Below are 57,671 nucleotides of genomic sequence, written 5' to 3'. Positions count from 1 at the left end.
ACTATCGTATTAACGTCGCCAAGCCAGTTGGTCATCGCATCGACAAGCTGCTTTACAAGGGCAAACCAGTGACTGAAGCGCAAACGTTCAAAATTGCGCTAAACCGCTATCGTGCTGGCGGTGGCGGTCACTACGACATGTTCCACGCTGACAAAATCATTGCCGAAAATAAAACCCCCATGAGCCAGCTAATTGCTGATTACCTGAGAGCGCACTCAGTAGTTAAAGCAACCGTGGACCATAATTTTGAAGTCGTCAATGAACCTTATACGAAATAGCCATTCTTTATTTTTGATATTAAAAAGCATCACCACCCAATTCAGATAGATCACTACTCTGAATTGGCTGGCGATGCTTTTTAGCTTGTGTTCAACTCTCCGAAATGCGATCAATCGCCCGTAGATACTCCTGCAACAACTCCGCATCCGTTCCCTTAGTGCGTTCCGTCTCATAAGCTTCCCGCAAAAAATCAACGATGGCAGTGTTACCAGGTTGACTCAACCGCCCCACTGCATAGGCTGCAGTAGCGCGAATCACTGGTCGCGGATCGGCTTCGATCACTGCTAACAGTTTGGGTATTGCACTGGTGTCATTGAGATTAGCCAACGCGATAATGGCGTTTCGCTGTAGCGGTTTCTTCCCCCGCCACGACCCCGCCATTGAACCAAAGTTTTCTTTGAACTCCCGGTTTGTCAGCGTCAGCATGGGTGTTAACTCTGGCCGTACCCGTTCAACGTCTGGCTCCATCCGTTCATGTAAATGATTATCCACGCCCCGATTAAACGGACACACCACCTGACAAATATCACAGCCGTAGATGACATTACGAATCAGTGGCCGAAATTCATTCGGCATTTGCCCCTTAGTCTGCGTCTGGTAGGACAAGCAACGTTGCCCGTTTAACTGGCCGTTACCCATCAGCGCTTGAGGAGGGCAAGCATCAATGCAACGGGTACAATCGCCACACTGACACGCCATCGGTTCATCGGGCGCCAACTCTAAGTTGGTCACAATTTCGCCTAAATAAACGTAGGACCCAAACTCAGGCGTAATCAGCAGCCCATTTTTGCCGATGAAGCCCACACCTGCCCGTTGTGCAACTGCTACGTCAATTAACTCGCCGGTATCTACCATTGGTTTAAACCGAATGCCATTATCCTCTGGTAACAAGTTTTTAATTGCGTCAATCAGTGCTGCTAAGTAGTCATCCAAGATAAAATGGTAATCTTCACCCCACGATGCCCGTGCGAATTGACCGCGTTTCATGCCGCTTCGAGGTACCCGGTCTTTTAATTTGGCAGGATACGTTAACGCAATTGAAATTAGTGTTTTCGGTTCATCAAAAATCAAACTTGGATTCAATCGCTCATCGAGATTTTGGTGTTCAAAGCCAGTAGTGTGCCCATCGGTTTTCTGCTTCACCAGTCCAGCTCGTAAATGCTCGAAATTGGCCGCCGTCGTGAAGCCGATTTTATCGATGCCGATTTGTTGGCTGGCGGTGATAATCTGCTGCTTTAAGGTGGCGTTTGACATCTCGCGTCCCTCCTTTCGTTACAACCGATTTTCTAAAGATTGTAACACCTTTTTTAGAAACTGTAATCTATGACAAAAAGCGGTCTGAACTTCCAATTGCGGAAGCACAGATCGCTATATTCTTTATATCCTAAAATTGATAAACCTTGGCCTCATATGGTCTTAATTGATCCTTTAAATCGTCATCATAATTTGAAATCAAAAGATGCTTACCTTCAGGCAACTCATATTGCCGTGTTAATGCCTTAGCCGAGAAGTTCACAATCACAAATAACGTGGTGTCAGCATCTTTTCGGGCATAAGCATAGACGTCTTGATCCTGCTCATTACCCGGTGCTAATTCGTATTTACCATCGGTGATCACTGGTAATTCATGGCGGAGTTTGATGAGTCTTTGATAGTAGTAAAAGACTGAATCAGGATCAGCCAGCGCCTGCTTAACGTTAATTTCCTGGTAATTTTGGTTCACTTTCAACCATGGCTGGTGCTTACTAAACCCGGCGTTTTCACTGTCATCCCACTGCATTGGTGTTCTGGCGTTATCCCGAGAGTGAAATTCGATGTACTTCATCATGGTATCTGAATCAATCAACTGCTCATCAGTAACCAGCTGCTGATAAATATTGTGTGTTTCCAAATCCTGATAGTCGGATAAGTGCTTAAAGTGGGCATTGGTCATCCCGATTTCTTCACCTTCATAGATGTACGGTGTCCCCTGCAGGAAGTGCAACAAGGTGGCTAGCATCTTGGCTGATTTAACCCGGTACTGCGGATCATCGTTACCAAACCGCGAAACTACCCGGGGTTGATCATGGTTATTCCAGTACAGTGAATTCCATGCCTTGCCGCCCAGTTCAGTCTGCCATTTGCCCAGACTATTACGAACCTCACTCAGTGTCACGTGCCGGTCGTCCCACTTACCGAACGCTGCTTTTTTATTACCATCTAAGGAAACATGTTCGAACTGAAAGACCATGTTTAATTCAGTTTCATCCAGATTGGCATACTTTTCGGCATCCTTAACCGTTGATCCGGGTGCTTCACCAACCGTTACCAGGTCATGTTTTGCCATGACGTTTTGATGCATTTCCTGTAAAAATTCATGAACCCGGTGACCGTTAGCAACGATGGGTTCAACGTTAGCGTACCGCTCACCATCAGCTAACTTACCATCTTCGTACTTGGCTGGCTTAGAAATGAGATTAATGACATCCATTCTAAAGCCGTCCACACCCATGTCTGCCCACCAGTTCATGATGTCATAGACTGAATGACGTAGCTTGGGATTCTCCCAGTTCAAATCAGGCTGTTTCGTTGCAAAAAGGTGCAAATAATACTGACCAGAAGCTTCATCAAACTGCCAAGTTGAACCAGAAAAATATGAACCCCAGTTAGTGGGTTCGTGTCCATCCACAGGATCGCGCCAAATGTAATAGTCGCGATACGGATTTTCCTTGCCTTTACGACTTTCTTCAAACCACTTATTTTCATCTGAGGAGTGGTTAACCACTAAGTCCATCATGATTTTCAAACCTAATTTGTGAGCCTGACTTAATAGTTCTTTGAAATCATCCAAATTACCAAAGTCCGGATGGATGGCACGATAATCGCTGATATCATAACCATTATCAACATTGGGCGATTTGTACATTGGATTTAGCCAAATGATGTCTACACCAAGCTTCTTGATGTAATCTAACCGTGAAATAATCCCTTGAATATCACCAATACCATCGTTATTGCTATCTTGAAAACTCCGTGGATAAACTTGATACACGACGGCGTTTTGCCACCAATACTTTTTTGCTTGCATCATATGATATTCTCCCTAATTAAGTTTACTCAAACGTTTGAGCTAATTTCTAAAATAAAAAGCAATTCTCTAAGTAATCGCTTACATCCTCAATTATAGGGGCTCTGGTTTTAATGTCAATGACCGACTGGTATAATTCGTACTAGAAACTTGAGGAGAGATAAATGATGGTCACTATCAAAGACATCGCAAAACTAGCTGGCGTAACACCCTCTACGGTATCCCGGGTCCTCAACCACGCTGGCGGCTATAACGATAAAACCAAAACTAAAATAGAACAAATCGCAGCTTCACTCCATTATCAAAAAAACGAAGCCGCATCAAACCTAGTCGCTAAAACGTCTAACCTGATTGGTGTCATCATTACTGACTCCAAATCAAGCTTTGCTTCCCCCATCATCGATAGTGTAGAAGATACTGCGTACGCGCACGATATCCGCATCTTACTAGCACACTGCGGTTTAAACGACCCAAAGCGCCTACGTTTTTGCCTTGATCTCATGGCTGGTCAGAAAGTCAGCGGTATTATTTCTGTGGCTGTTCAGTTCGATGACGATAATCTCGACTACCTGGAGTCCACCAAGATTCCCTTGATCTCGCTAAATGTGACGGTTCCGCATTATCCCTCGATCGAAATTGATGACGTTCAAGCTGCACACGATGCCACCACATTTCTCATAAATCACCATTATCGTAAAATTGCCCTAGTCGCCGTTGATCATCATGATCCACAGACTGGTATCAAGCGAATTACCGGCTATAAACAAGCACTGACAGAGGCACGTATTCCGCTTGTCCCAGACTTGATTGTTAAAGGCGACTTTTCCTTTGAGGCAGGTATTGAAGCCGCTCAACAATTATTAACTGGCGATCACCGACCAGAGGCAATCTTTGCTGCCAGTGATGATGCCGCGGCGGGTGTGCTGTCCTATGCTTACGAACATCACATCAAAGTACCGGAAGAATTAGCCGTCCTTGGTTTTGACGATTCTCACGTTGCTAAAATTGTGACACCAGCTCTAACCACCGTTAAACAGCCTTTTGCAGAAATGGGGCGACTGGCGGTGCAAAAGATTATGGCGCATGATCTTGCTGAGAATGTGACGGTACCTTGTCAAATTCTAAAACGAAAATCCGTTTGACGGCTTCGGTCTGGCATGATTTCAATACTTAGGGTTTAATTATTTAGACTAAATTCGAAACTACTGAGTTTTGTATTACACTTTCAAAACGTGCTCAAACAAGCAGAGAGTTGCAAATAAGGCACAGACAACAGAAATCCAAAACCGGGATTTCCGTTGTCTGTGCCTTATTCTCCACTCTCTAAACGCTTGTTTTCACACTCTATTTTATGCCCTTTTTTTCTTCTTTTTACCCGGCTTATCACCAACATACTCAACGGCTCGCAGTTCACGAATCGTTGTGACCTTGATTTTACCTGGATAAGTTAATTCGTCTTCAATCTGATTCTTCACGTTTTCAGTCAGTTCAGCACTAGCTTCATCATCCAGCACCTTTGGCTTAACCACGATTCGAATCTCTCGACCAGCTTGAATGGCATAACTCTCTTGCACACCTTTTTGATCGTTAGCAATCTTTTCCAAGCTGTGCAAACGATTGATATACTCTTCAACTGACTCACTTCTGGCACCAGGGCGGGAACCTGACACGGCATCCGCGATAGCAACCAGTGTTGAAATCGGCGACGTTGCTTCAACATCACCATGGTGAGCCGCAATCGCGTTGATTACAACTGGATCTTCACCGAAGGCTTTAGCTAAAGCCACCCCGATTTCCACATGAGTCCCTTCAATTTCGTGATCAATAGCTTTCCCAATATCATGCAGAAGACCTGCCCGTTTAGCTAAACGAACATCTTCGCCTAATTCGGCAGCCATGACCCCTGTCATCTGGGCAACTTCAATGGAGTGATTCAAGACGTTTTGACCGTACGACGTTCTAAACTTCAAACGGCCAATAATCTTCATAAAGTCTGGGTGCATAAAGCCAATCTTTAGCATGCTGACGGTTCGTTCACCGGTCTGGCGAAGGTCCTTCAGTACGTCGTTTTGGGCAGTTTGCACCTGTTTTTCAATTGCAGCGGCCGTAATTTTACGGGAAGCCAACAAGCTCTCAATTGCGATACGCGTTGTCTCACGTCGAATAGGATCATGGGTACTGATCAGCAACAGGTTCGGCTGTTCAGGATCAAAAACCAAATCGGTACCAGTCAACGATTCTAGCAAGCGAATATGTTGACCATCACGGCCAATCAGCTTACTCTTCGTCTCGTTAGTAGGTACCAGAACAGAGTGTTCTGCGTGTTCACGGGGCCAGTCTACTGGTCCGCGTTGAATCGATTCAATAATCAGATTACGAGCAGATTTATCCGCAGATGCTTCAGCGTTATCCGTCAACTCACGAACCGTCACATCTTCTTCTTGCTCAAGGTTGCGAGCCGTTTCCTGTCGAATGTGATCCTTCGCTTCGTTAATCGTTAACTCAGCACGTGTAGCCACTTCGTTTTGACGATCAACATATAACTGGCGCGCCTGACTTTTCGTTTCTGTCAGATGGGTTTGATCCTCATTCAATGCAGCCTGCGTCTCTTCGATTGAGGCCTGACGCTGATTTAACCGTTCTTCCATCTGTTTCAGCGTCACCTGACGCTGTTCAGTTCGTTTAAGACGATTTTCAGTCTCTGTCTGCTGATCTGCCAGTTCGGCTTCAGTTGCTTGCCGATCTTCTTGAATCTTCGCTTTCGCTTCAGTGAGATATTTTGTTGCTTGCTGTTCCGCAGCTTTACGCGCGGACTCCCGAAGTGCCGCTGCTTGTCGGGCTGCTTCATCAACTTCGTGCTGGTGCTTTTGGCGGCGTAAAATAAAGCCAGCCAACAAACCAATCACGAGGGTGGCAACCACGATGATCGTATCAATCATGTCGGCACTTCCTCAATTTATAGTTTCGATATACGTTTGTTATTATACGCTATTACGCGTCATTTCTAAAGCGACTGGTCAAGTAAATCACTAGCAAACCGGCTGCATTGAGTAATAGAATCACCCACATCACCAGATCCGCACTCATTCGTAAACAGGCCATTGCAGAGATGCTGGCCCCTATTACAAACGTTAGGAGTGTCGCAACTAGCCACAAGCACTTAGAACGAGCAGTGCGATCATGATCAACAAGCCAATGATATAACGCCACAATCATATTTTTCGTATTCCCCGTCATAATTCCGTTATTAACCGTTGTGTCTTTAACTTCACGAAAACTCGTCAGTTCGTATCCGGATAGCCAACCTAAAATAAAAATGAGGACAAGTTCACTGAACCACTTTTGACCCAGTGTAGCTATCAGCAGGGTGACTACCACGACGCTCATTAACCATAAGTAACGCTGCCTCAAGTCCCGTTTATTATTCAACCAGCTTAACGCAGCCTGCGCCACAAAACAGCCCAACGCAAAGCCCACCCAGATAGGCAAACAAACCCACGCTTGGCCAATGCCCCCACGAGCAAATTTCACCGCAAAAACCACTAGGTTACCAGTCTGCGCACTAGCGAAAGTTTCGTTATGAGCGATATACGTATAGGCATCAATAGCGCCCATTGAAAAGGTCGCTAGAAAGGTCAGCCAGCTAAATGAAGCATGATTCGTAGCCATTAGTAACATCCCCCTAAAAAAGGTTTCTGGCTAAATTATAGCATTTACTAATTAAAGTACCGATCTAAAAATGCTTTGACGGTACTCCGATACAGTGAAGGTGCATGCTCGTATGATTTCGCATGCTTGGCGCCGTTCACCAACAACAGTCGTTTTGGTCCCTTATCGGCTTTATACAACGGGTAAACCATTTGCGTTGGCACGAAGGTGTCACTTGTTCCGTGAATAAATAGCATTGGTTTGTGGTTCTTAGCAACCTGCTTCAACGCACTGGCCTGTTTAAAGGTATATCCGTTTTTGAGGTAATTAATGCCACTGACTACGGGAACTAACGGGTATTCCGGAATATTGTACATTGATTTGGCCTGATATTTAATTTCATCATAAATACTGGTATAACCACAGTCTTCAATGTAGGCCTTTACCTGTTTTGGTGTCTTTTCACCACTGATCATCATGGTAGTCGCGCCACCCATACTAGTCCCGAACACCACGATTTGTGACTGAGGGCCGTTTTTGTGAATGACTTGTTTGATCCACTTCAAATAGTCCAGGCGATCCGGCCAACCGTAGCCAATGTAATTTCCCTGACTCTTACCGGCGCCACGATCATCTGGTAACAGTACGTTATATCCGAGTTCGTGAAACAACCCTGCGTACTCCCCCATTTTGTCACTACTGCCGCCAAAACCGTGGGCAATCACGATGGTTTTGTTAGTCTGCTTACTAGCAGGAACGTAATTGGCTACTAGTTTAAGGTGTTTAGTCGCTGAAGTTTCGTGCCATACCAGTTTCTTAGTGCCACGATACCAGCTTTTTTCGTGGTATAAGGGATCACTCTTCTTAATTACAGTACTATTATTGATAAAGGTTTTCTTACCGCGAGCAACCGCCATATTATAGAAATAATAACCTGCTGAACCAATACCGATACAAATAATGCCGACCACAATTAAAATACCAATCAGCCAATGTTTTAGATGCTTATTCACTTTGTCGCGCTCCATTCTTCAAAAGTATACGGGGTATATCATACCATATGGTGCGAATCACTGACATGAGGATCGCTATCACAAAATTATCAGCCACAAAACGCTCCGTTAGGGTTACAATAGTAGATAAGAGGTGATGTGCATGTTTTCTGAACGACTCCGGGCGTTGCGCCGCGGTCAAGATTTAACGCTTGGTCAGTTAGCAACCGCCTTAAATCAACTATTTAAACCAGATAAGGAACACCAAAATACCGCCGCTCAAATTGGTAATTGGGAACGCGGCATCCGGGTTCCTTCCTATATGGAAGTCCGTAAATTAGCCGAATTCTTTGACGTTACCATGGACTACCTCGCTGGCAAGTCCGAACGTGATGAATATGATCTGGACCGGTTATTTTTGTCTGGTAAGGAACTGAAATTTGGTGACAAAGCCCTATCATCCGATGATCGTTACGCCATCTACCAACTGATGAACGGTTATATTCACGGTCGCTCCCGTCGCTTGGATCCTAATGATGATAATACGCCCATTACCCATCAAGAATCACTTGAACTTGGGTTAGATAATGATAAACAAAACTAAAATAGAACGAAGCTGTGCTATCAGTCATTTAACGCAAATAATGCCTACTCCGCAAAAATTGCGGAATAGGCATTATTCACGTTAAAATCTGGAAACTACCGAGTTTTGTCACAGCTTCTTTGTGTCTGGAGGTCTCCTTTTTGAACCCAAAACAAAAAAAGAAACTACTGAAACGCGCGCGAAGTCAGCACCCTGCTAAACCGTCCGACTACATTGCCACCATGGAACAATACAACAGTCTGTTTGCTGATTTTCCAACGATTAAAATTCTAATTAACAACGTTCTCCAAGCCGACCGCTTACTCAAACAAGGGCTTTTGCCACAAACGCTGCCAAAGCTATTACTGCCTGATAATACTCAGGATATCATTTTTAAACAACTCAACGAGACCTTTCCAGCTGGTGATCCTGCTGGTGATAAACGTTGGGATCAATTATCAAATGCCCTGCCTGACCTGGATAAAAAACTGCGCAGCTTCCGTGATTATCTCGAAGAAACTTATGGCATGTGGGCCTATATTTCGGCACCAGTGGCTAAAGATCTAGCTGATTTCGTCAACGGCCGACCAACACTAGAGGTCATGGCCGGTAACGGATACGTTTCGAAAGGATTGCGTCAAAACGGTCAAACTGTCATTACCACTGACTCGAAGGACTGGACCAAAGAAAACGAAACGGGCAAGCATCCCGTAACTGACATTGAACAGCTTACGGCTAGTGATGCCTTCATTAAATATCAGGACCAAGTCGATGTCATTGTCATGGTCTGGTCGCCAGACGGGTTGGAAATTGACTGGCAGCTGTTACAGCAGATCCGTGCAGCTGATAAGGATTATGACTTTATCGTAATTGGTGAACAAGATGGCGCCACTGATTCGAAAGCCTTCTGGCAGAATGCCACGTTGTTAGATACACCAGAAGTCAAAGCATTGAACAAGCATTTTAATCAATTTGATTTGATTCATGATCAAGTTTATTTAGTGAAGTAAGCACAAAAAGAAGCCGAGAATAACCTTCTCAGCTTCTTTATTTTATCTACGTATTTAATTAATCCTTAAGTTCAACTTGCTTGCCCGCTAAATCAAGTATGATTGGGTCACCTGACAACAGTGTTAGGCTAGTCCCCTTTTGATCAACTTGAACTTGAATTGAGCGGCCCCGGAATTGAATCCGGAATTTATAACCGTTCCACTTCTTAGGGAGGAAGGGTGCAAAGTGTAATTGGTTATTGCGAACCCGCATACCGGCGAATCCTTGAACGATAGCTAACCAGCCACCAGTCATTGAAGTGATATGCAGACCGTCTACCGTATCGTTGTTGTAGTTATCAAGATCCAAACGAGCAGTCCGTTCGTACATCTTAACAGCCTTATCTTCGTAATGCAGATCAGCGGCTAAAATAGAATGGATAGCGGCTGACAGACTAGATTCGTGCACGGTCAATGGCTCATAGAAATCGAAGTTGGCCTTCTTTTGTGCCGGTGTAAAGTCATCGATGAAGTCCCAAACACCTTGCAGCACGTCACCTTGCTTGATGTAAGGCGAACGTAAGATTTTATCCCATGACCAGTGCTGGTTGATTGGTAATTGATCAGCAGGAATGGATGAAACTGGCTTAAGATCCTTGTCCAAGAAACCATCGTGCTGTACAAAGATTCCAAGTTCCTTGTCCTCTGGCAAGTAGAACCGGTCAATAATGTCTTGCCAGTGCTTCTTTTCGTCTTCAGAAACACCCAACTTCTTGGCTACTTCTGGAGAAACTTGGGCTAAGACTTCCAACGTGTATTGCAATGTCCACTTAGCCAGATAGTTGGTGTACCAGTTATTATCAACGTTGTTTTCATATTCGTCAGGTCCGGTAACACCGTGAATCATGTACTTCTGGTTACGTTCGCTATAGTGAACCCGGTCAGCCCAGAACCGAGAAATTTCGGTCAAAACTTTACTGCCTTCGTTCAATACATAGCTCTTATCGCCGGTGTATCGTGTGTAATTATAGATAGCAAAAGCAATGTCGCCATTTCGGTGAATTTCTTCAAAGGTGATTTCCCACTCGTTGTGGCATTCAATCCCGTTGAAGGTCACCATTGGGAATAAAGCACCTTTTAGGCCCTGTTCCTTGGCATTGACGTAAGCCCCATCTAACTGTTGGTAACGATACATTAATAGGTTACGAGTTACCTTAGGATCTGTAATTCCCAGGTAGACGGGAACGGCAAAGGCTTCGGTATCCCAGTAAGTGGCACCACCGTATTTTTCACCAGTGAACCCTTTTGGCCCAATGTTTAAGCGGCTGTCTTCGCCATAATAAGTGGAGAACAGCTGGAAGAGGTTGAAGCGGATACCTTGTTGTGATTCAGTGTCACCATCGATTTCAACATCGGACTTTTCCCAACGATCAGCCCAGATCTTAGCATGAGTAGCAAATAAATCATCATATGAAATTGCAGCTACCTTACTACTAAGTTCATTCATAGCAGCTTCCAGTTTATCTTGAGTATCATAATCACGGGAAGTCACAACGGTGATCCGTTTAGTGATGGTGGTGCTTTGATCAGGAGCTAATTTACCGCTAAATTGGTTAACCACTTCTTTGTCATTTGGCTGGTCAACTTTTTCAGCATCGAGATCAGCTTCATTAGTCATCTTAATGCCAACAGTAAACCGTGGTGTGCCAAACGGATTTTCTTTAGTAATAGCAACAATCGAACCATCAGTTGAATTCTGTTGGGTTTTAAGAACGTCCCAGAAACGTTCGTCGTAGTTGGCGTCTTCGTTTTGAACGTCAGCATCCAAGGCTGATTTAAATGTCACCTTAACTGCATCACTGCTCTTGTTAGTGGCTGTAACGCGGATACCAACGAGTTCCTTATTGGCAACACTGATGAACCGTTCAAAGTTCATAGCGATGGCATGACCGTTTTTAGTGACTGTGAAGGAACGGGTCAACTTGGACTGTTTCATGTCCAGATTCAATTCAAAATCCGAAACCTTATCTTTAGCCAGATCAATGGGTTCGCCATCGATCAAAACGTTCAATTTAATAAAGTTGATTGCGTTGATAACCTTACCAAAGTACTTAGGATAGCCATTCTTCCACCAGCCAACCCGAGTCTTATCAGGGAACCAAACACCGCCAAGGTAAATTCCCTTTAAGGTGTCACCTGAGTAGTCTTCTTCAAAGAATCCGCGCATCCCCATGTATTCATTACCTAAACTGGTCATTGATTCTTGAAGGCGCTTGTCTTCAGGATCTAGTTTATGGGTAACAATGTTCCAGGGGGTGACTTCAAAAGTTCGTTTCATATGGGAAAGTCCTCCTTGTTGACTTATGCACTGCGTTTTAATGAAAATTTTTGCAAATTATTCTTCGGCGTCTGCTGGTTCTTCTTCAGCATCAGACTTACGAGCCCAAACTTCTTTAACAACACCAACGCTCAAAGCACCTAAAATCAGGAAGATCCCTGACAAGAGCAGCATGGTTGGCATGTGTGAACCTAACAACGGGAATAAGGCGAAACTTGCAACTGAAGCAACGATTTGTGGCAAGCAAATACTGCTGTTGAACAAACCTAAGTAAGTCCCCATGTTTTCTGAATCTTCGATAGCGTTGGTCAAGAACGTGAATGGGAAAGCGTTCATAGCAGCCCATGCACAACCGATTAGAATAAATGAGAAGACCAAGGTGTACTTATCATGAATAAAGAAGATTGAACCAAAACCGAGGCCACCCATTACTAAGCTAATTGAGTAGAACAGTTTGTGATGGTTGTTGCCAACCCGTGAAAGAACCAGTGCCCAGATAACGGCAGCAATCGCTTGAACGGCTGACATCACACCATACCAGTTACCAGCAGCTTGATACCCTGCTGAAGCAACGTTAGCAGTGTGCCATACGTTATCAGCAATCGCACCAGTTGAGTAAGTCCAAAGGTATTGGAAGCCCATCCAGCAGAAGAATTGAACAATGGAAACGGTCCAGAAAATTTTTGGTGCAGTCTTTAAAGCTTCAAAAATACCCTTTTTCTTGCTGTTGTCAGAAATGCCATGATACTTAGCGTAAGTCACTGGATCATATTCCTTAACACGGAAGACAGTCAGTAAGCAGCAAAGTAACAGGATAATGGCACCGGCGTAGAATGACCAGACAACTGAGTTAGGAACGGTCCCCTTCTTAGCCACGTTAGCAATACCCACGGCGGTCAATGCGTAAGGGAAGATACTTGCCAATAAAGCACCAGCGTTTGAAGCAAAACTTTGAATCGAGTAACCAAAGCCTTTTTGCTTTTCGTTGACCATGTCACCAATCATCATCTTGAATGGTTGCATCGCAACGTTAGATGAAAGATCCATGAACAGTAGCGTAATCGCACCGAACCAAAGGGCAGCCATTGAACCGTAACCGAAACCAAGACTACCCGCATTTGGCAGCAAGAACATCACGATCATGGCAACCACAGCACCGATTAACAGATACGGGATCCGACGGCCTAACTTCGGCATCCAAGTCCGGTCTGAGAAATAACCGACTAACGGTTGAACGACCATCCCAGCCAGTGGTGGCAAAATGAAGAAGAAACCTAGATTGTTTGGATCTGCACCAATGGTTTGGAAAATCCGCCCCATGTTCGTGCTTTGAAGTTGAAACGCCATTTGGACACCTAGGAACCCGAAGTTGATCAGGAAGATTGTGCTAGTTGGCAATGATGGCAATAAATCTTTTTTGGGCTCAGCAACTTTTGCTGTCCCATCAGTAACCTCAGTTGCTGATTGTGCCATATAAATCCCTCCTCAAAATATTAAAAATGATTGCAAACGCTTTCTACAAAAAATATTATGCAACCGGTCCCATTATAATGCAACCGGTTGCATTAACTTTTTTTAAAAAGAGCGAAACATAAAATTCCGCTCTGTCCCACTATGATGGGCTTCAGCCCCACTCAAAATAATTTTAAAATTTTTTTTATAATCACGGCGTCTAAACCCTACTACGTTAGTTGTTTCAGTGGACTTACCTCTCTATGGTAAATGGAATAATCTCTGACCGTTTCTCCGGATCAAACAAGACTCTGACTGCCGCAGCTCCCATACTTTGTGGATAGAGTTCAACAAAACGAACTGATCCTCCCATCAACAAATCATTCGGCCGATTACGGTTAAAACTGATCAACGGAATGTCACGATCAAGTTGCCGCCAAAGCAACTGATAAATCATAACCCCCAGTGTATCATCAGTAGTCACAATGCCTTCTATCGTCTGACGCGTCATCAAAAACTGAGCGACCGCATCATCCAGTTGAAGTTGCCCTTTATCACTTATTTTGAGCACCTCAGTGGGCACATTGGCTGCAGCCATAGCCCCTTGAAAACCCAGTCGCCGTTGCTGTTCATATCCCTGTTCAGGATCAGTTTCAACAAATAATGTCCGTTTAGCATTAAATTTATGTAGCATGTATTCGCCAGCTTTTTGGCCGGCTAGCCGATTATTGTTGTTTACAAAGTTTTCATCTTCACTGTTAGGATCACCGATCACAACGTAATCAACCTTCTGCTCCCTCAGTAATTTAACAATCGGATCGTTTTTCTTGGAGTACAGCAACACGAAGTACCGAATGAGTCCTTGAGTAATCAGAGCCGAAACGTTAGCCGTCAATTCTGCCACGGTGTTAGCAATGGCCACTGACAAAACGCCATTTCTCGGACGTAACTCACGGTTGATGCCCATCAAAATATCTACGTAAAACGGATTAGTTGCCAGACTCATTTCACCAGGTGGGAAGACTACGCCAATTGCATTAGAAACGCCATTAGTCAAATTCTTGGCGTTATAATTTGGCTGATAACCCATTTCGTCAGCCAATGCCTTAATCTTGTCCTTGGTCTTCTGGCTGATTTTGGGATGGTTATTTAACGCACGAGAGGCTGTTGAAACAGATACTCCAGCACGTTTAGCAATGTCTCGAATTGTGACCATGGCGATCCTTCCTTTCACTTTTCTTCATTGTATCAGAAAACCAGCGTGCCGTAACGCCTTCACAGTTGTGATGCATAAGTTTGTGATTCTCGTCTGACAACCAAAAAATTCTGAGGAGATCATCCTCAGAATTTTTTTAAACTATTTCAAATTTTCAAATAATGTCCTTAACGTGGTAACAACGCCTTCCCAAACACTGTTACTACGCGCTATCAGTCACTATTCAGTCACTGATAAATGTAAAAATGAAGCAATTTCACTACTTGGAATCGACTTGATTTGAGGTTTTCCGATGGCCGTCAGATAAACCAAATTCAAGTGACCATGCCGGTTCTTTTTATCGTTTCTGACTTTGTCCAGCACAAGCGGCGAAGTCAATAACTCATCCGTCACTGGCAAACCAACCGCCGCAAAGCGATCGCGTAATTTTGCCGTAATGCCCTTTTCTGCTAAACCAGCGTTTTCGAACACCCGCATAATTGCAACGGTCCCAATACTAACTGCTTCGCCATGACGCAAGCCCCCATCCGCTAGCGCTTCAACGGCGTGCCCAATCGTGTGGCCAAAGTTCAATAACTGACGCGTACCGCTTTCCGTTTCGTCAGCCATAACTACTGTTGCCTTGTAATGAATCGAACGTGCGCTCAATTCAGGTGAATGAGTGATTAAGTCAGCTGGACTATTGATGGTCTCGATGAGTTGCCAAAAGTCACCACCTTCCAGTGCAGCGGTCTTCACGATTTCGCCATAACCTTCAACCAAGTCACGCTGTTTCATAGTGGCTAAGGTATCAGGATCAACAATTACTAAATCGGGCTCGTAAAAAGCGCCAATAATATTTTTAATGTTATCAAGATCCACAGCGGTTTTGCCACCTACTGAGCTATCTACCTGTGCCAGCAATGACGTTGGTATTTGGATAAAGGACAGGCCCCGCATATACGACGCGGCTAGTAAACCTGCTAAATCTCCCGTAACACCGCCGCCTAATGCAATCACGCTATCATCACGATTAAAGGCATCCGTAGCCATTTGCCGTGCTAAATCAGCCAACGTGGTCAGTGACTTAGAAGCTTCTCCCGCCGGAAAAACATAACGGTGAACATCGAAACCAGCAGCTGTTAACGACTCAGCGACTTGCGCTTGATACAGTGGTGCCACATTGTCATCACTGACTAGCGCAATTTTGCGTGCAGACCACTGTTTTGCAACTAATTCGCCAACCTGTTTTAACAGACCACGTTCAATCAAAACATCATATTTTGTCTCTGGTAACTTCACAGAAACAGTTGTCATTCTAGCGCCCCGCTTCCGCTTGTTCTACCGGCATGTCCGTTAATAATTCGCGGATAGCAAATGCTTTGTCAGCTAATTCTTTGAATTCATTTGGCTTCAAAGCTTGTGGGCCATCTGACAATGCATGTGCTGGATCATCGTGAATTTCAACAACCAATCCTGATGCACCCGCTGCAACACCAGCTAAAGCTAATGGCGTAACGAATTCAGTATGACCTGAGGCATGACTTGGGTCGATGATGACTGGGTAGTGAGTTAACTTCTGGAGAACTGGTACCACGCCAACATCCATGGTGTTCCGAGTGTATTTGTTGTCGAATGTCCGAATTCCTCGTTCAACGATCATAATGTTGTGGTTGCCACCAGCAGCAATGTATTCTGAGGCGTTTAAGATGTCGTCAACGGTTGCTGACATCCCACGCTTCAACATAACTGGAATATTGGTTTTACCAACTGCCTTTAAAAGTGAGAAGTTTTGCATGTTACGGGCACCAATTTGGAAAATATCCGTGTATTTAGCAACCAACTTCACGTGCTCATCATCCATGACTTCAGTCAGCACATCCATGTTGTATTGATCAGCTGCGCGACGTAAGAACTTCAAGCCATCTTCACCTAAACCTTGGAATGAGTATGGTGAGGTCCGTGGCTTGTAAGCACCACCACGGAGAATGGTTGCACCGTTAGCCTTGGCAACGGCTGCCATCTTCATCACGTGCTCTTCTGATTCAACGGAACAAGGACCAGCCATCATAGTGAAGTTGTCCCCACCGATAACGCTGTGCTTTGTTCGGATCACCGTATCTTCTGGATGGAACTCACGACTGCCCTGAACGGCCTTAGGTACGGTATCAATCAATTCTGTAGCAGCAGCACGTTCACTGGCAGATAAATCAGCATCCGTGATGCCTTGAACGGCTACTCGGTTATTATGGACGAAAATTTCGTGGGTGTTACCGAAGTGTTGTTGGAGTTCTGCAATCGTGTTTTGGTCGTCATTTTTTAATACAATAATCATAATTATCATCCTCACTTTTTTGTGTGTTCTAATTGCTGTTTAATTGCTTCTTTAACTTGATTAACTGGCATTTGCTGACCCGTCCAGCGGTTAAATGAACCGGCTGCTTGCTGTACTAACATACCAAGACCGTTCATCGTGTGGCAGCCCTGCTGTTTAGCCTGATCTAGGAACGGGGTTTCAAGCGGTGCATAGATTGCATCAGCAACCATCTGCCCTGGATGAAGTCCCTTCATGACCGGTGGTGAAACGGGGCTGCGTGTGTCATCTGCCATCCCAAGATTAGTGGTATTAACGATAACATCCGCTTGTTGAAGCACCTTTGCCATCTGCACCTCGTCTTCATAAGGCAAAACTCGAATTCGGTCTGACCAGCTGGTAAGGCGTTGCTGTAAGGCGTTAAACGTGCTGTTTTGCCGTTTAAAGACGGTGACTTCTGCACCTTCGTTGGCCGTTGCCAGAATAATCGCTCTTCCAGCACCACCAGCGCCTAATACCGCTACTTGCCTACCAGCCACATTGACTTGCTCATCTTGCAGGGCGTGAATGAATCCCTCACCATCCGTGCTGTCGCCAATCAACTGGCCTTCTTGGTTAACGACTGTGTTGACTGCCTCAAGCTGTTTAGCCACCGGCGTTAGCTCGTCCAGATATTCAATGATCTGTTGCTTATATGGCATCGAAACGTTAATACCTTGTATCGGCAGCGCTCGCATCGATTGAACGGCACTTTCGAAGTGTGCTTGCTCAACGTCGAATGCGAGATAAACGCTGTTGATGCCTAACGCCTGAAAACTTGTGTTGTGAATCAGCGGTGACAAACTGTGCCGCGCTGGTTTGGCAATAAAGCCATATAAACTTGTGTGTGCATCAACCAATTTGTCACCTCCTTAAATTCCTAAATCAAAATAAAAACGTCTCGCAAGGTTTTGTATTCACAAAACACTGCGAGACGTTTGAACGTCGAATTTATAACAACGGAGTCTTCCGTGTCACACAGTGTTTTGAAAACTTCTGTGTGACCGGCAAGTGATGCTGAAAAACTATTGGCCGCACAGATTGCAGTGATGCGTGTCTGCAACCTGTCCGGTGTAGACACTACATTGACCAATAGTAACTAAATCGATTTAATTGTCGGTTTAATGCTTTCGTTTTCAGAATCATAATTGGAACTCCCTTTTGCTGTTTTGATTTGTTGTATAAGACAATAAACTATTAGAATAATTATGTCAAGTCTTAACCTGTTTTTAATCTTGTTTAATTTTCAAACACTCTTTAAAAAGTGCATATTCGCGGTCTTTATTACGACATCATTATTTTTGAAAAATATCTTTAAAATAACAGGTCACCACTAAACATCCTGAAATACTGATTTGATGACACTTTAAAAATAATCAAAACGACTAAGATGCTCATTATCCATGTGGAATATGACGTTGGACAACAATAGAAGATCGTTGTTACATTGAATAGAATTATTTTCGTTTATTAAAACAGTATAGATTTCATTAGTGAATATGAGAATTAAATAAGCTGATTTTTTCAACTTGACAAATTTCAAATTATTGCGTAATGTAAGTGCCAATTAAACACCGTCCATACAAACCGATGATGTGGAGATCAAGATTACCGTGCACGTAAAGAGAGTCGCCGGAGCTGAGAGTGCGACCGAACGCAGGTAGTTAAATGGACCACGGAGGGGCGCCTCGAAAGATGAGAGTGTGGAGGTTGGCGTTTAGAGACCGGTGTATAAGCTAACTAAAGCAAAAATCCTGGTTTTGGATTTATATTTTAGTTAGCTTATACATAGGTCTCTGCCAACCGCAACACGTTTAGGCTATGATGCCTATCTTGCAAGTACGGGAGCACGTACAGACATACGTCAGTTGTCGGAAATGTGATTGCGCATTTCGCTAAGGGTGATGTGAGGGAGCAGTCCCTGCATCAAATTAAGGTGGCACCGCGGAATTTGACTCCGTCCTTAACAAAAACACTTTTTAAAGTGTGGCTGTTATGGGCGGAGCTTTTTTGTTGCAGAGCGTGAGAAGAAACGTTTTGAGACCGGAGTGTAAGGCGCTTCGGTCAAAAATTCCGAACTTGGATTTTAGACTGAAGCGCCTTACATGCAGGTCTCAGTTTCTCCGAACGCGTTTCAGCAATATAACCGCAAAGGAGATCTTAATCATGACAAAAACCAACATCCAAAAACGATGGCAAACTCCAAACCCCAATATCTCTAACCCTAACAAACAATAAATTGGAGGCAATAACCATGACACTAAACGAACTACTTACCGCTGCTAAAGGTTATCCAGCAGCACCGGTAACACTAGAATTTCAGCTACCCAACTTTGACGCCGTAACGCTATTCAATACTTTAAAAGAAGCACAGGAACCTGGTTTCCTCTTAACTGGAAAACCTAAGAAGACTGAGGATGGCTATACCTTTATTGGTCTCGCTCCAAAACAAACCTTCACCTACCGTGATGGTATGCTGACAACCACGGTTGAAGGTGGCGAAACCACTACCGAAAAGACAGCCTTAAAACCAATCTTGGAAACTATTTTAAAACAGCACCAAACGCCGCTTATCCCTGGATTACCACCATTTACCGGTGGATTAATCGGCTACTTTAGCTATGATTACGCCAAGTATGCCACAACGGCACTCAAACAAAAGGTTGCCGATCCAATGAACTTGGATGATGCGGATTTGTTGCTGGTTGATCGCGTTATTGCTTACAACCACCGCCAGCAAAAAGTCACCATCAGTCAAATTGTTCCAACTGATGAATTGGCCGAACGCTACGATGATGTGCTGGCTAATTTAAAACAGCTTCAACAGCTGATTCTCAATGCTCAGCCAAAACCATTACCACGTTTTGCTTTAACCCAGCCCTTTCATTTTCAGTTCAGCCTCTCAGAATTCTCAGAACGAGTCGCAGTTGCCCAAAAACACATCGTGGACGGCGATATTTTCCAACTGATCTTCTCGAATCCGCAGCAAGCCGCTATGAGCGGTTCGTTACTGGGAGTTGCCCCAACCCTGTTCAGGGATAGCCCAAGCCCCTATCAGTTCTACTTCCATCACCGTGACTTCGAAACGTTAGGTGCGTCACCAGAAACGCTAATTACCAAACGTGGCGATACTTTGTTCACCTACCCATTGGCCGGTACCAGACGTCGCGGAGCAACTAAAGAAGAAGACGATAAATTTGCTCACGAGTTGCAGACCTCCGAGAAAGAAAAATCCGAACACAATATGCTGATTGATTTAGGCCGAAACGACTTGGGCGTTGTCAGCCAGTTTGGCTCCGTCAAAGTCACCAAGACCCGTAATCTACTGAAGTTCGCTAACGTGATGCACCTGGGCTCAACTGTAGAAAGTACTGCTGATTCGAAAGCATCCGCCATGGATATCGTCAACGCAGTTCTGCCCGCCGGAACGCTATCAGGTGCACCGAAAATCTCCGCCATGCAGATTATCGCTCAGCTGGAAAATCGCAAACGCGGTGTTTACGGTGGCTGCCTAGGTTACCTAGACTTCAGTGGTGATTTGGATCTCTGCATCGGCATTCGGCTGACTTACCGTAAAGGTGACCAAATCGTGGTTCATTCCGGTGCCGGCATCGTTGCCGACAGTATTGCGAAATACGAATATCAGGAATTTAACAACAAGGCTCGCGCAGTGGTTAACGCAATTAACACCGCAGATCAAGGAGGCGTCGCTCATGCTTTATCTAATTGATAATTACGATAGTTTCACCTATAACCTGTACCAACTCATCGGCACACTGAGTGAAGAACCCATCACCGTTGTGAAAAATGATGAACTCACGGCTGATGAACTTTTAGCCAAACACCCTACTGGAATCATTCTCTCGCCAGGTCCTGGCCGCCCGGAAGACGCCGGTAATATGATGCAAATTCTGCGCGTCTTTATTGGCCGAGTACCAATTCTGGGAGTTTGTCTCGGTCATCAAGCAATCGGTGAAGCCTATGGTGCCCAAGTGGTTCACGCACCAAAACTGATGCATGGAAAACCTTCCATGATGACCCAACAAGGTAACTCAGACATGTTCAAGAATTGCCCCATTCAATTTGAAGCCGCTCGATACCACTCACTGGTTATCGATCCTTCAACCATGCCAGGTGACTTAACCGTCACGGCAACGGCTGATGATGGCACGATTCAAGCAGTCACTGACGAGTCCAACCAAGTATACGGTGTTCAGTTTCACCCTGAATCCATCATGACCGATGCTGAAGTAGGCAAACAAATCATTAAAAATTATTTGGCTCAGATTCGCATTGCAATGGCACTTGGCAAGCTTGCATAAAATTAAATTTAGGAAAAAGTGTTGACAATATTTTCATAAAGTTTTAATCTAATGTCAATCAAATAAATTCGCTCATACAAACCAATGATGTGGAGATCAAGATTATCGTGCACGTAAAGAGAGTCGCCGGAGCTGAGAGTGCGACCGAACGCAGGTAGTTAAATGGACCACGGAGGGGCGCCCCGAAAGATTCCGAGTACGGGTGCACGTACAGACATACGTCAGTTGTCGGAAATGTGATTACGCATTTCGCTAAGGGTGATGCGAGGGTAAAGTCCCTGCATCAAATTAAGGTGGCACCGCGGAAATTAAACTCCGTCCTTAACAAAGCGCTTTTTATAGCGTGATTGTTATGGGCGGATTTTTTGTTGCCGAGCGTGAAGAGAAACGCTTTGAGACCGGAGTGTAAGAGGCTTGGGACAAAAATCCCGGTCTTGGATTTATGTTCTAAGTCTCTTACATGCAGGTCTCAGTTTCTCCGAACGCGTTTCAGCAATATAACCGCAAAGGAGATCTTAATCATGACAAATCTAAATCAAAAACGATGGCAAAGCCTTACAGCAGAATCAACTCAATTGATGAATACGAACTGACAAAAAACTGGAGGATTTTACCATGACAATGACTATCGAGAACGCAATTACTAAAGTAGCAGGCCGTAACGATTTAACTTTTAATGAAATGAACGACGTGATGAACGAAATTATGGATGGCAAAGCAAACGACATTCAAATCTCAAGTTTACTCACTGCTTTGACAGTCAAGCACGAAACGGTGCAAGAAATCGCCGGTGCTGCTAATTCAATGAGAGACCACGCCTTAACCTTTAAGGCTGGCGAACCGGTCCTTGAAATCGTTGGTACTGGTGGTGATCACGCCAACTCATTCAACATTTCAACCACTTCATCATTAGTTGCCGCAGCAGCAGGCACCCCAGTTGCTAAACATGGTAACCGGGCAGCTTCATCTAAGAGCGGTGCCGCTGACGTCCTTGAAGCTTTAGGGGTTAACATCAACGTCACACCGGAAGCCAGCGAAGGCATCTTAAACCAAATCGGTATTTGCTTCTTATTCGCCCAGGAATACCACAAGGCAATGCGCTTTGTTGCGCCAGTACGTAAGACACTTGGTATTCGGACCTTGTTCAACGTCCTTGGACCTTTAGCCAACCCCGCTCATGCTGGGATGCAACTACTGGGTGTCTACGACGATGAACTGCTTGAACCAATGGCTCACGTGCTACATGAATTAGGCGTTAAAAACGCCCTAGTCATTCACGGTACTGATGGCTTAGACGAAGCTTCCATTTCTGCCCCAACTAACGTCATTGAAGTCCGTGGCGATAACTTCAAGTCTTACACCATTACGCCAGAACAATTTGGTTTAAAGCGAGCTAAGAAGGAAGACATTGTTGGTGGCACACCTGCTGACAACGCTCAAATCACCCGCGACGTTCTGGCTGGCAAGCCAGGTCCAAAACGCGACATCGTTCTCTTAAACGCTGGTTTAGCACTCTACACCGCCCATCCAGAATTAACCATGGAAGGCGCCGTTAAGAAAGCTGCCGAAGTCATCGACAGCGGTGCTGCTGAGAAGAAATTGAACGAATTAATCGACCTCACGAAAGGAGCACAGGTAGCATGATTCTAGATGACCTTGTGGCAGCTACGAGACGCCGCCTCCAACGGGAAAAAGAACTTATTTCGGTTGACGACATGAAAGCTAAAGCCGCCGCAGCGCCAACTAAGGATCCACAAGCGGTATATGACCGCTTCAACGCTCCTGGCATTCATTTGATTGGCGAAGTCAAAAAAGCTTCCCCCTCAAAGGGCTTGATTGCCGACCAGTTCCCCTACTTAGAAATTGCTAAGGACTATGACCAACATGGTGTCAGCGCGATTTCCGTTTTGACCGAACCCGATTATTTCAAAGGTGATATTCGTTATCTGCAAGAAATTGCAGCCAACGTCAGCGTCCCCGTTTTACGAAAAGACTTCGTGATTGATTCTTACATGCTTTACCAGGCCAAAGCAGCTGGTGCCAGCATCGTGCTATTAATAGTAGCAATCCTCAGTGATCAGCAGCTGAAAGATTACTTTAAACTGGCACACGAATTGGGATTAGCAGCCTTAGTCGAAGCTCACGATGAACAAGAATTAAAACGCGCCGTCAATGTTGGTGCCAAACTGATCGGCGTGAACAACCGCGATTTAAGAACTTTCAACGTTTCATTGAATAACAGCATCAAGCTGCGCAAGCTGGTGCCTAACAATATCGCCTTCGTCGCCGAAAGCGGGATTCATACTAGAGACGACGTGAAGGTCATGGAAGCTAACCACATGAACGGCATCTTAATCGGTGAGGCTTTAATGACTGCACCGGATAAAGCTGAAAAAATTACGCAATTATTAGGAGTGTGATGACATGACGCAAATCAAAATCTGTGGCTTAATGCGAGAACAAGATACGCAGGTGGTTAATGAAGTGCACCCAGATTTCGCTGGTTTTGTATTTGCGAAAAGTCGTCGTCAAATCTCGCTGCCCACTGCTTTAAAATTTCGGCAGCTACTTGACCCATCCATTCCAACCGCTGGCGTGTTCGTGAACGAACCACTAGCCAATATGTTAAAAATTTATCACAGCGGTGCGATTCAAATCGTCCAACTTCACGGTAACGAGTCCGAAGACACCGTCAAAGCATTAAAGGATGCTGGCGCAACCGTCTTCCAAGTTTTTAAACCGGATGCCAAAATCACACCCACTGCAGCTGATTACGTGATGTTAGATAGTGGGAATGGTTCAGGAGTCACATTGGACTGGACACGAGTACCAAAAGCGCCCCACCCCTTTATCTTAGCCGGTGGACTAACACCTGAAAATGTCACGACTGCTATCAACACCGTTCACCCAGACGTAATTGACGTCTCCAGTGGTGTCGAAACCAACGGCCAAAAAGATCCTGAAAAGATTCGCGCAATCGTTGCAACTACACATGCTAACTAACGAAAGGAAACCTATCAATGACTGAACTTAATTTGGAACTTAACAAAAACACCTCCGGACGCTACGGCGAATACGGTGGTCAATATATCCCTGAAACTTTAATGAATGAACTGGATCGCATGACTAAAGCTTACGAGCATTACAAGAATGACCCAGAATTCAAAACCGAACTCCACGACTTATTAGTGGATTATGCTAACCGCCCTTCACTGCTGTACTATGCAGAACGCATGACCAAAGACCTCGGCGGCGCTCAAATTTACTTGAAGCGTGAAGACCTTAACCATACTGGTGCCCACAAGATCAACAACGTCATTGGCCAAGCCTTACTGGCAAAGCACATGGGCAAAACCCGTTTGATTGCTGAAACTGGTGCCGGCCAACATGGTGTGGCAACAGCTACCATTGCTGCCTACTTCGGTATGGAATGCGAAATTTTCATGGGTAAAGAAGATACTGACCGTCAACGTTTAAACGTTTACCGGATGGAATTATTAGGCGCCAAAGTTCACCCCGTTACCAGCGGTTCAATGGTCTTAAAGGATGCCATCAACGCGGCACTGCAAGACTGGACTAAACGGGTTGACGACACCTTCTACCTCATGGGTTCAGCTACTGGTCCACACCCTTACCCATTAATGGTTCGGGATTTCCAATCAATCATCAGCCAAGAATCAAAAAAGCAACTTCAAGAAAAGACCGGTAAATTACCAGATATGGTTGTTGCTTGTGTTGGTGGCGGTTCAAACGCCATTGGTTCATTTGCCAACTACATCGATGATCCAAGTGTCCAACTAGTTGGTGCCGAAGCTGCTGGTAAAGGTGTTGAAACTGATCTCACCGCAGCTACGGTTGAACGGGGCTCTGATGGTATCTTCCATGGTATGAAGTCCATGTTCCTGCAAAACAAGACCGGGCAAATCAACCCAGTATACTCAATTTCAGCTGGTCTTGATTACCCTGGCGTTGGTCCAGAACATGCCTACCTGGCCAAAACTGGTCGTGCTCAATACGTTGGCATTACCGATGACGAAGCCGTTCAGGCCTTTGAATACATCGCCAAAACGGAAGGTATCGTGGCGGCCATCGAAAGTTGCCATGCCGTTGCCTACGTTGAAAAAATTGCACCAAAGATGCGTAAAGATCAAATCATTGTCTGCACCCTCTCAGGTCGGGGCGACAAAGACGTAGCTTCAATCGCTAAATACAGAGGAGTGGATATTGATGAGTAAATTAACTGATGCCTTTAAAAACCAAAAAGCTTTCATCCCGTTCGTTGCAGCCAACGACCCGGACTTTGAAGGAACTGTCAACAACGTAGTCGCACTAGCTAAAGGTGGAGCCGACATTGTTGAACTTGGGATTCCCTTCTCCGATCCAATCGCTGATGGCCCAGTGATTCAAGCGGCTGATTTACGAGCATTGAAAGCCGATCCTGATTTGCCAATGGACACCATTTTCGACATGGTTAAGGAGATCCGCAAGCAAACCGACGTGCCGCTAGCGTTCCTGACTTATTTAAACATCGTCTTCCAATATGGATACGATGCCTTTACCGCTCGTTGTGAGGAACTAGGAATTTACGGGTTAGTCATTCCAGATATGCCTCTAGAAGAACGTGGTGAATTAGCGCCTATAGCTGAAAAACACAACGTTGATTTAATTCCGTTAGTTACCCCAATTTCCGCTGACCGTATCGAAAAAATTGCCGCTGCTGCCACTGGTTTTATCTACGTGGTTTCTTCATTGGGGGTTACTGGTGAACGAAGTGAATTTGCGAATGGGTTAGCTGACTTGGTTACCCGGATTCGCAAAGTGACCGATGTCCCAACCGCCATTGGTTTTGGGATTCACACGCCTGAACAAGCCACCGAAATGGCTCAAATCGCTGATGGCGCCATCGTTGGTAGTGCCTGTGTCAACATCGTAGCTGAATATGGTCGCCAAGCACCAGCAAAATTGACCGATTATACCAAACAAATGAAAGCAGCTGTTAATGCCAATCCCGTGAGATAGGGACAACTGTTTACAAAAACAGGAATCACTCTTCCAAACACTTGGATTTGTGATTCCTGTTTTTGCAGAGGTGACAGTTACAACGAACTGTTTAACCGATAGTAATAAGTGAATCATTTTATACTTAATAATGACTTACTATCAGCTTTAAACCGGTATTCTCAACCATTGTATTCCCAACTGATTTAAATTTGTTTGTCAAAATCAAGTCTTTATGGTTGTGATTGCAAGCATATACTGGTATTCTACAATCGAATTATATTTCTGAGTTATATTTTGGAGGAGGGGGTAACTATGAACACTAAAACAACCGCTAGCTTAATTCATCGTATTGCAAGTTTTGAGACTCAGTATTTGAACCAACAACTGCGCAGCTTAGACCTGAACTCTGATCAGGCCAGGGCAATCAACTTCATTGCCAGTCACCCTAATAGTATGCAGCGTGATATCGCGCACTACCTTAACCGGCAGGAGGCCAGTGTCACCAACCTATTAAAGGGGTTAGTTCGTCGCAATCTCATCGTCCGTACGATTCCGGTGGAAAACGAACGAACCAAACTGCTTTCTTTAACCCAAGCAGGTGCAGACTTAGTTGATGATATTCAAAAATCTTTTTCACAAATGAACATTCTTTTAGAAGACTCTTTGTCTGATGCTGAGGCCACAAAGTTAACCCAGCTACTGTACACGATTCAAAAACAAATTGATGTTGACTAGAATTGAATTTGTATAACCAAGGTAATATACAATTGGAATAATTGATTAAAACGTGGTCGTCTCCTTTATCCTTGAAACACTGGATAAGGAGGCTTTTTGCGCGCTCATTGTTTCAAATCGTGTACAATGTGATTAACAAGCTCCTCATAGAAAGAAGGCCTTCACCATTTCAATAGATATCAATTGGCTCTACCAAACCTTGCTGGACCACATGGGACCTTCTGGCTGGTGGCCGGCAGATGATAAACGCGACATTATTGTCGGCGCTATTTTAGTTCAAAATACTGCTTGGCAAAACGCTGCCGTGGGTTTAGATAATCTAAAACACCGCACCGGGTTGGATCCCGAAGCGGTGTTATCGTTATCGCAGACTGATTTAATTGACCTGATTCGGGCAAGCGGCTTCTACCGTAATAAGGCAAAGGCCATTCACAGCGTCTTTCGATGGTTTAATGACCGAAACTGGGACTATGCTGGTATTGCTGCAAAATCAACTCAAAAAGAGCTACGCAAACAACTACTGGCACTACCTGGCGTTGGACAGGAAACCGCGGATGTTTACCTTGTGTACGTCTTTGATTTACCAACTTTTATTGCCGATTCCTACACCCGCCGCCTCTTTAAGCACTTAGGTTACCAACAAACCGATACTTACCAGCACTTAAAACAACAGGTCACCCTGCCCGATAATTTCACCTACGAAATGGCGCAGGATTTCCACGGTCAGTTAGATGAATTCGGCAAACAGTATCTGCAGCGTGACGACACCTTTGAAGACAGTTTTCTAGCGCGAGAACTATCTAAATAGTAACAAGCTCAATAGTGCTAAAAGGCCAGGAATCCCTTGAGTCCAAGCAATCTGACGATTTACCGTTAAACCACCGAAGATACCGGCAATAAATACAAAAGCCGTGAACAGTAAGCAACCCGGCATTACCGCATTGGCGGGCATCCCAAAACGCATGAATAGTAAACCGACACCCACAAATCCGTTATACAAACCAAAATTAGCCATTGTAGCCTTAGTTTCTGGCTGCTGTTGATACCGCGTTGAAAAGCCAAAAGCCCTTTGTGCAGCAGCAGTTTGCGACCCAAACATTTCCAAACATAATATCAATAGTGCCTCTAATGCGACGATCACCACTAGCACCGTACTAATGACTGACATGTCCTTACCCCCTAAAATAATTTAGAGTCACCAGTTGGTACGAGATAAACCCCAAATGAGCCATACCCACTCGGCCAAGTATGATAGTTGCTGGTATAGCCATGCGGCGTCGCGTAGATACCAATCTGATAGCCCTTATACTTAGCCCGCTTTGACGCCGTATAGCCCTGAGCATCTAAAGCAGCGCTGACTAGTTTAGTATAATCCGTTTTGCTTGAAGTGCTGGTCCAGTTGTAAGGCGTAAAAATGCCAATGGCCGCCGAATTCTTGTTAAGTTTCGAATAAGTAGCGGTTTTGCTGACGCCGGCGTTCAAATCATTATGGGCATCATTTGAATAACTGGTATTGAGGATCGTCCCCGGAAACAGTGCCAGAATGTCCGCCTGTAATTTTGCCGCTTCACGAACCGATTTGATTCCGGCTAAGCCACCACCATAGGATTTCACTACGGCACTGTGAGCAAAAGCATCATCAGGGTTATCACCCTTCTTTAAATACGAGCAGTAAATTAAGCCCTTAATTTTACCGTTGTTATTGGTCACCTGGTAATAGTAGCCGGACTTCTTCCCCAATTGCAGTTTAACTCGCTTATCAACGTACCAAGTTGTTCGCGGATAATGTTTGAGATTATGCGTTTTTTTAGTGTGCTTTAAATCCCACATATACTTATTACTGGTGGTTTTGATGTAGTAAGGCACATCACTGTAGTCCTTGGTCTTAACGACTTTCCAGGACGTAGTCGCTTTCCCAGTCGTTGATATGGTAGCAACTCCTAAACCGCCCAGCACGAGTCCAACTGCTAATGCTGTAACACTCTTTTTCATGTGACACTCCCCCATTCGCATACATAATGTCGTTGCCTTAAATGTAGCAGAGGTAAAGGTTGGCCGCAAGGGGAGGTATTAGATTTTACTGGTCGATCTTAAAAATGAAAAATAGAACAAAAATGACCTGATCCCAATAATCAAAGGATTAGGCCATCTTTTTCAAAGTTCCAACTGCAAAAAAATGAGTACCTGTTTTTCTCCAGAGCGATGCCAAATAAGCGTCTGCGTGAGAAATCGTACAACGAGTAAAGGTTGGTCTTCGTAGATTGATTTTAATAGTGTACAATATTAATTGTCGCAACGCCTTGCACACGTGATACCGCGTCGAGAGGTGGTGACGACCTTGAATACATTTGATACCGCGATTATCGCGCCTTTACTAGTTGGGGTGATTCTACTTTGTATAGATCACTGGTTAGACGACCGAAAGTAAAGTGTGTTGCGACATCAGTCTAACAATTGGCACCACAGGTATCACCTTGTAGCGGGGTGATACTTTTTTGTTGCAAAAAAAAGACCGTTGCGGGTAGCGACCACAACGGCTGGTGATAACTTTGAACACATTTGATATGCCTACATTTTAACACGAGTGAGCCCTGTTATCTACCAAAGCCTTACAAGATTCAGAAACTTTACAGTCAGAAACGCAATTTTATGTATCGAAATTCTGGGATCACCGCGTACCCTAACTTTTGTCTTTAGTGTTGAAATTAAATGTTCCGTTAGCATCAATTTCATACATATCAGGTGTATTTGAAATATCAATAGGCATAATTTTTACCTCACTTTATTGTGATACTGCAATCGCGATTACAATGACCATTCTAGTAAGGTTGACGATGCTATGTCCCGGGTTTGTTGCAACTTATGGGATCTAAAAAAGCTGCCGAGAATTTCGACAGCCTTTTGTGATGTCACATTTGTAGTGACACCTATATTTAAATTATCTTGGAATTTTAATTAAGGACCTTTTTAGCAATCTGATAAACCGTTGCTGCTTGTTGTCCCTTCACATTTTCAACCTTTTTGTTGTTCTGCCATTTAATCTGATTGGCAGTATTATCTTGAGCACTAGAGTATACCGTTACTGCACCTTTATCGACATCCTGATTCGTGATGTCACTGTTCTTTAGCTGCTGATTGACTTGGGTAGCTAATTTTTCCGGATCAGTACGCAAGGTTTGAGTGGTATCTGTCACCGTTGTCACTGACCAGTTACCCTTCTGCCAACTCACGTAAATGTGACCCATGACACCCTGCTCCTTTGCTTTGGTACCATCGCTTAATTTCACCGTTTCGCCATTATGATCTTGATCAGAGACTGCATCCGCTGCTTTTGCTGCTGTGGATTCAGTAGTTTGCTGATAAGTGGCAGTTGGCTCAGACTGACCCGATTGCTGATAAGTCACTTTTGCGTTGGCCGTTGTTCCCGTTACTTTTTTTACCGTAGCCGTTTGATTACTGGTTTGAACCGTCTTAGGCACTGATAAATCCGCAGTAGTTGGTTGGTCATTCCCATGTACAAGTGGCCCTGCAAAGATAACCGCTGATAACAATCCCGTTACCAAGATACCGGCTGGAATTAAAACGCGTTTCTTCATATTGATCACTCCTTCCTACTTCGTCGCGTTAGCGTTTACGTAACCCATCCAAGTGTTGCCATCATAAAGTGAGTAGTAAACTTTTCCGTTACCAGCAGTATAAGTATATTTAGCCGTATACGAACGACCATTCAGATTCGTACTGTTGTACTTAGCAGTCGCAAATAAGAGGCTATTCCACAAACTATATCCGTTCTTCTTCAACGTCACCGTCTGGTTATAAGCGACTGGTTTCATGACCGTCATAGCATTCTTATTAACGTACCCGGCCCATTTACCATGCTTATCATAGAGCGAATAGTAGGTCGAACCATTGTAATGGTTGTAGTAGTACTTGGCCGTGTAGTCGGTCCCCACTTTAGTCGTCCCTTTTTTACTTGAGAAAACTAGATTGCCCCAAATGGTGTAATTAGCCTTGGAAACCGTCACTACCTTGTTGTAGCTGATGGCCCGTGACGATAAGAACCAGCTGGTGTTCTTAACGTGCTTCTTGCTAGCATCCACATTTTGATTCAGTGCAGAAGAATGCCAAGCATCCGTGTACTGCCATAGGACGTGGCTCATACTTGGTTCCGCTGACTGATAGGCAGCTAACCAGTAGCCGTCATAGTTCTTCATGGACGTGGCGGCGTACTCGTTGGCGAAGCTTTGATAGGAATAAAACAAGATCCGTTTATGTAGCGCTTTAGACCGCAATTCGCTGTACCACGCCGCGGTCGCGCTGTTAGTCGTTCCGCTAGTAACGGTCTGATCTTCATAATCGTTGACATAAAAAGCAGCAGATGGCGCACGGGAATAAAGATCTGAGGCTTCAGTTTTAGCGTCTGACGTACTGCTGTACTGACTAAACGAATAGACACCGTACTTCAGACCATATTTTTCGCAGAGGGCAGCATTATTGGCAAAGTCTTTATCTTTGTAATCACTGCCGTACTGAACGCGTAGTATTACGAACGGAACAGTCTTCTTTAAATTCTGTACTTCGGTAGCTGTGAGCGCTCCCTGCCATTCCGATAAATCCGGAATTGAAGTCCCCACTGCTGCATGTGCTGTTGTTTGAATGGCCATAGCGCCGCTAAATAGTGCTAGACTGCATACGACCCATTTGAGACAGGTAATTTTTAACTGTTTTAAGTTCATCATTTATTCACCTCGGACCTACGATAACGTCACTGGACGCGCATAACCGACCACGTGCCACCACGGTGCGGAAATCGCTTCAGTAATGACCCCGTAGTTTTGAGCGTCGATCATTTTACCATCACCCGCAACGATGCCGACGTGGGAAATACTGCTGGTACTGCCACCAAAGAAGGCTAAATCACCCGTCTTTAAATTAGCTTTGCTGACGTGGGCATATGTGTTGTATTGCGATTGAGCAGTCCGTGGCAACGACTTATCTGCTGCTTTCTGGTAAACGTACTTTGTTAACCCAGAACAGTCAAACGCACTGGGACCGTTACCGCCATAGCTATAGGGTTTGCCTAACTGTTTTTTAGCGTAACTGAGAACGGTCGCTGAGGTGGCACCAGCTTTTAAATAACCGTGCCAGATCCAGCCAGAAACGCTTTTGCTCTTATTGGTGATGTAGTAATAAAGATATGTAACACCGTTTGATTTCTTCATATACATTTTTTTGGTAGCTTCCCAAGTGGTATTGGGATAATTTGATAACGAATGGGTCTTTTTGCTGAACGTGATAGCACTGCCATTCAAACTTAAGTTGTAAGTGCCACCCTTTGTTGATTTCCTAACGTAAGTCTTTGGTGTCATATTACTTTGACTAACCAATGTGGCATCCGCCGCACTAGCTTGCGTTTGAACACCAAAGAACAGGCAACATACAAAGCTCAATGCCACGATTAGTCCAATCCGAAGATGATATTTTCGACTCATTTAAAACACTCCCTTACTTGATTTCACCATCCACATTACGCTGGTAATATAACGGGAGCGTTACATCAATCTTGCATAAAAATTAACAATAAGTGACACGAAATGCATTTGCAATCATTTTGTTATAATTATAGCTTGGTCCTTGTTATATCAGTTATTTTGCTAATTTGTGTACCTTAAATGAAACTTAAAGCGATCACTATATTTGAATAATTATAAATTAAGCATAAAAAATATCATTGTATCTCACGCATAATAAAGGGTTGTGCCATAAGTCTATATTAGCAGGTATTTCAATCAATTTTTCAACAAAAAATAGTGATTCCTGTCCTTGGGTTCAGCGCTTCAGCATTGACTAATCGTGTTCCAAAACTCAGATTTCTGCCATTTAACGCAAATAAAACCCATCCCGATGAAGTGCATCGGAATGAGTTTTACTCACGTTAAATTCTGGAATCTACCAAGTTTTGTCACACAAAAAAAGACGCCCCATCACTGGGACGCCCATACAGCCACTTAGCCGAAACTAAATGGGTTCTCAAAAATCCACATTTCCTTTGAACCAAGGCAGCCGCATATCCGGCGGTGTTACATTGCCTGCTGTGCAAAAAAATCACCTAGTTGCTCGCGCAAACCGCTATTGCTAGCGACGTGATATTCTCGACTCATCGCATGTAGAGTATCATAGCACGGATTGATGCCAGAAGCAAATCGACATCTTTATTCGTCGGTCGTTTCTGCATCCTCATCTTCGTCTTTCTTTTCTTGGTTTTCTTTGATTTGATCTAACTGCTTCTCCAACCACGTTGCGATGGCAGTCGCCATATCGGCTTGATGACTGACAAAATCATCTGCCGAAGCCACCTTATCAATTCGCATAGAAGACGCATTAACATCTGGTGATTCGATGATACTATAAACACTGATTGGCAAAGTATCATCATCTGCCAACATCTTCTTCATAGCGTTCAGATAACGTAATGGCAAGTTAACCACGCTAGTTTCCAGATGTACTTGAATATCAGCATCCGTTAAAGTCAGCGTAGCCTGTGCCAATTGATGATCATCAATTGCTTTAACGATCATATTGACCATTGGCTCAAGTGATTTAACCGCGCCATTCTTTTTGATTTCAGCTAAACTGCTACCAAAATTCTGTGTGTCATAATTTTCAGCTTCAACTTCTTCAACGAAGTCCTTTACTAAACTTTCCATAGTTACCTCGATTACTTATTTTGTTTGGCTTTTTCCTGCTGCATCTTTTTAATTTCTTCCAGCTTATCATTATCACGTTTATTATCAAGCCAGTGACGATATCGGAATGCCAATACCATCCAGTAGCCGTTAAAGAGAATGACTAAGAAGTCCGCCAAGATAACCGCCGCTTTGATACTGAGGATTGCTTTGCTGCTAAACATCACCGTTACAATACCATTAAATAGGCCAAATGAATAGATGATGATCACCATCGCCAAGACGTAGTAGCCAGAATTATGACCTAAAGCGCCCCAAATCATGGGTAACGCGTAAAGCACCAGTGAAATAATCAGGGAACTAATAATGGCTTTCATCTGAAAGGGATGCCCTAACGCGACCAGTTTAGATGACATCACGAGGTTCATCGCGGAAAAGAGCACCCACGAAACGATGCCAAGTGTGATTAATTTTTGCTTAAGCATGTAATTCTCCTTAATCGTTATTAATAGTTCAAATTGTAGCATAGTTCGCCATTAAAAATACAGGTTTGCTCCGAGCAATGTGTGCTGGGGTAAACCTGTATTTGTTTTGATGTTTGTGTTTATTGAGTTGTGGTTGGTTAGCTTTTACATAGCCGAATCGGGCTACAACAGGCAGAGACTTGCACCTAAGCCAATACCGGTATAAATCCAAAACCGGGATTTTTACCGGCATTAACTTAGGCTCCAGTCTCTAACCGCCTGTTTTCGCACCTTGGCTGAATCGGGCTACTCCAAGCAGAGAGCTGCATGTAAGTCACTTTCGGTACAAATCCAAGTTCGGGATTTCCACCGAAAGCGTCTTACACTCCGCTCTCTAACCGCTTGGTTCCGCACCTTATGCCAACAAATCCACCAACTGCTCCTTTTTGATACCCATGAAATACTGACTAATATCTACATCAGCAAACGCCTTTTCCAAGTTTTCACGGTCATACCGGATTCCCTTTAGCTGTTCAGCTAATTCGCTGGCATCCTTTGGCCCGAAGAAATCACCGAAGAACTTGATCTGTGAGATCTTGCCTTGTTCTACTAAAATCCGGGCATCAATGGTACCTGAATCAAAGTGTTGACGCTTCTTTACCGTAAATTCTGGTGAAGTACCGTAAACCCAGTCCCAGTTGTTGTAGTACTGTTCATAGATCTTATCGATTTCTTTTTGTTCATCAGGGGTAACCACGTATTCTTTATCCTTGATTTCATCCAAGCTATCTACATGGAATAATTCCTTCAACAGCTTATCACGGAATTCAGGTACCGTAATGTTTTGATATTCAGGTGCCAAGTATGGCTTCAAGTTCGTCACACGAGAACGGACTGATTTGATTCCCTTTGAGGCAATCTTATCTTCTGGCACGTTCAAAGCATCTGCAATGACGTTTTGATCAACATCCAGCATCAACGTCCCATGGGAGAAGGTCTTACCATTCTTAGTATACATTGCGTTACCAGAGAACTTCTTGCCGTCAACTAAGATATCGTTACGACCAGAAACTTCTACTGACGTTGCGCCCATGTCATGTAAGGCATCGACAATTGGTTGAACGAAAGACTTGAAGTCCCCGAACTGTTCAGAGTTACTATCCAGCACGAAGCTGAAGCACAGGTTACCGAGGTCTTGATAAACCGCACCCCCGCCAGAAAGACGACGAGTGACAGTAATATTGTGTTCCTCAACGTATTTTTGGTTAATTTCTTCTAAAGTATTTTGGTTACGGCCAACAATGATACATGGCTTTTCGTAATAGAAAAGCACTAAAGGTTCACCGAAATCCTTATTGTTCATTAAATATTGTTCAGTAGCTAAGTTACGCCCAATATCGTGGGCTGTCATAGAAACATACCGCATGTCCAAACTTCCCTTCCAAATATTAATAACCAATCTTGTAACTTTTGTAACCGACTTTCATTTTACCATATTCATGTAAGGGGTTACAGTTTGGACACTTAAATTGTGCACGAAAAAAGCATTGAACTCGCTCCTAACCTAGAAACTGCACAAACTCATCCAGTGTGATACCAGCAAAATAGTCGCCAACATTGACATGGGCTAGCGCCTTTCGCAGCGATGGCTGGTCATAACGAACATCCTTAAGCAATTTGGCCAGATCAACCGCATACTTTTCACCGAAGAAATCGCCAAAGAAAGTCACTTGCTTAATACGGCCCTTTTCTACTAATACCCGAGCGTCAATTGTCCCTGCATCAAAGTGTTGCCGCCTCTTCACCGTAAATTCTGGCGAAGTGCCATAGACCCAGTCCCAGTTATTGTAGTAGTCATCGTAAAGCTTCTGAATCTGCTTTTTATCTTCATCCGTTAGATGATAAGCTTTGTCAGCCACCTTAGCGAGATCATCCACGGCATAGACTTTCCGCAAAATCGTATCGCGGAACTCCGCAATCGTTAAGTTTTGATATTCCGGCTTTAAATAGGGTTTCAGATTCGTCACCCGTGAGCGCACCGACTTGATCCCCTTCGAAGCAATCTTATCTTTTGGCACATTTAAGGCGTGCGCAATCACGCTTTGATCGACGTCATACATCAACGTGCCGTGAGAAAACATCTTGTTATTCTTCACGTACATCGCGTTACCGGAGAATTTTTTACCGTTCACTAAAATATCATTCCGGCCAGATACCTCGATTGACGTGGCACCCATTTCTTTTAGGGCATCAACAATGGGCTTCGTAAAGGCCTTAAAGTCGCCAAATCGGTCATCGTCGCGATCCACCACGAAGCTAAAAGAAACGTTGCCGAGATCATCATACACAGCACCGCCACCGGATAACCGACGCGTCACTTGAATATTATGCTTTGCCACGTAATCCTGATTAATTTCTTCTAAAGTATTTTGATTCCGACCAACGATAATGCAGGGCTTTTGGTAGTAAAACAGTAAAATGGGTTCATCAAAGTCTTTATTATTCATCAGATATTGCTCAGTTGCTAGATTATAACCGATATCTTCTGTTTCCATATTGTAATAGTACATAAACCAGTTGCTCCTTCTAATGGTTTTACTCTAAGTTTACCGCATTATAGGTAAAATGAAACCGCTGTAATCAGCTTAATACTAATTACAGCGGTCCCTTAATGACGGCCGTAGTCGCCATTCAGTTCTATACTGTTATTATGTAACTTTGCGCTTAAAATAACAACGATTTAGTCCACGAAAAGGCTTCCAGAGATAGCGCCAATTATGAAAGCTTTGAAACGACCTAGCTTCTCTCTTTTACTTATTGATCAATTACCAATCAATCCAATCCGGTAATAACAAGTTTTCATTTTCCTAATACTAATGGCTAAATTATGGTAAAATAAAGGGTGAAGTACTAGTGGTTCGTTTTGTTGGGCAAAACCATGGCGTGCTTACGAAAAGGTTTTATGATGGATTTATTATTTGTGAGGGAGTGGCGTATATGGACCAGCAATACAATAACATTCTTGCACCGGTTGATGGATCAAAAGCCACTGATCCGGTGTTAGACAAAGCAATCGAAGTCGCTAAGTTAAACGATACTCATTTGGATATCTTAAACGTCTTGGAAGTTAACCAGTTCAGTGACACTTATGGCGGTGCTGTTAGTGGCGACGTGATTTACAAGCTTTCAGAAGACGTGCAAGCACGCCTAAACGAGTTAAAACAAAAGGCCTTGGACGCAGGCGTTAAGTCAGTTGATATTCACGTTCGGTTTGGTAACCCTAAACCAGTTATCGCCCGTGAATTTCCTGCTGACCATGATACTCAACTCATCGTCATTGGTTCAACCGGTTTAACCGCTGTTGAACGCTTGATGATTGGCTCAGTTACCAACTATGTTAGCCGTTCAGCTGTCTGCGATGTCTTGATCGTTAAGCCTGCCGAATTAGCAAAGTTAGATAAGAAATAATTCGTTAGATGTTAGACACCAAGCACCCTTGCCCATTCTCGGGTAAGGGTGCTTTTTGGAGGAAACGCAATGACTCAACCCACACAGTGGCAGTTCACTACACACTTACCACGCGATTTTCAATCTAAGCCGCTACGCCAGTTACTGATGACCGACTGGTATCTGCCAAAACATTTAGTTTTTAGTTTAAAACGCGGTGAACGGGTATTAGTGAATGACCACTATCTGCCCGTCAATTTCGACGTACATCCTGGAGACCAAGTCACACTTACGTTTTTAGCGACAGATTTTGAGCATCCGTATTCAAACGTCACTCCAGACAGTGCTGCCACGGTTAGCGTGCTGTATGAAGATGCCAACTTACTGGTAGTCAACAAAACTCAGGGCAGCAAAACCCATCCCAACCAGCCTGGCGAAGTTGGCACAACTCTGAATCACGTAGCCGCTTATTTAGCACCAAAGAATCAGCAGCCCTACGTCATCAACCGACTGGATCAAGAAACCAGTGGCGCATTACTCATCGCAAAGAATCCGGCTGTCGTACCCGTCTTAGTTCGTTTAGTTAAGGAAAAATTAGTTCGCCGGACGTACCTGACGTGGATTCACGGTCGCCTTAATAGTTCACAAGGTCTTATCGCAATGCCGATTGGCCGCAACTTAGCTGATAAGCGAAAACGGCAGCTAAACGGTGACCACCCGCAAATGGCTATCACCCGTTACAAAGTCATCAGTCGCAAACCAAACGCCACCTTAGTTGCCGTTCAACTACAAACCGGTCGCACCCACCAAATCCGGGTCCACTTTGCTGGCCTCGGTCACCCTATCGTTGGCGACCCGTTGTACGCTAATGATCCACGCCAACAACGGTTACTGTTGCATAGTTGGCAATTACGCCTACCGCTCCCTTTTTCGTTGAACCACATCACGCTAACAGCCAGTTTGCCAGAGCCATTTCTGCAGTTTGAGCAACAATCGTTCAAATAGAGCCAACCGTTATCTTCGATTTGAAATAACGATTGGCTCTAATTTCTTTCTATTTATAAGCCACACCCTTACGCAGTCGCTGCCAGAAATGACTTTCATCCGCCTGTAAAATCAGGCCCTTGTAGATACTGCTGATATACCAGGTTAAACCGATAATCGTCAAGATCAAAATTCCTAGTGACATGCTAATTTCCACTAGACTAGCCGATTGATTGATGATCCTCAGCGGCATAAAGTACGATGAGAAAAATGGTACGTAGGACATGATCTTAACCACCAATGCATCCGCATTATTCTGAAACGGAAAGGTTGCAAAGAAAGCGATCATACTCAGATAAACAGCCGGATACGCCGCTTTTGAAGCATCTTCAGCCTTAGAAACTAACGCACCGCTAAAGGCTGCTAATATCGTATAGACAATCACACCTAAGAATAAGAACAGTAGGTTGACGTTAACGAGATTATGAACCACCTGATTAACTAATGAACCATACTGATCAAAGAAGGGTTTCGCCATGTTCATCTGTTTAGCTGCGACTAAACTTGCCCAGCCACCGATCAGATATACCAGCAGTTGCGTTGCAATCACCATTAGCACACCCAGAATCTTACCACAGAAATACTTTGCTGCAGTGGTACTGGAAAAGACCATTTCCATCACTTTGGTTCCCTTTTCCGAAGCAATTTCCTGCGCGGTAATCGACGAATAAGTCGTTAAAATCATGTAAACCATGAAGACGAGAATCCAGAATGAAACCATTCGGGCCAACTTAACGATCCCTTCACGCTTCTGCACAATCTGTTCAACGGTTGGCTGCACTGATAACTGTTTCAATTGTTGCTTCGTCAATTTGGCTTGTACCACGTTACTTTGAGTCTGCAGTTTGGCCAAGTAACCCGTTAATTGCGCCTTGTCTGACGTTGACATGGCCTCTTTGCCGTGATAAACCGCGCTATACTGCTTACCTTCTTTCAAAATGACGTAGCCGCTAATCTTGTTTTCCTTCAGCGCATGCTTAGCTGCCTTCACCGTTGTTAGCTTGGTATCCACATTATCTTTACCAGTAACTTGAATATAGCCTTTACGAAGCGCTGGTTGCTGAGCAATTACCGCAATATCCTCGCTACTACTAGTTGAATTGGCGGAGATAAACCCCACCCCAAAAGAAATCAGCAGCATAATAAATGGCGACAGCACCAAAATCACGAAACTCCACGATTTCACCTGACGTAAATAAGTCGTTAGTGTCACGATCCACATCTTTTTCATCTGGGGTCACCCGCTTTCAATCGAAAAATCTCATCTAGGGTTGGCGGTTGTTGGCTGAATTCCTCCATATATTCACCGTTAGAAAGACGTTGGAAAATCTGTCGACCAGCTGCCGGATCATCCACCCTTAATCGATAACGATGGGGTGACAGTTCCGCAACCTCCACCACGTGAGGTAACTGCGATAACTGTGCTGTCGACCAATCCGTAGTGACAAAAATTTCATTTTTACCAAATTTCTCACGAATGGACCGAATTTCACCGTGCAGTACCATCTCACCCTTACGCATCATGACCAACTCGTCGCAAAGTGCTTCCACGTTGCCCATATCATGACTGGAAAAGATGATCGCCGCCCCGTCCTTCTTCGCGTTTAAAATCGCCTGCTCCAAAATATCGACGTTTACTGGATCTAGGCCACTAAAGGGCTCATCCAGAATAATCAGCGACGGTCGATGAATCAGCGTACAAATCAGTTGAACTTTCTGCTGATTGCCTTTGGATAAAGACTTGATCTTATCGGTCTTTTTCCCTTTTACTTCGAACCGCTTCATCCACTGATCAATGGCCGGCTTAATCTGCTTAGCAGACTTCCCTTTAAGCCGTGCTAGGTGTAAAATCTGCTGTTCTACCGTCATTTTGGGCATCAGACTACGTTCTTCTGGTAAATAACCAATTTGATTAAAAACCTGCTCGTTGATTGGCTGATCATTCCAAGTGATGCGGCCATCATAATGAATGAAGCTTAAGATGCTGTGAAAAGTAGTTGATTTACCAGCACCGTTTTGACCAATCAAACCCAGAATTTCGCCTTTTTCCACGTTATACGTGACATCATTTAATGCCTGCAGTTCTCCAAAGTGTTTTGATAAATGCTCAATTTTTAACAATATCAGTTGCCCCCCTTTTTCCGTGCATACGATCCTGTGTTCATCATACCAAAGGAGGCGAAACTTTTGGGTATGAAAGACAAAATATAGGACAGCCATTTTAATAAATTTAGTAAAAATAGTTACAAAACAGCTTAGTTTCATTCCAACCTAGGTTTCAACTGATAGATGATGGTATAGTATAATCACAAAATCATTCATTGTTTCACATCTAAACTTGGAGGATGTCCCTTGAAAACGAAAATTTTATTAGTAGAAGACGAAGCTGCTCTAGCTGACTCCTTAACAACTGAATTTGAACTTGAACTTGATAATGTAGAAGTGATTTGGGCTAAAGACGGTCTGGAAGCACTGGATAAATTTCGTGATAACCAAGCAAACCTTGGTTTAATTGTACTGGACTGGATGCTGCCACATCTTGACGGTTTTAGTGTGCTACGGCGGATTAGGAAAACCAGTCAAGTCCCGATCATTATGCTGACTGCTCGGGATTATATTGGTGACAAAGTGGCTGGACTAACTGGCGGGGCTGATGACTATGTTACTAAGCCATTCGAGATGGAAGAACTGATTGCCCGCGTTGAAGTGGCATTACGTCACAGTGCGCCCGCTCAGGAAACCGCAACAGTTTATACAGTTTCAGATTTAACTGTGGATACTGAAAATAAACGCGTTTCGCATAATGGCAAAATTATTCCATTGACCCAACGAGAATACGAATTACTGGTAGTGTTAATTACCCATGAAAATGAACCCTGCTCACGTGAATCACTCCTGGATAGCGTCTGGGGCGTGGATTTTGACGGTCAACCTAATATCTTAGATGTTTATATCAAAAACCTACGTACTAAAATCGATTCCGTTCACAATCAGCAAAAATTAATCCACACCGTTCGAGGAGTTGGCTATATGTTGTCTGAAAACGTCCAAGAAAGGTGAGCCACATGAAAAAAGGAAAGCAGCGTAATCAATCAAGCGCGGCTATCATGCTTCGAAGTTTAATCACCATGGTGGTTGTTCTTACCCTTGCCTTAGGACTGATGATTATTTTAGCTGTGGGTCACCAGTTGCTAAGAGAAGTCGCCTCGAACACCGTTAACATTACTAACAGTCTCATCAAAGTCAATATTGATGGCGATGATGACTGGAAAAGCTGGCGTAAAAACAGTACGTTAGACACCAGTGCAAGTTATGTTTACGTACATAATCGTCGTAAGGATGCTAAAACCGAATATTATTTTTCACCGAATGCACGTGATCTTTTGAAGGTTAAGCCAGTAAAAGTACCGTTAGTCCCACACGTTTACTATCGTCCTGGCTTTGGTTTCCTCTATCACCGGCTGGTTCACGCCCGCGGCATCAGCTACACTCTTTGGCAAAATATGTACTCACAGTTGGCTGTACTCTTCCGGGTCATTGAAGTGACAGGATTCTTACTCATCTTGACTTTACTTGTCGCACCGCTGTATATTCGGCGGCTGACCAAGCGACTGACTGATCCCGTGTCGAGCCTTTCTCAAACGACCAAAATAATCGCTGCTGCCAAGGAACCAGGCTCCATGAAATTACCGGTTCCTAATCGGCCAATGGAAGTTAGCGAACTGGCCACCAACTTTAACGAACTTTTAGGTAAACTGGAAAAACGACAAGAACAGCAAAAGCTTTTCGTCATGAATGCTGCCCATGAATTACGGACACCGATTGCAACCATTCGCAGCCATGCGCAATTGATTGAACGTCATGGTAAGGAACATCCAGAGATCATCGAAAAATCAGTCCGCTACATTACCGAAGAATCTCGTCAAATGCAGCAATTGATCGAAGAACTGCTGGCATTATCACGAGCTGATCGCTTAGTGTTGGAAGTTCAGACCCTTGATCTAAGTGCAGTTGTGGCAAATACCGTTCAGAAAATGACGGAAACGTTCCCACAAACTTTCAAGACTGAGATAGCGCCAAATGTGCACCTCACTGGTAACGAAAATGCGATTGAGCAAATTCTCAACAGTATCTTGACTAACGCATCAAAATATTCTCCTAAAGACAGTACGATTAAAATCAGTCTGATTCAAACTGAAGATGGTGATTCGCAAATCGCCATCAAGGATCAGGGACGCGGTATTAGTGACGAAGATAAAGCACATATTTTTGAACGGTTTTATCGGAGCGCAGATGTTCGCGGTTCCGTTTCGGGAACTGGTCTAGGACTGGCAATCGCCTCACAATTAACAGAACTTCTCGGTGGTGACCTAAGTGTTAAGGATAATCACCCAACTGGCACGATTTTTACTCTGAAAATGGCATCTAGTTCCACACAAGCAAAAGCTTAATATAAGCCACAAAAAAACTTCTCAAATTTTTTTGAGAAGTTTTTTTGTGGCTTTTAGGGGAATTCTGAATTTTCTTCAGACAACAAGCCTAATATACCGGTATCTTACACCGTTAAACTAAAAAACATTGAGTTTTAATTGAGTTTTTATAGGTGGGTAGCCTCGCTACTTTCGACTATTCTAAGGACATTATCAACCGACGAAAGTCTGGATAAGAAGGGGGACCTATGATGTCCATATTAATACTTACCAGTTTATTACCTCACCTGATCAGCCAATTCGGCAGTCTCGTCTACGTTGGCCTATTTGCTTTGATTTTCATTGAAACCGGCGTTGTTATTCTGCCGTTCCTGCCAGGAGATTCCATCTTGTTCCTGTGCGGGTCACTAGCAGCAATGAGCACGCATTCACTAAATATCAGCGTGCTCATCTTAGCACTTGGCATCGCAGCAATCCTCGGCGATTCATTAAACTTTGAACTTGGCAAACACTTTGGAACGAAACTTTTCCAAAATAAAAAACTCAGTCGCTTCGTTAAACCAGAATACTTAACACGCTCCGAAAAATTCTTCAATAAACACGGTAAATCAGCCATTTTCCTTGGTCGCTTTATTCCGATTATTCGAACCTTTACCCCGTTCACCGCGGGAATGAGTAACATGCATCATCGCGACTTTCTGATCTATAACGTTTTAGGTGCATTGGCATGGGTCCTAGTCACCCTTGGTTCCGGCTTCTTACTCGGTAACAACGTCATCGTAAAAGCGCACTTTGAGCTCATCATGCTTGCTGTTGTCGGTATTTCAATGCTGCCAGCTGCCATATCAGTTCTGCGGCATCGTGGAGGTGCAGCAAATGCCAGCTAGACAAAAGAAGGTGGCTGGGATTGGATTGCTGATGACCTTCGCCTACCTTGCCTATTGCGTTGTGACCCATGCGGTCTGGTTGCAAAAATTCGATTCCACTACCGCAACATTATTAGCAGGAATCGTGACCCCAGCGAATTCAATCGTTTTTAAAGCCATTGCATTCCTAGGCAGTCCGGCAACGGTAATCGGCATCACTTGCATCCTCTGTCTCTGGCTTTGGGTTAGACACAGCGCAATCTTGAGTCTTTGGATCGGCGGTCTCCAACTGTTTGGTTCCGCCATCGCTGAAGCTGTCAAAAAAATCGTTGCTAGGCCTCGACCACTACACCAGTTAATTCCCGATACGGGGTTTAGTTTCCCAAGTGGCCATACCTTTTGCACCGCCATCTTCGTTTTTACGGTACTGATGCTGATTCTGCCAACGATTAAGAAGCGTCAATGCCGCATCGTAGCAGTTATAGCAGGCGTCATCTGGATTATTTTTGTCGCAACCTCCCGCGTTTACTTCCGGGATCACTTCGCTTCTGACGTGTTCGGCAGCATCCTGCTAGCATCAGGTTACTGGCTGTTAATCACGCCCTACGAAGCTCAAATCAAAAATTTAATCGGTAAATGTTTACCGGAAAGGATTCAATCATTATGAACACTCAAAAACTAACTATCGTGATTCCAGCCTATAACGAAGAAGAAATACTCGTCAATTCAGTTCATCGCCTGATTGACATTGAAGATCAAATCGCCGAAAAAGAGGCGCAAGGCCTTCAAGGCATTCGTGCCGATATCTTGATTGTGGATGACGGCTCTAAAGATCGCACTTGGGAACTGGTTGAACAGTTGCATCAGGAAAACTCCCGTGTTAAAGGACTCCGGTTTTCCCGTAATTTTGGCCATCAATCGGCCTTAATTGCCGGCTTAAAGGAAGCCGTTAAAACTGCTGATATGCTAGTTACCATCGACGCTGATCTTCAAGACGATCCAGATAAAATTCCAGCAATGGTTGACTTATATGCTGGCGGTAACGATATTGTCTACGGCGTCCGCAACAATCGTGACTCTGATTCCTGGTTCAAACGAACAACGGCTCAAGGTTACTACCGAACGTTACGGATGTTAGGCGTTGAACTGGTGCCAAACCACGCTGACTTCCGTTTGATGTCCAAACGTGCTGTCCAAACTCTTTTAGACTACCCTGAACGTAACCTGTTCATCCGTGGCATCATTCCCAAACTAGGCTTTAAAACCGGACGTGTTGAATACAAACGAACACCCCGGATGGCCGGCGAATCAAAATACCCGCTTAAAAAGATGATTGCCTTCGCCTGGGATGGTATTACGAGCCTCACCATCGCGCCCGTACGTTTGATTTTGATTCTCGGAACAGTCGCTTGCCTCTTGGCAATGGGCATGGTTGCGTACGCTGTTATTTTAAAGATTTTAGGTCTGACTGTTCATGGCTGGTCTTCCCTCATGGTTTCAATGTGGTTCATGGGCGGCGTTCAGCTGATCAGTTTAGGCGTCATTGGTGAATACATTGGCAAACTAACGACGGAAGTAAAGGGTCGTCCAAGATACACGATTCAAACCATCTTAGAGTAGGTGAAAATAATGACTCGCAAGGTCTTTCCAACTTTATTATCAGCTATGTTAATTGGCTGTTTAGCGATTGGTACCCTTGCCAATTTAACTGATTACACTGGCATTGCGGTGCTCATCGTAGCCGGCCTGATCTGTATGAGTACCCAGTTACTTGCTAATCGAATCAATACAATAAAATTTACCCATTTCCGTCTCGTAATTGGTATTGGCGCTATGTTAGCATCTTTAGTCACTCGCAGTTTAAAACCATCGTCGTGGCTGCACAGCGCGCAGTCAGCCAGTCGACGTGGTGCAAACCTACCACTATCAATTAGCTGATCACCCGGTCGTCGTTAACGGGCAAGCTAATCAAAACGCTTCCTTAGTTTATACTTTCCGACTACACCTCTAAAAGGAGTTACTTTTAATGGACAAAACTGTCAAAATAGCCTGCATCAAGCATAGTGAATCGTTCCGTTACCTCGTTGTTGGCGGTGGAACCACCTTAATCAACATCGTCTTCCTCTTCGGTTTGACTCACATTGCTGTCCCGTGGGCTTTGGCAAATCTGCTTGCGTGGTTCGCAAGTGTTCTATTCGCCTTTATCGCCAATAAGATTGTTTTTGTCGATGCTGCAATGGCTGCTCCTAAAGTCGTGGTTAAGGAAGGTCTGCGTTTCTTCGCACTTCGTGGTGCCTCACTGCTGGTTAATACCGCCATTATGTTTACCACGGGGATGACCCTCATGCACGGATCGCACGTAGCTGTGGGTTCTACAAATAACTTAAAATCCGTTAACATTGCCTGATTAAAAAGGAGCTGCAAATTTGGATAAAACCATCAAAATTCTCTACACTAAATACGGTGAGGCCTTCCGTTACCTCGTTGTAGGCGGACTCACCACCCTGATCAACATCGTCATCTTTTTTAGCTTGACGCACATCACCATCCCTTGGTTCTGGGCAAACATGGTCGCTTGGTTCTTAAGTGTCTTATTCGCCTTTGTCGCCAACAAGAAGGTCGTCTTCGGTTCAACTGACATGACACCCAGCGTTGTTTTCAAAGAGGGTATGAGCTTCTTCGTGCTTCGGGGCGCTTCATTGCTTGCTGATACCGCCATCTTATTCGTGGGACTCACCCTCATGCACGGTTCACCGATCATTGTCAAAATTGTTGATCAAGTCGTCGTCATTGGCTTGAATTATGTCTTTAGCAAGCATATTTTCTCCTGATGTTTTAGCAGTAATATGGCATATTTCGTTAAATTAAAATGGATCCGGATTCTAATATTCCGGGTCCATTTTTTGATATCATTTTACTTTCGGCTATGATCCACTACTGGTCTTTTCAGCTGAATAGCTTCCACCGTTGGCCGCTTGACAATGTGATGCGTCAACCGGTTGCTCAGCTTCTCGTAAGAGCCTAGTTTAGGCCCCACGAAATGACGGCGTGCTGACAAGACATAGTCAATCATCAATACCACGATGACCACAAACATAATCTTACCCGTGGCATAATGTAACATCACGTGAGCCGTTAACTGAATGTCCGTTGGGGATAAGATCATCAAACCAATCAAGAAGATGACCCACAAACAAGCAATAATGCTAACGGGAACACTCCACTTGCCCAAGTGCCATGGACCGTTATCATCAGCTGTCCAAACGCCTCGGAACTGTGCCCGTAACTTCAGCGCAATCGGAACAAAGTAGGAACTGTATAACCCAATAACACTCATGGTGCCAATTACCGCGTAAATACCATCAGAGATGCCGGCAAGAAACGCGATGACTGCAATCACCCAAATGGCAACGGCTGGTGTATGGAATTTAGTGGAAATTCGCTTCAAATACCGTGAAAATGGTAACCCGTTGTCACGACTAAACGCGTAAACCATCCGTGATGACGACGTAATAGATGAACAGCCGCAGAACCACATTGCAATGGTCACCAGCCACAACAGTACACCACTGAAACGACTCCCAACAGCCTGCTGAATGGCAACAATAAAGGCGTTATTACCCGCTGCAGCAACCGCTGCTGGATTCTTAATGGATAAGGTCACTAATGCTAACAACACGAAACCGAAAATTCCTGAAATAGCAACGGATAGGAAGACGCCCCATGGTGCCTGAACGCGAGGATTCAGCGTTTCTTCACTGGTATGCGCAGAGGCATCGTAACCCGTCAACGTCCATTGAGCCTGCAGTAAACCAATCAAGAAGGCACCCCAGTAAGGCATTGATGACGACGTCTGGGTTGAAAATGTACTAAATAAATAACTGACGTGATGTGCAGGACCGGCAACCATCAAAACACCGATAATCAGCAGAACACCAACCACGTGATAAATGGCAGAAAGTGAATTTAACTTTGAAACTAAATCGATACCGAAATGGTTCAGCAGCGCGTGGCTCGTTAAGATAACGGCGTAAGTGATCAAAAATTGCAATTTACTAGGATGCGCCATTAATAAGTTAGAAGCAAACGTTGCACAGCCATAATCGATGCCAGCAACAATCGTCACTTGGCCGATAATGTTCAACCAACCGGTAAACCAGCCCCACGTTGGGCCACCCAGAATAGCTGCCCAGTGATAAATGGCACCGGATGTCGGCACTGCTGAGGTCAGTTCAGCCATTGCCGCAGCTACAAATAAGACGAAAAACGTTACCAGCGGCCAGCCAATTCCCATGATTGCAGGGCCGCCTTGACTGAACCCGTAGCCGTAATAAGAAACAGCACCAGTTAAAATCGAAATAATTGAAAACGAAACGGCAAAGTTAGAAAAACCGCCCATATCGCGAATCAGTTCTTGCTTATAGCCAAATGATTTGGCTGTTGATTTTACTTGTTCATGATTAAGCTGCCATTGCCGAACAGAATGTGCCGCATTGACACCAATGAAACCCATCATGACTAATGTTAATCCAAGTATTGCGATACCTAAAAAACTCATCTAACCACGTTCCTCTCTATCTGCCATTGGGATATCGAAACTACATGTTAGATTATATAACATTAAATATAATTTTCAACGCATTTTCACAAATTTTCCTAATTTATTTTTAATTTTACATACTCGTGTTATAAATACCGACAAATCAGCATTACATAGTGATGTAAGCAAGAAAAAGAACCTTTTTATCCCATTTAAAAATTAAAAAACGATTGCAATCAAATTTATCAATGTTATTATTTATAACATGGAAGTCAAAAAAAGAAGGTGACAGCATGGGTGAAAAGCTTCGAACAGTTGGCATCGACATTGGGACATCAACGACTTCGTTGATTATCGCGGAGCTGACGATTACCGATGTTTCAGCCGGCTTTTCGCTACCGCAATTAGCGATTAGCCATAAACGCATCATCTATAGAAGCCCAGTAATTTTCACACCGTTACTGAGCGAAACTAAGATTGATGCCGTTCAGCTTAAGCAATTTGTCACTTCTCAGTATCATCGCGCTCATGTTACAAAGAGTAGCTTTAAACTGGGAGCGATTATTATGACTGGCGAAACAGCTCGGAAATCAAACGCCGATCGGGTCCTTCACGCGCTCAGTGAATACGCTGGTGACTTTGTTTGCGCAACGGCCGGCCCCGGTTTAGAAAGTATGATTGCTGGTAAGAGTGCGGCCCATTCCCTACTAGTACAACCTGACCCACAGCCGGTGATTAATTTCGATATTGGTGGCGGAACAACCAACTTGGCTTACTTCGTCAATGGCGACTGTCAAGACACCGCCTGTTTCGATATTGGGGGCCGATTGATCCGACTCGATCATGACAGCAACGTGATCACTTATATCGCACCGAAGCTGCAACAATTAATTACTCAGTTGGGCCTACCGATTCAGTTAGGTGCCGTTACCAGCGTGTCACAGTTACAACCATTAATCGACGCCATGGTAGCTCTGTTAGAAAATACGATTGGTCTTGGCGATCCCGTTGCCTATTTCAATCAATTTGTAACGGACAAATCGCTTCAACCGGTACCGTCAACAGTTCGCTTAACCTTTTCTGGCGGAGTCGCTGATTGCTTAGTAGATCAATTGCCAGCCGACCCTTTCCGTTACAGCGATATCGGCCTTCTTCTGGGACACGCTTTAAAACAGTCGTTGCTCTTTAAAGAAAGGCTCGTGTGTCCCGCAGATGAAACCATTCAGGCTACTGTCATTGGCGCCGGTTCACAATCAATGATGCTCAGTGGCAGTACCATCAACTATGATCGTTCAATCTTACCGCTGAGGAACCTACCCGTTGTTAAAGTGACCCAGTCGCTAAAGGCCTATCCACCGGAGACAGTGATCGCAAATATTCAGCAACAATTATCCCTGTTTGAACAATCAGTTATCGCCCTAGCGTTAGGTCCCGTCACCGCAACTTTTGAAGGTCTTCAACAATGGGTGGCGGTTATCCTTAAAAGTATGAACGCTTCTATTAAAGACCGACAGCCACTTATCATCGTCACGCAGGAAAACGTCGCTCAAGCCTTAGGTAATAGTCTTAGAAGCCAGCTGCCTCCAAATTATCCGGTAGTCGTACTGGACCAAATTAGCACATCATCCGGTGACTATCTCGATGTTGGTCTCCCCGTTGCCGGTGGTGATGCTGTCCCCGTCATCGTTAAAACACTGATCTTCAGTTGAAAGGAGTTTTTTTATGCATTTAAAAGTCACGTTATCTGGCGTCCACTACCAGTTCCAATCTGTTAAAGAGGTCATGGCCAAGGCCAACGAAGAGAAGTCCGGCGATACTTTAGCAGGAATCGCCGCTAAAAATACCGCCGAACGGGTGGCCGCTAAAATCGTTTTGTCACAGGTCACATTGGCTGATATTTACGAGCATCCCGCTGTGGACTACGATCATGATGAAGTTACCCGGATGATCATTGACGACCTGGACGATGATGTCTTTAGTCAAATCAAAAACTGGACCCTCGAACAACTAAGAGAGTGGCTGCTGGAGCCCCAAACAACTAATCAGATGATCCACTACATTTCTAAGGGATTGACTTCGGAAATGATTGCCGGTGTCTGCAAATTAATGACTAATATGGACCTCATTACCGCCGCTAAAAAAATCACCAACGAAAAAACGGCCAACACTACCATTGGCCGTCCCGGAACCTTCTCTTCTCGATTACAACCCAACCACCCTGCCGATGACGTGAGCGGAATTATGGCCTCCGTCATGGAAGGGCTGAGTATGGGAATCGGTGATGCCGTTATTGGTCTCAATCCCGTAAATGATACCGTTGATAACGTCACTCAGATTCTTAAAGCGTTCGATCAATTCTGTACGACTTGGCAGGTGCCTACCCAGACATGTGTGCTAGCTCACGTCACTACCCAGATGAAAGCAATCGAGCAAGGCGCCCCAGCCGGACTGATTTTTCAATCAATCGCCGGTTCCGAAAAAGCCAATACTGCATTTGGTATCAATGGGCACCTTATTGAGGAGGCTAATCAACTCGGCCACCAACGCCTACATAACAGTGGCCCCAACGTCATGTACTTCGAAACAGGTCAGGGATCAGAACTCTCTTCAGACGCCAACTTTGATGCTGACCAAGTCACGATGGAAGCACGCTGCTACGGTTTTGCCCGCCACTATGACCCCTTCATCGTCAACACAGTCGTTGGCTTTATCGGTCCAGAATATTTATATGATGCGAAGCAGGTCACCCGTGCCGGACTGGAAGATCACTTTATGGGCAAACTCAGCGGGCTAGCCATGGGCTGTGATGTTTGCTATACCAACCATATGCAGGCGGATCAAAACGACATTGAAAACTTGGCGGTTCTACTGGCCACTGCTGGCTGCACCTACATTATGGGTGTTCCCCAAGCTGACGATATCATGCTGAACTATCAGTCTACGGGCTATCAAGAAACCGCCACGATTCGCCAACTACTCAATCTACGGCCAATACCTGAGTTTGACAGTTGGCTGGAAAAAATGGGGATTAGCCATAACGGACAGTTAACTCGCAAAGCTGGCGATGCGTCACTATTCTTGACCAAGGAGGCTTTTTAAAATGAAACTAATCGCACCTCACATAGAAGCTTTACCCGTTGACGAAACCGGCAGCATCACCGATTTACGTGCTATTGATCAGCAAAAGGAGCTAACGGTTAAAGAACCTGTCAACGCTGAAGGTTATTTGGCGATGAAGGAAAAGACAACCGCCCGCTTAGGACTGGGAAGAATCGGCACACGCTACACGACTCGATCCGTTCTACGATTACGTGCGGATCACGCGGCTGCTAAGGATGCCGTTTGGACTGATGTCAGTACCGCATTTATTCAAAAAATGGGCTGGTTAGCCCTCCAGTCAACTTGCAAAACTGAAACGGAATATCTAACTCGTCCTGATCACGGTCGAATCATCGCGCCGACGGAACTTGATAAGCTTACACCGTTCTTTCCAACGCCACCCCGTGTTTTATTAGCCGTTGGTGATGGTCTCAGTTCTTCCGCCATCGAAGCCAACGCAGCCGAAGTGATTCCGGCCATTAAACAGGGCTTGGCTTTATCACAAATTCAAATTGGCACCATCCCCTTCATCCGGTTCGCACGTGTCGCCGTTGAAGATTATTTAGGTGAAGCCACTCATGCCGATGTTGTTTGTCTATTAATTGGTGAACGCCCCGGATTAGCAACTGCCAAATCAATGAGTGCCTACATTGCCTACCGACCAACTATTGGTATGCCTGAAGCACGCCGAACTGTAATCTCTAACATTCATCCAAATGGCGTACCTGCTGTGGAAGCTGGCGCCTACATTGCTAGTGTGATTAAGAAAATGCTGACTAAACAAGCGTCTGGGATTGCATTAACAAATACCGCCAAATAGATTTAATTAATCCCACTTCAAACACTAGTCCCCCCCCATTTTTGTAGTATGATAAGGACAAAGGGGGGATTTCACATGAAATTCAGCAAAATGTTTGGACTCACCGTAGCAACACTGTTAGCAGCTGTGGGAGTAGGACTGTCAACGCAAGCCAGCGCTGCTACTAGTAAACCTTTTTACGCAACGACGACTCGACAGGTCAAATCGGGAAAGGTGACCTTGCCAGCCAATACACGTGTATCCGTCTGGTATACATCAACTAAAAATCACAAACAATATGCTTCGATTGATTTAACGCCAATGAGTTATCGTATTCGTCACTCGACTAAGGCAACTTCAATCACGATTCCATACAGTCATCATTTAAAAAAATTGAAAAGTAATTCTCCGGCCCCATTATCTTTAGGAAAAGGGTTCAAGTACGCCTCTAATACGTGGACTAAGACACCTAAATTAAACTTCACTGCCGATAATTACGTTGAATACTTCGCTAGTGGTAATCTCAATCAGAAACCAACTTCTTCAACCAAGATTACAAAAACAAGGCAAAAAGGCAATGTGACTTACTACTATGCCAAGAAGAACATGCTAAAATTACCTGATAAACGCATCAGTAAAAAGGGTAACTACCAGTATCGCTTAACCGTTCGGAAAAACAAGGTTGTTTCAGGCGACCTATCAATCAGTTACTCGGTTGGTAGCAGCAAGAACTACTTTTATACACCGACACTAAAAGCTTAATCTTTAAATTATAGGCCTTAGCTAACATCCAATCAGATGCTGACTAAGGCCTTTTTAAATGATATATGAGCGTTTGCGACAGCAACCAACCAGCTACGTTGGCTAATCGTGCCAGAGTAAATGCAGTGAAGTGAAACTAGGCAGATCGTGGTATCGAAAGCAGTTAGCTTCCGTTCTTTGGAAGGTTACTGCTTTGCGCAGGCGGAGGAGATCCGCCCTGAGCGAAGCGAAGTGCTAGCTCCGGAGCAAGCCACGACGAGCTGCCTGGTTTCACGCAACGAAATGACCCCTTAGCCAATCCCCTCCCTAATCGATTCCACAAAAAAGCACTCCGAGAACTAAATCTCGAAGTGCTTTTAAAATGCTTTTAAGCAATTAAATTACTTAAGTGGCGTCCACTTCCAGTTCGTGACTTCTGGCATATCAGTACCATTTTCACGAATGTAAGCAGTGTGCTTAGCCACCATGTCATCCATATGCTGTTCGAAGGAAGCACCTTTGACAGCATATTCTGGCATGCTCAACAAAGCATCCTTTGCCAAGTGGTAACGGTCAAGTTCGTTCAAGACACGCATATCAAATGGTGTGGTAATATCACCGTTCTCACGGTAACCATGAACACGAAGGTTGTGGTTGTGACGATCGAAGAACATGTCACGTACCAAGTCTTCGTAACCATGGAAGGCGAAGATGACTGGCTTGTCAGTAGTGAAGTAACGGTCGAATTCTTCGTCGCTCAAACCACGAGGGTCCTTCTTTGGTGAACGAAGTCTCAACAGATCAACAACGTTAATGACACGCATCTTCAATTCAGGGAATGCTTCATGCAACAATGAAACGGCTGCGAAGACTTCCCAAGTTGGTTCACTACCAGCAGCAGCGAAGACAACGTCAGGTTCTTGACCCTGATCAGTTGAAGCCCAGTCGATGTAACCTAAACCATTGTGAACCAAGTTAGTGGCTTCATCGATTGAGAACCATTGTGGACGTGGGTGCTTTGAAGTAACCAGCAAGTTGATCGTCTGATAGCTGCGGAATGCAACATCAGCAACAGCAAGCAATGTGTTAGCGTCACCTGGCAAGTATTCACGAATCAACTCAGGCTTCTTTTCGTACAAGTGAGTTAACATACCTGGGTCTTGGTGAGTGTAACCATTGTGGTCTTGCTGGAAGACAGTTGAAGTATCCACGAAGTTCAATGAAGGATACTGCTTACGCCATGATTGTTCTGAAGCTTTACGCAACCACTTCATGTGTTGGGTCAACATTGAGTCGACGACACGACCAAATGATTCGTAAGTTGCGAAGAAGCCGTGACGACCAGTCAAAACATAACCTTCCAACCAGCCTTCAGCTTGGTGTTCGGAAAGTTGTGAGTCGATGACACGACCTTGAGGAGCCATGTTTTCATCGTTAGGTTCTTTAACAGCTTCTTCCCATTGACGCTTACCAGTATCGAGCATTGAGTACAGACGGTTAGACTTAGATTCGTCAGGACCAAATGCACGGAAGTTGTCAGGGTTCATCTTCATAGTGTCAGCAACCCAGTCAGACCAAACGATCATGTCTTGGGCAGTAACAGCACCTGGAGTGGTGACCTTAACAGCGTACTTCTTGTAGTCAGGCAACTTCAATGGTTCTGGCTTGATCCCACCATTAGTGATAGGGTTCATCGCCATCCGTTGTTCACCCTTAGGCGCCATATCGCGAACAGATTCCTTGATGGTGCCATCTTCGTTAAAGAAGTCTTCTGGTTTGTATGACTTCAACCACTTAACTAATTGGTCGGCATGTTCCATTGCGCCTGCAGCAATTGGTAGCGGAACTTGGTGAGCACGGAATGAACCTTCAACGGGATTACCATCGAAGTCTTCCTTAGGACCAGTCCAGCCTTTTGGTGAACGGAAGATGATCATTGGCCAGTTAGGTAATGAATTGTCATTGTTTTCGCGGGCATTCTTTTGAATAGCCTTGATCTTTTCAATAGCTTTGTCCATAGCCTTAGCCATGTCTTCATGAACAGGCTTGTGATCGTCTGGGTTCTTAACTTCAACGAACTCTGGATCCCAGCCCATCCCTTTGAAGTAGCTAGTCAAGTCTTCATCACTCATCCGTGAAAGGATAGTTGGGTTAGAAATCTTGAAGCCGTTCATGTTAATAATTGGTAAAACAGCACCATCTTTAATTGGGTTGATGAATTTGTCTGAGAACCATGATGTTGCTAATGGACCAGTTTCAGATTCACCATCACCAATTTCAACAGCGGCAATTACGTCTGGGTTATCTAAGATTGCACCAGTACCGTGTGAAAGTGAGTAACCAAGTTCGCCACCTTCGTGGATTGAGCCTGGTGTTTCAGGGGCAGCATGTGAGGCAACGCCACCTGGAAATGAGAATTGCTTGAATAACTTCTTAAGACCTTTTTCGTCTTGAGAAATGTTAGGGTAGATTTCTGAATAACTGCCATCAAGATATGAGTTAGAAACCATAACTTGACCACCATGCCCTGAACCTTCAATGTAGAACATATTCAAATCATACTTCTTGATGACCCGATTTAAATGTGCGTAAATAAAGTTCTGAGAAACAATCGTCCCCCAGTGACCAATCGGCTTAATTTTAACATCGTCTGAAGTCAAGTCGCGGTTCAATAATGGGTTGTCCCGTAAGAAAAGCTGACCAACAGACAAATAGTTGGCTGCACGCCAGTACGTGTCAACGCCTTCCAAATATTGTTCGGAATCGTAATCTTCTGCCATTAGAGTAACACTCCTTTGATTGATTAAAGATAACTGCACGACGTAATCAATGCAGTTGAAATGGTGTGTTAATTACCAGGTACGAATTGTATCGATAATTTACACCCACTATGATAGTCCCATTTACATAAAAGTCAACCGCTTTGAAAATTGATGCGGTCCAATCTATTAACGTCACCGAGTTAACCCATAGAATTGCTAGTAAGCCTATTAATACTAGGCTTATTCACCCTCATCGATAACTTTCATTAATCTTAAAAAGATGAAAGTTTAGTAAAAAAATTCTTTTTTACGGCTTAATTAGGGATCAAAGGATACAACTTTTCCCCTAATTTCAAACACTGTAACAATCAATTTATTTGACAGTAAATTCGTCTGGTGTTACATTATAAACAACAAGTTACTTTTAAAGTAACACCAAAAGGAGAAATTAATCTTATGACAACTTACGCAGTCACAGGCGTTACTGGAAAATTTGGCAAACGGGCACTCGCCACGTTAGCACAACTCGTACCAGATGCACACATCGTGGGGTTAGCAAGAAACACTGATAAGGCTTCAGGAATGGTTCCAGCCGGCGTTGAGGTTCGGTCGGGCGACTATACCGATAAGGCTGGCTTAGTCCAAGCGTTAACCGGCGTTGATAAATTACTTTTTGTTTCTTCCGTTCCTGGTGCTGACACACCGCGCCAAACGCAGCATCAAAATGTCATCGATGCCGCTAAGGAAGCTGGCGTTGGCTATATTGCTTATACCAGTTATCCGCAACTCGAAACGGCCAAATCACCTCTAAGTGAAGACCATAAATACACCGAAAAAGCTATTTTAGCTGCCGGTCTTAGCCACAGTTTCTTACGTAATAATTGGTACTTAGAAAACGAATTAAGTACTATTCAAGGTGCTTTAAAAGGCCAACCATTCGGTTACATTGAAGGTAATGGTCATGTTGGCTGGGCCGCTGAAATCGATTATGCGGACGCCGCGGCCAAAGTGTTGACCCTTGATGATCCAAAAGAAGTTTACGAATTTGCGGGTGCCCCATTATTGTATGCTGATTTAGCTGCCATCGTAAAAGGCGTCAGTGACGTTCCATTTGACGTTCAAGCTGAGAGTGATGTTGCGTTTAAACAAAACCTGATCAACCACGGACTAGATGCTGGTACTGCTGCAGCAATCACATCAATGCAGACCTTCATTAGCAACGGGGATTTAGATGAACAGACTAGCGATTTAACCGATGTCCTGGGCCGTCCACTAACCGATTTGGCCGATGTCATTAAATCATACAAGTAAGCGTGCGATAAAAGTGCTTGTATTGCGCCACTAAATCGCTATAGAATAGAACCACTATTTAATCGAGGTTATTAATATGAAATATTCTCATAAGTTAAGCGATGCAGTGCACGTACTGGCCTTCATCGATATTTTTCAAAATGACGGGGATTTATCCAGCAATGGTATTGCTGGCAGCATTAACTCAAATCCCAGTTTGGTGCGGCGGTTGATGTCAGCTTTAGTGAAAGCCGGCCTACTCGTCAGTCGCCCCGGTATTGCAGCACCATCGTTAGCAAGACCAACTTCTGAAATCTCGTTACTAGATGTTTATAACGCGGTTGAAGACGATCATAACTTGCTGCATGTAGATGAGAACACCAATGTCGATTGTCCAGTTGGCGCCAATATTCAAGGTGCCTTAACTGATGCATACGACAAGGTTCAAGCACAAGCTGAACAGAGCATGGCAGCAATTACGTTGGATCAAATCGTTGACGATATTCAGCTGCGGCGATTAAAAGCATCCAACAGATAATCAAAAAGAGG

The 57,671-nt window shown here is 44.3% G+C and carries 54 protein-coding genes (1 of these 54 running past the window's edge); 30 read left to right on the top strand and 24 right to left on the bottom strand.

Annotated elements, in window-relative coordinates; genetic code table 11:
• Positions 1–278, top strand: partial view of a bifunctional metallophosphatase/5'-nucleotidase gene (locus tag AC6H04_RS05275; RefSeq protein WP_497570689.1) — the final stretch only. 1,309 nt of this gene lie to the left of the window's left edge; only the last 278 of its 1,587 coding nucleotides appear in the window; its start codon lies off the left edge, out of view; it ends in the stop codon at positions 276–278.
• Positions 279–369: 91 nt separating this feature from the next.
• On the opposite strand, the gene queG is transcribed toward AC6H04_RS05275, so the two are convergent.
• Together queG and AC6H04_RS05265 are read right to left on the bottom strand one after the other, a co-directional pair.
• Positions 370–1,533 carry a tRNA epoxyqueuosine(34) reductase QueG gene (queG, locus tag AC6H04_RS05270; protein WP_497570688.1) on the bottom strand — a complete coding sequence of 388 codons (1,164 nt, stop codon included), beginning with the start codon at positions 1,531–1,533 and terminating at the stop codon, positions 370–372.
• 130 nt (positions 1,534–1,663) lie between these two features.
• Positions 1,664–3,349, bottom strand: a complete 1,686-nt coding sequence (locus tag AC6H04_RS05265) for a glycoside hydrolase family 13 protein (RefSeq protein WP_497570687.1) — start codon at positions 3,347–3,349, stop codon at positions 1,664–1,666.
• A 164-nt stretch (positions 3,350–3,513) separates the two neighbouring features.
• Here AC6H04_RS05265 and AC6H04_RS05260 point away from each other — a divergent pair, with 164 nt between their 5' ends.
• Positions 3,514–4,488, top strand: a complete 975-nt coding sequence (locus AC6H04_RS05260) for a LacI family DNA-binding transcriptional regulator (RefSeq protein ID WP_497570686.1) — start codon at positions 3,514–3,516, stop codon at positions 4,486–4,488.
• 207 nt (positions 4,489–4,695) lie between these two features.
• Here AC6H04_RS05260 and rny read toward each other — a convergent pair whose 3' ends face one another.
• Genes rny through AC6H04_RS05245 form a run of 3 tightly spaced genes read right to left on the bottom strand, consistent with a single transcriptional unit; the run spans position 4,696 to position 8,007 of the window.
• Positions 4,696–6,285: a ribonuclease Y gene (gene rny / locus AC6H04_RS05255; protein WP_497570685.1), complete on the bottom strand. Its 1,590-nt coding sequence runs from the start codon at positions 6,283–6,285 to the stop codon at positions 4,696–4,698.
• A gap of 52 nt (positions 6,286–6,337) precedes the next feature.
• Positions 6,338–7,015 carry a YoaK family protein gene (locus AC6H04_RS05250; protein WP_497570684.1) on the bottom strand — a complete coding sequence of 226 codons (678 nt, stop codon included), beginning with the start codon at positions 7,013–7,015 and terminating at the stop codon, positions 6,338–6,340.
• Positions 7,016–7,062: 47 nt separating this feature from the next.
• Positions 7,063–8,007, bottom strand: coding sequence for an alpha/beta hydrolase (locus AC6H04_RS05245; protein ID WP_497570683.1), 945 nt, complete (start codon positions 8,005–8,007; stop codon positions 7,063–7,065).
• 142 nt (positions 8,008–8,149) lie between these two features.
• Between AC6H04_RS05245 and AC6H04_RS05240 the strand changes: the two genes are divergently transcribed.
• Together AC6H04_RS05240 and AC6H04_RS05235 are read left to right on the top strand one after the other, a co-directional pair.
• Complete coding sequence (locus AC6H04_RS05240; RefSeq protein WP_497570682.1) at positions 8,150–8,590, top strand: helix-turn-helix domain-containing protein; 441 nt, start codon at positions 8,150–8,152, stop codon at positions 8,588–8,590.
• Between the two features lie 140 nt (positions 8,591–8,730).
• Positions 8,731–9,579, top strand: a complete 849-nt coding sequence (locus AC6H04_RS05235) for an SAM-dependent methyltransferase (RefSeq protein WP_497570681.1) — start codon at positions 8,731–8,733, stop codon at positions 9,577–9,579.
• A gap of 58 nt (positions 9,580–9,637) precedes the next feature.
• Here the strand turns inward: AC6H04_RS05235 and AC6H04_RS05230 are convergent, their stop codons facing one another.
• From AC6H04_RS05230 to AC6H04_RS05205, 6 genes are all read right to left on the bottom strand, one after another.
• A complete protein-coding gene (locus AC6H04_RS05230) occupies positions 9,638–11,896 on the bottom strand; it encodes a glycoside hydrolase family 65 protein (RefSeq protein ID WP_497570680.1) in 2,259 nt (752 codons plus the stop codon).
• Between the two features lie 57 nt (positions 11,897–11,953).
• Positions 11,954–13,369, bottom strand: coding sequence for an SLC45 family MFS transporter (locus AC6H04_RS05225; protein WP_497570679.1), 1,416 nt, complete (start codon positions 13,367–13,369; stop codon positions 11,954–11,956).
• A gap of 232 nt (positions 13,370–13,601) precedes the next feature.
• On the bottom strand, positions 13,602–14,564 hold the full coding sequence (locus AC6H04_RS05220; protein WP_497570678.1) for a LacI family DNA-binding transcriptional regulator: 963 nt from the start codon (positions 14,562–14,564) through the stop codon (positions 13,602–13,604).
• A gap of 219 nt (positions 14,565–14,783) precedes the next feature.
• Complete coding sequence (gene aroB / locus AC6H04_RS05215; RefSeq protein ID WP_497570677.1) at positions 14,784–15,860, bottom strand: 3-dehydroquinate synthase; 1,077 nt, start codon at positions 15,858–15,860, stop codon at positions 14,784–14,786.
• Position 15,861: 1 nt separating this feature from the next.
• Positions 15,862–16,878: a 3-deoxy-7-phosphoheptulonate synthase gene (aroF, locus tag AC6H04_RS05210; protein WP_497570676.1), complete on the bottom strand. Its 1,017-nt coding sequence runs from the start codon at positions 16,876–16,878 to the stop codon at positions 15,862–15,864.
• 11 nt (positions 16,879–16,889) lie between these two features.
• Entirely contained in the window at positions 16,890–17,756 is an 867-nt protein-coding gene (locus tag AC6H04_RS05205; RefSeq protein WP_497570675.1) for a shikimate dehydrogenase, read from the bottom strand.
• 1,394 nt (positions 17,757–19,150) lie between these two features.
• Between AC6H04_RS05205 and AC6H04_RS05200 the strand changes: the two genes are divergently transcribed.
• From AC6H04_RS05200 to AC6H04_RS05160, 9 genes are all read left to right on the top strand, one after another.
• Complete coding sequence (locus AC6H04_RS05200) at positions 19,151–20,626, top strand: anthranilate synthase component I family protein (protein WP_497570674.1); 1,476 nt, start codon at positions 19,151–19,153, stop codon at positions 20,624–20,626.
• Positions 20,610–21,218 carry an anthranilate synthase component II gene (locus tag AC6H04_RS05195; protein ID WP_497570673.1) on the top strand — a complete coding sequence of 203 codons (609 nt, stop codon included), beginning with the start codon at positions 20,610–20,612 and terminating at the stop codon, positions 21,216–21,218. Before AC6H04_RS05200 ends, AC6H04_RS05195 begins: the two co-directional genes overlap by 17 nt.
• Before the next feature lie 621 nt (positions 21,219–21,839).
• Positions 21,840–22,862 carry an anthranilate phosphoribosyltransferase gene (gene trpD / locus AC6H04_RS05190; RefSeq protein ID WP_497570731.1) on the top strand — a complete coding sequence of 341 codons (1,023 nt, stop codon included), beginning with the start codon at positions 21,840–21,842 and terminating at the stop codon, positions 22,860–22,862.
• Positions 22,859–23,638, top strand: a complete 780-nt coding sequence (gene trpC / locus AC6H04_RS05185) for an indole-3-glycerol phosphate synthase TrpC (RefSeq protein ID WP_497570672.1) — start codon at positions 22,859–22,861, stop codon at positions 23,636–23,638. The genes trpD and trpC overlap by 4 nt, the downstream gene beginning before the upstream one ends.
• A 4-nt stretch (positions 23,639–23,642) precedes the next feature.
• Positions 23,643–24,221 carry a phosphoribosylanthranilate isomerase gene (locus tag AC6H04_RS05180; protein WP_497570671.1) on the top strand — a complete coding sequence of 193 codons (579 nt, stop codon included), beginning with the start codon at positions 23,643–23,645 and terminating at the stop codon, positions 24,219–24,221.
• 17 nt (positions 24,222–24,238) lie between these two features.
• Complete coding sequence (gene trpB, locus AC6H04_RS05175) at positions 24,239–25,453, top strand: tryptophan synthase subunit beta (RefSeq protein WP_497570670.1); 1,215 nt, start codon at positions 24,239–24,241, stop codon at positions 25,451–25,453.
• Positions 25,446–26,237, top strand: a complete 792-nt coding sequence (trpA, locus tag AC6H04_RS05170) for a tryptophan synthase subunit alpha (protein WP_497570669.1) — start codon at positions 25,446–25,448, stop codon at positions 26,235–26,237. Before trpB ends, trpA begins: the two co-directional genes overlap by 8 nt.
• Before the next feature lie 294 nt (positions 26,238–26,531).
• A complete protein-coding gene (locus tag AC6H04_RS05165) occupies positions 26,532–26,954 on the top strand; it encodes a MarR family winged helix-turn-helix transcriptional regulator (RefSeq protein ID WP_497570668.1) in 423 nt (140 codons plus the stop codon).
• Between the two features lie 211 nt (positions 26,955–27,165).
• Positions 27,166–27,762: an endonuclease III domain-containing protein gene (locus tag AC6H04_RS05160; RefSeq protein ID WP_497570667.1), complete on the top strand. Its 597-nt coding sequence runs from the start codon at positions 27,166–27,168 to the stop codon at positions 27,760–27,762.
• On the opposite strand, the gene AC6H04_RS05155 is transcribed toward AC6H04_RS05160, so the two are convergent.
• Positions 27,751–28,122, bottom strand: coding sequence for a DUF1304 domain-containing protein (locus tag AC6H04_RS05155; RefSeq protein ID WP_497570666.1), 372 nt, complete (start codon positions 28,120–28,122; stop codon positions 27,751–27,753). The genes AC6H04_RS05160 and AC6H04_RS05155 overlap by 12 nt on opposite strands.
• Before the next feature lie 11 nt (positions 28,123–28,133).
• On the bottom strand, positions 28,134–28,946 hold the full coding sequence (locus AC6H04_RS05150; RefSeq protein WP_497570665.1) for a hypothetical protein: 813 nt from the start codon (positions 28,944–28,946) through the stop codon (positions 28,134–28,136).
• A 316-nt stretch (positions 28,947–29,262) separates the two neighbouring features.
• Here AC6H04_RS05150 and AC6H04_RS05145 point away from each other — a divergent pair, with 316 nt between their 5' ends.
• Positions 29,263–29,382, top strand: a complete 120-nt coding sequence (locus tag AC6H04_RS05145) for a type I toxin-antitoxin system Fst family toxin (RefSeq protein ID WP_497570730.1) — start codon at positions 29,263–29,265, stop codon at positions 29,380–29,382.
• Positions 29,383–29,905: 523 nt separating this feature from the next.
• Here the strand turns inward: AC6H04_RS05145 and AC6H04_RS05140 are convergent.
• The 7 genes from AC6H04_RS05140 to lplA (AC6H04_RS05110) form a co-directional block, all read right to left on the bottom strand.
• Positions 29,906–30,550 (bottom strand): hypothetical protein, encoded by a 645-nt coding sequence (locus tag AC6H04_RS05140; protein ID WP_497570664.1) that lies wholly within the window; start codon positions 30,548–30,550, stop codon positions 29,906–29,908.
• A 15-nt stretch (positions 30,551–30,565) separates the two neighbouring features.
• Positions 30,566–31,693, bottom strand: a complete 1,128-nt coding sequence (locus tag AC6H04_RS05135; protein WP_497570663.1) for a GH25 family lysozyme — start codon at positions 31,691–31,693, stop codon at positions 30,566–30,568.
• A gap of 15 nt (positions 31,694–31,708) precedes the next feature.
• A complete protein-coding gene (locus tag AC6H04_RS05130; RefSeq protein WP_497570662.1) occupies positions 31,709–32,446 on the bottom strand; it encodes a C40 family peptidase in 738 nt (245 codons plus the stop codon).
• A gap of 720 nt (positions 32,447–33,166) precedes the next feature.
• Positions 33,167–33,661, bottom strand: a complete 495-nt coding sequence (locus AC6H04_RS05125) for a hypothetical protein (protein ID WP_497570661.1) — start codon at positions 33,659–33,661, stop codon at positions 33,167–33,169.
• A gap of 11 nt (positions 33,662–33,672) precedes the next feature.
• Positions 33,673–34,125, bottom strand: a complete 453-nt coding sequence (locus AC6H04_RS05120) for a hypothetical protein (protein WP_497570660.1) — start codon at positions 34,123–34,125, stop codon at positions 33,673–33,675.
• Between the two features lie 394 nt (positions 34,126–34,519).
• Entirely contained in the window at positions 34,520–35,530 is a 1,011-nt protein-coding gene (gene lplA / locus AC6H04_RS05115) for a lipoate--protein ligase (RefSeq protein WP_497570659.1), read from the bottom strand.
• A gap of 133 nt (positions 35,531–35,663) precedes the next feature.
• Complete coding sequence (lplA, locus tag AC6H04_RS05110; RefSeq protein WP_497570658.1) at positions 35,664–36,674, bottom strand: lipoate--protein ligase; 1,011 nt, start codon at positions 36,672–36,674, stop codon at positions 35,664–35,666.
• A 427-nt stretch (positions 36,675–37,101) separates the two neighbouring features.
• On the opposite strand from lplA (AC6H04_RS05110), the gene AC6H04_RS05105 reads away from it, so the two are divergent.
• Together AC6H04_RS05105 and AC6H04_RS05100 are read left to right on the top strand one after the other, a co-directional pair.
• Positions 37,102–37,572, top strand: a complete 471-nt coding sequence (locus tag AC6H04_RS05105; RefSeq protein ID WP_497570657.1) for a universal stress protein — start codon at positions 37,102–37,104, stop codon at positions 37,570–37,572.
• A gap of 69 nt (positions 37,573–37,641) precedes the next feature.
• Positions 37,642–38,556 (top strand): RluA family pseudouridine synthase, encoded by a 915-nt coding sequence (locus AC6H04_RS05100; protein ID WP_497570656.1) that lies wholly within the window; start codon positions 37,642–37,644, stop codon positions 38,554–38,556.
• A 49-nt stretch (positions 38,557–38,605) separates the two neighbouring features.
• On the opposite strand, the gene AC6H04_RS05095 is transcribed toward AC6H04_RS05100, so the two are convergent.
• The gene (locus tag AC6H04_RS05095; RefSeq protein ID WP_497570655.1) at positions 38,606–39,826 is read right to left on the bottom strand and encodes an ABC transporter permease; all 1,221 of its coding nucleotides are present in this window, start codon (positions 39,824–39,826) and stop codon (positions 38,606–38,608) included.
• Positions 39,823–40,716, bottom strand: a complete 894-nt coding sequence (locus AC6H04_RS05090) for an ABC transporter ATP-binding protein (RefSeq protein ID WP_497570654.1) — start codon at positions 40,714–40,716, stop codon at positions 39,823–39,825. Before AC6H04_RS05090 ends, AC6H04_RS05095 begins: the two co-directional genes overlap by 4 nt.
• A 231-nt stretch (positions 40,717–40,947) precedes the next feature.
• Here AC6H04_RS05090 and AC6H04_RS05085 point away from each other — a divergent pair, with 231 nt between their 5' ends.
• The 8 genes from AC6H04_RS05085 (at position 40,948) to AC6H04_RS05050 (ending at position 46,722) form a co-directional block, all read left to right on the top strand.
• Entirely contained in the window at positions 40,948–41,655 is a 708-nt protein-coding gene (locus tag AC6H04_RS05085) for a response regulator transcription factor (protein ID WP_497570653.1), read from the top strand.
• A 5-nt stretch (positions 41,656–41,660) separates the two neighbouring features.
• A complete protein-coding gene (locus AC6H04_RS05080) occupies positions 41,661–43,046 on the top strand; it encodes a HAMP domain-containing sensor histidine kinase (RefSeq protein ID WP_497570652.1) in 1,386 nt (461 codons plus the stop codon).
• A 230-nt stretch (positions 43,047–43,276) separates the two neighbouring features.
• On the top strand, positions 43,277–43,912 hold the full coding sequence (locus tag AC6H04_RS05075; RefSeq protein ID WP_497570651.1) for a VTT domain-containing protein: 636 nt from the start codon (positions 43,277–43,279) through the stop codon (positions 43,910–43,912).
• Positions 43,902–44,558 carry a phosphatase PAP2 family protein gene (locus AC6H04_RS05070; RefSeq protein ID WP_497570650.1) on the top strand — a complete coding sequence of 219 codons (657 nt, stop codon included), beginning with the start codon at positions 43,902–43,904 and terminating at the stop codon, positions 44,556–44,558. The genes AC6H04_RS05075 and AC6H04_RS05070 overlap by 11 nt, the downstream gene beginning before the upstream one ends.
• Complete coding sequence (locus tag AC6H04_RS05065; protein WP_497570649.1) at positions 44,555–45,511, top strand: glycosyltransferase family 2 protein; 957 nt, start codon at positions 44,555–44,557, stop codon at positions 45,509–45,511. Before AC6H04_RS05070 ends, AC6H04_RS05065 begins: the two co-directional genes overlap by 4 nt.
• 9 nt (positions 45,512–45,520) lie before the next feature.
• A complete protein-coding gene (locus AC6H04_RS05060; protein ID WP_497570648.1) occupies positions 45,521–45,829 on the top strand; it encodes a hypothetical protein in 309 nt (102 codons plus the stop codon).
• An 88-nt stretch (positions 45,830–45,917) separates the two neighbouring features.
• On the top strand, positions 45,918–46,298 hold the full coding sequence (locus AC6H04_RS05055; protein ID WP_497570647.1) for a GtrA family protein: 381 nt from the start codon (positions 45,918–45,920) through the stop codon (positions 46,296–46,298).
• A 19-nt stretch (positions 46,299–46,317) separates the two neighbouring features.
• Complete coding sequence (locus tag AC6H04_RS05050; protein ID WP_497570646.1) at positions 46,318–46,722, top strand: GtrA family protein; 405 nt, start codon at positions 46,318–46,320, stop codon at positions 46,720–46,722.
• An 83-nt stretch (positions 46,723–46,805) separates the two neighbouring features.
• Here AC6H04_RS05050 and AC6H04_RS05045 read toward each other — a convergent pair whose 3' ends face one another.
• Positions 46,806–48,449, bottom strand: a complete 1,644-nt coding sequence (locus tag AC6H04_RS05045) for an amino acid permease (RefSeq protein ID WP_497570645.1) — start codon at positions 48,447–48,449, stop codon at positions 46,806–46,808.
• A gap of 275 nt (positions 48,450–48,724) precedes the next feature.
• On the opposite strand from AC6H04_RS05045, the gene AC6H04_RS05040 reads away from it, so the two are divergent.
• The 4 genes from AC6H04_RS05040 to AC6H04_RS05025 all read left to right on the top strand — a co-directional run bounded on the left by AC6H04_RS05040 (position 48,725) and on the right by AC6H04_RS05025 (position 53,091).
• On the top strand, positions 48,725–50,140 hold the full coding sequence (locus AC6H04_RS05040; RefSeq protein ID WP_497570644.1) for an ethanolamine ammonia-lyase reactivating factor EutA: 1,416 nt from the start codon (positions 48,725–48,727) through the stop codon (positions 50,138–50,140).
• A gap of 13 nt (positions 50,141–50,153) precedes the next feature.
• Positions 50,154–51,530 (top strand): ethanolamine ammonia-lyase subunit EutB, encoded by a 1,377-nt coding sequence (locus AC6H04_RS05035; protein WP_497570643.1) that lies wholly within the window; start codon positions 50,154–50,156, stop codon positions 51,528–51,530.
• 1 nt (position 51,531) lies between these two features.
• Positions 51,532–52,350, top strand: a complete 819-nt coding sequence (gene eutC, locus AC6H04_RS05030; RefSeq protein ID WP_497570642.1) for an ethanolamine ammonia-lyase subunit EutC — start codon at positions 51,532–51,534, stop codon at positions 52,348–52,350.
• 75 nt (positions 52,351–52,425) lie between these two features.
• Entirely contained in the window at positions 52,426–53,091 is a 666-nt protein-coding gene (locus AC6H04_RS05025) for a hypothetical protein (RefSeq protein ID WP_497570641.1), read from the top strand.
• A 380-nt stretch (positions 53,092–53,471) separates the two neighbouring features.
• Here AC6H04_RS05025 and AC6H04_RS05020 read toward each other — a convergent pair whose 3' ends face one another.
• A complete protein-coding gene (locus AC6H04_RS05020; RefSeq protein ID WP_497570640.1) occupies positions 53,472–55,850 on the bottom strand; it encodes a phosphoketolase family protein in 2,379 nt (792 codons plus the stop codon).
• 438 nt (positions 55,851–56,288) lie between these two features.
• On the opposite strand from AC6H04_RS05020, the gene AC6H04_RS05015 reads away from it, so the two are divergent.
• The gene (locus AC6H04_RS05015; RefSeq protein WP_497570639.1) at positions 56,289–57,143 is read left to right on the top strand and encodes an NAD(P)H-binding protein; all 855 of its coding nucleotides are present in this window, start codon (positions 56,289–56,291) and stop codon (positions 57,141–57,143) included.
• A gap of 76 nt (positions 57,144–57,219) precedes the next feature.
• Complete coding sequence (locus AC6H04_RS05010; protein ID WP_497570638.1) at positions 57,220–57,660, top strand: Rrf2 family transcriptional regulator; 441 nt, start codon at positions 57,220–57,222, stop codon at positions 57,658–57,660.
• Positions 57,661–57,671 lie beyond the last annotated feature (11 nt).

It is taken from the genome of Secundilactobacillus sp. MJ173, from assembly GCF_059704265.1.
This window is presented reverse-complemented; position numbering and strand designations above follow the sequence as displayed.

Excerpts from the sequence above, each read along its gene's own strand:
- queG (WP_497570688.1), bottom strand. The coding sequence starts at position 1,533 with ATGTCAAACGCCACCTTAAAGCAGCAGATTATCACCGCCAGCCAACAA.
- AC6H04_RS05265 (WP_497570687.1), bottom strand. The coding sequence starts at position 3,349 with ATGATGCAAGCAAAAAAGTATTGGTGGCAAAACGCCGTCGTGTATCAA.
- AC6H04_RS05260 (WP_497570686.1), top strand. The coding sequence starts at position 3,514 with ATGGTCACTATCAAAGACATCGCAAAACTAGCTGGCGTAACACCCTCT.
- rny (WP_497570685.1), bottom strand. The coding sequence starts at position 6,285 with ATGATTGATACGATCATCGTGGTTGCCACCCTCGTGATTGGTTTGTTG.
- AC6H04_RS05250 (WP_497570684.1), bottom strand. The coding sequence starts at position 7,015 with ATGGCTACGAATCATGCTTCATTTAGCTGGCTGACCTTTCTAGCGACC.
- AC6H04_RS05240 (WP_497570682.1), top strand. The coding sequence starts at position 8,150 with ATGTTTTCTGAACGACTCCGGGCGTTGCGCCGCGGTCAAGATTTAACG.
- AC6H04_RS05230 (WP_497570680.1), bottom strand. The coding sequence starts at position 11,896 with ATGAAACGAACTTTTGAAGTCACCCCCTGGAACATTGTTACCCATAAA.
- AC6H04_RS05225 (WP_497570679.1), bottom strand. The coding sequence starts at position 13,369 with ATGGCACAATCAGCAACTGAGGTTACTGATGGGACAGCAAAAGTTGCT.
- AC6H04_RS05220 (WP_497570678.1), bottom strand. The coding sequence starts at position 14,564 with ATGGTCACAATTCGAGACATTGCTAAACGTGCTGGAGTATCTGTTTCA.
- aroB (WP_497570677.1), bottom strand. The coding sequence starts at position 15,860 with ATGACAACTGTTTCTGTGAAGTTACCAGAGACAAAATATGATGTTTTG.
- aroF (WP_497570676.1), bottom strand. The coding sequence starts at position 16,878 with ATGATTATTGTATTAAAAAATGACGACCAAAACACGATTGCAGAACTC.
- AC6H04_RS05200 (WP_497570674.1), top strand. The coding sequence starts at position 19,151 with ATGACACTAAACGAACTACTTACCGCTGCTAAAGGTTATCCAGCAGCA.
- AC6H04_RS05195 (WP_497570673.1), top strand. The coding sequence starts at position 20,610 with ATGCTTTATCTAATTGATAATTACGATAGTTTCACCTATAACCTGTAC.
- trpD (WP_497570731.1), top strand. The coding sequence starts at position 21,840 with ATGACTATCGAGAACGCAATTACTAAAGTAGCAGGCCGTAACGATTTA.
- trpC (WP_497570672.1), top strand. The coding sequence starts at position 22,859 with ATGATTCTAGATGACCTTGTGGCAGCTACGAGACGCCGCCTCCAACGG.
- AC6H04_RS05180 (WP_497570671.1), top strand. The coding sequence starts at position 23,643 with ATGACGCAAATCAAAATCTGTGGCTTAATGCGAGAACAAGATACGCAG.
- trpB (WP_497570670.1), top strand. The coding sequence starts at position 24,239 with ATGACTGAACTTAATTTGGAACTTAACAAAAACACCTCCGGACGCTAC.
- trpA (WP_497570669.1), top strand. The coding sequence starts at position 25,446 with ATGAGTAAATTAACTGATGCCTTTAAAAACCAAAAAGCTTTCATCCCG.
- AC6H04_RS05165 (WP_497570668.1), top strand. The coding sequence starts at position 26,532 with ATGAACACTAAAACAACCGCTAGCTTAATTCATCGTATTGCAAGTTTT.
- AC6H04_RS05160 (WP_497570667.1), top strand. The coding sequence starts at position 27,166 with ATGGGACCTTCTGGCTGGTGGCCGGCAGATGATAAACGCGACATTATT.
- AC6H04_RS05155 (WP_497570666.1), bottom strand. The coding sequence starts at position 28,122 with ATGTCAGTCATTAGTACGGTGCTAGTGGTGATCGTCGCATTAGAGGCA.
- AC6H04_RS05150 (WP_497570665.1), bottom strand. The coding sequence starts at position 28,946 with ATGAAAAAGAGTGTTACAGCATTAGCAGTTGGACTCGTGCTGGGCGGT.
- AC6H04_RS05140 (WP_497570664.1), bottom strand. The coding sequence starts at position 30,550 with ATGAAGAAACGCGTTTTAATTCCAGCCGGTATCTTGGTAACGGGATTG.
- AC6H04_RS05135 (WP_497570663.1), bottom strand. The coding sequence starts at position 31,693 with ATGATGAACTTAAAACAGTTAAAAATTACCTGTCTCAAATGGGTCGTA.
- AC6H04_RS05130 (WP_497570662.1), bottom strand. The coding sequence starts at position 32,446 with ATGAGTCGAAAATATCATCTTCGGATTGGACTAATCGTGGCATTGAGC.
- AC6H04_RS05125 (WP_497570661.1), bottom strand. The coding sequence starts at position 33,661 with ATGGAAAGTTTAGTAAAGGACTTCGTTGAAGAAGTTGAAGCTGAAAAT.
- AC6H04_RS05120 (WP_497570660.1), bottom strand. The coding sequence starts at position 34,125 with ATGCTTAAGCAAAAATTAATCACACTTGGCATCGTTTCGTGGGTGCTC.
- lplA (WP_497570659.1), bottom strand. The coding sequence starts at position 35,530 with ATGCGGTATGTTTCTATGACAGCCCACGATATTGGGCGTAACTTAGCT.
- lplA (WP_497570658.1), bottom strand. The coding sequence starts at position 36,674 with ATGTACTATTACAATATGGAAACAGAAGATATCGGTTATAATCTAGCA.
- AC6H04_RS05105 (WP_497570657.1), top strand. The coding sequence starts at position 37,102 with ATGGACCAGCAATACAATAACATTCTTGCACCGGTTGATGGATCAAAA.
- AC6H04_RS05100 (WP_497570656.1), top strand. The coding sequence starts at position 37,642 with ATGACTCAACCCACACAGTGGCAGTTCACTACACACTTACCACGCGAT.
- AC6H04_RS05095 (WP_497570655.1), bottom strand. The coding sequence starts at position 39,826 with ATGAAAAAGATGTGGATCGTGACACTAACGACTTATTTACGTCAGGTG.
- AC6H04_RS05080 (WP_497570652.1), top strand. The coding sequence starts at position 41,661 with ATGAAAAAAGGAAAGCAGCGTAATCAATCAAGCGCGGCTATCATGCTT.
- AC6H04_RS05075 (WP_497570651.1), top strand. The coding sequence starts at position 43,277 with ATGTCCATATTAATACTTACCAGTTTATTACCTCACCTGATCAGCCAA.
- AC6H04_RS05070 (WP_497570650.1), top strand. The coding sequence starts at position 43,902 with ATGCCAGCTAGACAAAAGAAGGTGGCTGGGATTGGATTGCTGATGACC.
- AC6H04_RS05065 (WP_497570649.1), top strand. The coding sequence starts at position 44,555 with ATGAACACTCAAAAACTAACTATCGTGATTCCAGCCTATAACGAAGAA.
- AC6H04_RS05060 (WP_497570648.1), top strand. The coding sequence starts at position 45,521 with ATGACTCGCAAGGTCTTTCCAACTTTATTATCAGCTATGTTAATTGGC.
- AC6H04_RS05055 (WP_497570647.1), top strand. The coding sequence starts at position 45,918 with ATGGACAAAACTGTCAAAATAGCCTGCATCAAGCATAGTGAATCGTTC.
- AC6H04_RS05045 (WP_497570645.1), bottom strand. The coding sequence starts at position 48,449 with ATGAGTTTTTTAGGTATCGCAATACTTGGATTAACATTAGTCATGATG.
- AC6H04_RS05040 (WP_497570644.1), top strand. The coding sequence starts at position 48,725 with ATGGGTGAAAAGCTTCGAACAGTTGGCATCGACATTGGGACATCAACG.
- AC6H04_RS05035 (WP_497570643.1), top strand. The coding sequence starts at position 50,154 with ATGCATTTAAAAGTCACGTTATCTGGCGTCCACTACCAGTTCCAATCT.
- eutC (WP_497570642.1), top strand. The coding sequence starts at position 51,532 with ATGAAACTAATCGCACCTCACATAGAAGCTTTACCCGTTGACGAAACC.
- AC6H04_RS05025 (WP_497570641.1), top strand. The coding sequence starts at position 52,426 with ATGAAATTCAGCAAAATGTTTGGACTCACCGTAGCAACACTGTTAGCA.
- AC6H04_RS05020 (WP_497570640.1), bottom strand. The coding sequence starts at position 55,850 with ATGGCAGAAGATTACGATTCCGAACAATATTTGGAAGGCGTTGACACG.
- AC6H04_RS05015 (WP_497570639.1), top strand. The coding sequence starts at position 56,289 with ATGACAACTTACGCAGTCACAGGCGTTACTGGAAAATTTGGCAAACGG.
- AC6H04_RS05010 (WP_497570638.1), top strand. The coding sequence starts at position 57,220 with ATGAAATATTCTCATAAGTTAAGCGATGCAGTGCACGTACTGGCCTTC.